Raw genomic sequence first — 57671 nt, 5'->3', positions numbered from 1 at the left:
ATTATTCATACGATTACAAACATTGTTAAATATAAAATTAAGTGTTAAAGATAATGCGTTTTTACATTTGCGAAAAATTTTATTCAAAATGAAAAAAACAAAACTGATTTTACTAATAGTTTCTATGACTTTTGGCCAATTATTTTCACAAAACAAAAATGACAATTCACAATTTAATCAAACTAACACTATGGAAATTTTAAAAATTCAAAGTCATATACCAAATTTAGAAATAGCAATCCATCATGTTGCACCAAATGTTATTTCAAACGACTATCCAGTTCTTTTTCTTCACGGTTCAACATTTCCTACAGCACTTTCTTTTGGTTTTAAAATGAATAATATTTCCTGGATGAGTAGTTTATCCTCTAATGGTTATGATGTTTACGGGCTTGACTTTTTAGGATATGGAAATTCTGACCGCTATCCTGAAATGGAAAGTACCTCTAAAGGAACTAAGGTTGTCGGGCGCGCAACTGATGTTTGTTTGGATGTTGTAAAAGCAGTTGAAATGATTTTAAAGAAAACAGGTAAAAATAAAATTTATTTAATAGGACATTCCTGGGGCGGAACAGTTGCTGGCTTGTTTGCTACACAATTTCCTGATAAAATAGAGAAACTCGTATTATTTGCAACAATAACGTCTAGAAATGAGACTTCTGCGATTGAAAACATTGAAGGTTCTTATGACGAAATGACACCGAAAGAAAGAATTGAAAGAATGAAAAATTTAACTCCAACGGGTAAAATTTGTCGATTAGAACCTGAAATTTTTGAGAATTGGGGGAGTATTTGGGCAAAAAGTGATCCTTTAATTGCCAAATCAAAAAATGAAAGCATTCGTTTTCCATCTGGACCTTCGCAAGATGTTGAAGATTTAATGCACAATAAACCGTATTTTAATCCTAAGGATATTAAATCCAAAACATTGATTATAAGAGGCGAATGGGACAAGTATCCAAATAATATCGATGCTGAAAATTTATTTACTGCTTTAGAGAATGCGCAGTCAAAAAAATATGTTGTTATTGAAAGCGGTACCCACGTTCAGCATTTAGAAAAAAGCAGAAAGGATTTATATTATGAAACGCTTTCTTTTCTAAAACAAGGAGCTGATTTTAATGAAACGAACAAACATAATATTGCTGTAATTTTTGAAGTAATTCCAAAAGCCAATCACAAACAAGAATATTTGGATATTGCTTTAAGCCTGAAACTAGAATTAGAAAAAATAAAAGGATTTATTTCAATAGAAAGATTTCAAAGTATTTATAACCCAGAAAAAATACTATCATTATCTTTTTGGGAAAACGAAAAAGCAATTGAAGAATGGCGCAATCTTGAGATACATAGAAACGCCCAATCTAAAGGCAGAGAATTTGTTTTTAAAGATTATCATTTACGAATAGCTCAGGTTATTCGGGATTATGGAATGTTCGATAGAAGTGAAGCACCAAATGACAGTAAAAAAGTTAATGAATAATAAGAGCTATTAAGTGTTCGATTGTAGTCTCTGAAAATCTGCAGAATTTACAAAGCCTCCAAAGTCATTTGATTTTGGAGGCTTTTTTTATTTCAAATTTCGTTCTTTCAAAAGCTGTTCTAATTCCTCTTTATTATGCTTTGGTTTATTGATTAATTTATAAACCAAAAACAAAGGAATGAGTGTTAAAAATCCCCAAGTGTTTTTAATAATGCTGTAGAAAATAACTCCTATAAGAAACCCAATAAGTAAAGCATCCGTTATCGAAGCTGTTTTTGCTTTTTTAGCTTCTTGTAATAATTCCTGATCTGTCAGTTCTGATAGGTTTCTTTGTTTCATCTCTGTTATTTATTCAATTATTTTTTCAGTGTTTCAGCAATCTTAGCACTTTAAATACTATTGATATTCTTAACGAAAATAGGAAATATATTGGAAATTAGCGTAATATGTTATTATCTGCATTTATTTCTCCCTAAAATTGGTTTCTAAAAATTTAAAAACCAAATCAAAATGTTTTAATGGTTCAGTATGCCCACCATCAATTGCAATATGTTCAGAATAATACTTAAACTTGTTGGCCTTGAGTCGTACCATCATACTTTCAGCCATAGGGGTTGAAGGACAAATTTTGTCTTTCGTTGCCGAAAGCAGCAAAATGGGACCTTTTATGTTTTCTACTTTTATCACGGCTTTTTCTACTGCAATGGTATCTTTTAGCATGGCTGTAAAGGTGCCTCGTAAATCACCTTTCATCAAAAAAGGAATGGCTTCATCATTCACGGGTACAAAAGGTAATTCCTTATTTTCATAAGTCCAGGTAGAAGTTGTGAAGTGATTGGTATTGCCCGGAAAGGTTACATTACTGGCTACTATTCCCACAACACAATCAATATCCTGGTAATAACTTCCTAAAAGCAAAGCCAGATCTGCGCCTCTGGAACCTCCAACAACTGCAATTTTTCTTTTGTTTATTTTTTTATTTTTAGTTGCAGCTTCTATGGCATAATGAACATCTTCAATCGCAATTTTTTGCAGCGTATCTGGCGTTCCTTTGGCTCCAAAATAACCAATTGCCAAAAAAGCGTAACCCTGCTCTATAAACTGATCTCTGGTTTTTTTCCAATAGTCGCTTGACCAGGCATTCCCGCCTTCTGAACCGCCAAGCCCCACAATTAATGGTTGATTATTGCCTTCGCCTAAATATAACTTACTCTCAACATTAGGCGTTGCTAAAGTAATTTGAGAAAAAGAGTTGGACGAGATTATCATCAGAAGTCCAAAAAAGAAGTATTTTACATTTTGCATTTCGTTTGTTTTTAAATATTGAAATACAAAGTTGGGTATTAAATTTTTCCGGATTTTTGACCTATATCAAAAAATCACTTTTCGGCCCGAATCCTGCTTAGCGTTTCCTGCGTGATCCCTAAATAAGAGGCTATCATCCCTAAGGGAATCCGTGCATAAATATCTTTATAAGTAAGACAAAAATGCTCGTATTTTTCTTTTGCAGTAGTAAATCGTAAAGAGGTAATTCTTTCAACAAAATGCCCGAAAACAGTGCCCATAGAGAGGCGGGAGTAGCGTTCCACTTCAGGGAAATTATCCAGCAGAAATCCTAAGTCGTTAACATGCAGACAAAAAACATCCGTATTTTCAATGGCGTCAATATAATAGATATCGAGTTGTCTCTGCATAAAACTGCGTGGGGAATTGACCCATTCGGCTTCGCTGCAAAAATATTCACTGATTTCTTTTCCGTCTTTGATAAAGTAGGTTCGCAAAAGTCCTTTTTGAATAAAATAACTTTTGGTGCAAATAGTATCAGCATCATGAATGAGTTCTCCTTTTTTAAAAGTCTTAAAAACAATTCTGTTTAAAAGCTCTGTTTTTAAAGTATCACTCAGTTTAATATACTTTTCAAAGTGTCGGATTATTTCGTTTGCCTGTTCGATTTTGGTTCTTTTATAGTTTGTTGTTTAAGTAATCAGTCTGGCTAATATACCAAAATCTTCTATAATAAATACTCAATCAATCCCAATCAAAAGATCGTTTTCTTTAATTTGTAAATAAAAACGTAGCTTTCAGAAGTATAAAAAGAGTGTAAACTGTAAAATGTTTAACTTAAAGGTTTTATAGCTAAAAAGATTTGATTTTTAAGATTAATTCGGTTTAATTTGTCAAAATAAATCAATTTTTATGCTTCCTGAAATTCAAAACCTACACAATGTTTGGTTTTCTAACAGAACAGTTAAAACAACCGCGCCATCGAATCAGGTTTCATTTGATGAACTTACAAATTCAATTATAAGTACCGGGCCATTTTCGTTTTATATCATTGATTTTTTTGATATGTCGCTTTCGAATATCAGTCCTTCTTTATCTGAAATGCACGGATTTGATCCTGAAAAGGTAACATTTAATGATGTTCTGGGGGCAATTCATCCAGATGACATAGAATTTGTCGTTAAGGCCGAAGCATTTTTAACCCGGTTTTTTTATGAGAATGTTGGGAGAGAAAAATTATTGACCTATAAAATTAGTTATTGCCACAGAGCCAGATTACATGATGGAGAATATGCCTTATTCAATCATCAGGCCCTTATGCTAACTATGGATGATGCCGGAGGTTACGGAAAGTCGTTAAACATTCATACCCGGATTGATCATCTTACGAATTTGAATACCTACAAAATATCCCTTATCGGATTAAATGGGGAACCCTCTTTTATAAATTTAAGTCTTGATGAAAATGATCAGAACTTTAAGGAATTTTCTAAAAGAGAAATTGATATTATTAAGCTTATCGCAAATGGTTTAAGTAATGCTGAAATTGCGGAAGAGCTTTTTATCAGTGCCCTAACCGTAAATAAACACCGCAACAATATCCTGGCTAAATCAGATTCTAAAAACACAGCCCAACTGGTAAAAAAGTGTATTCTTCAAGGATTAATTTAAAATGATTATTTAGGAAAATACTCCAAAAGGGGTATTTTTTTTGATTTTTAGATGGTCTAAATTTGTTTAAAACAAAGAATCAATTCAACATAGATTTTTTAGTTTTTAAACATTCTATTCTTTAATCAACTATTTAAAATAGTCAGTTAATCCAAAAACGATATGCCAGATAAAACATTAATTCTCCAGATATTTTTATTGTTATTTTTTATTTTAGGGTATTCTTTATATTTTTTTAATGTTAGAAAGAAAACAATTAGATATAAAAAATCAGACATGAGTTTGTCTTTTTTTAGTTTTCCCGGTACTATAAATGCTTATTTTGAAGAGAAATCGCAAGAACAGCGTTTTCGCAGGGCATTTGCTGCGGATAAAATTGTAAACGAAATGAGCAAGGAAACCGTTTATAAGATGCCCATGTTTTCAGACATTGAGCTAATCGAAAATGAAAACCATTTGTTGATAAAAGGCGCAGTACGAAGTCTGGCAGCTGTTTGTTATGAATTTTCGAACATGGAACAACTTCCTGATGGTTATTGTGTACAGCTGGGAGAATGGAAATTAGTGGTCAAAGAAGATATCATAAATTGCAATCGTGAAAACAAAACCATCATGATGCCTCCTGATTACTGGTTATTTATGAGCAGTAAACTAAGAGATAGTATTTATGCTGATGATGTACATCCTTATGTGTACGTTTACGAACCCTTTACTTTCAAAAAAGTCTTAGCATACGGAATAGGAGTGGAAGCAACAGACTGGCATGAGTTTAATGATATAACTATTTAAAAAAAATAAAGGCTGCCCTGAAACAGAACAGCCTTTTCTCAAAAAACTAACAACCAATTTATTTATTTTTTATCTAAATCTTGTTTCAGCATTTTTGCATGTTGCAAATGTGCTGTAAGTCCAGCGATATTATTTGAAGCCCAAACTCTAACCTCTTCATCTTTTGCATTTTCTGATGCTTTAGTTAGGTCATCAATAGCTTTTTCATGGCCATCAATCATCATATCGGCAAACTTTTTATCAAAATCAAGACCTGATTTTTCGTTTAATTTATTGTATTCTTCTTTACCATCTTCGGTGATAGAAGTAGGCAGAGTAAAATTTTTGCTTTTTGCAAGAGCACTTACTTCCGAAGCTGATTTTGTATGTTCATCAACTAACATTTTACCAAACTTTTTTACTTCGGGGTTTGTACTTTTTATTTGAGCTAATTTTCCAATTTCTATTTCTGCCAAATTCACTTCGGCAATATCAACTAAAAATTCTGAATCATCTTTTTTATTTTCAATAGAGTCAAATTTTGCTTCATTTGAATCTTCGGCTACTTCTTTTGGATCTTCTTGTTTTGTTTCGTTTTTACAGGCATTTAAGAATATAATAATAAGCCCTGCACCTAAAATGATTTTGCCTGCTGATAGTAACTTTTTCATGATTATGTGGTTTATATGTTATGATGTAAAATTACCAAGACAACTGTAGTTTTTCTTACAGGATTTTAGAATAATATTACAGAATTTGAATATTCCTTTTTTGGAGAGAAGAATTTAGGAGGGAAGTATTGTATTTATAGCTTATGCGAAATAAAAAATAAATTACTTTATTTAAAATAAAAATAACGCTTTGTATTTTCTAAAACCTGCGATGTGTTTTATAAAGTAAGTTACATACTTTATAAACCTGGCTACATGATTTGTAAACCTAGCTATATACTTTATAAAGTTAGCAACATACTTTGTAAAGTAAGCTACATACTTTATAAACCTAGCTACATGATTTGTAAACTTAGCAATGTGTTTCGTAAATATGGTAATGTATTTTGTAAACCTAACGATATACTTTATAAACTTAGCAACATACTTTGTAAACTTAGCAGTGTACTTTGTAAAACTTACGATATACTTTATAAAACTACCTTCCTCATTTGTAAAACTAGCGATGTGTTTTATAAATCTTGCGATGTATTTTATAAAAGAGGTAATGTGTTTCGTAAATTAAGGAATCTATTTGTTGAAATTTTAAAATTTAAGGTAGTATGAAATTAATTGCTTAAAATTTTCATGATTCGATTTTCAATAGCTGTCTCAGAATCAGAATGTCCTGCGTCTTCAATATACAATACTGAATTGTTCAGGTTGTTATGTAGTGCTATGGCATCTGTAACAGGACAAATAGCATCACTTTGTCCGTGAATAATTGCGGTAGGAATCTCCTTTATAGCTTCAATATTATTTAGAATATAATCTTCATCTATAAAACAAGCATTACTTAGATAATGCGCTTCCATAATAGCTAAAGATTCATACGGAAATTCTGTTAGAAGGAGTTCAATTTCGGGCTTTGTTATTCCTTTTTTAAAAATAGACAGCTCATAAAAAGCCCATTCATAACAATAAAAGGCTTTGCTTTCGGGTGTTCCGTGCAACATTTGATCTAAATAATATTCGGCAATAGTTTGAGGGGTATCCAACGGAACATTTTGTTTAAAACGCTTCCATTCATTCGGAAATTCCTTTTCAACACCTCCGTTTAAGTAGTGATCAATAGCGCTGTTATTGCCTAAGAAAATGCCACGCAATAGTAAACTTTTAATTTTATCCGGATTCTGAATTGCAAACACCAAACTTAATGTTGTACCCCACGAACCACCAAAAACAGCCATCTTATCAATGTTCAGATGAAGTAAAAGAGTATTGATATCATTTACTAAATCCTGTGTAGTATTCTCTTTGATCTCCCCAAAAGGCTCACTTTTTGAAGCTCCTCTCTGATCAAAGAAAATAACTTTGTGTTTATCAAAATCAAAGAAACGTTTATCATGCTCAGAAAAACCAGCTCCCGGACCACCGTGAACAAATAAGTAAGGTTCTGCAGCATCATTGCCGCAAACTTCATAATAAATGTTGTGAAGTTCACTAACCTGAAGATACCCTTTCTGAATTTTATATTCTTGCATTAATTTTTAATTTATTTTAAAAAAATTAGGGTCTTGTATTTTATATCCAAAGCAAAAAAACTCTGAACCTTTGTGCCTATGTACCTCTGAAGCTAAAAAAAAACTACTTCAAAATCAATTGCATAAAAACCAAATCCAGCCAATGATCAAATTTATAACCCACTTCCCGAATTGTTCCGGTGATGACAAAACCAAAACGTTCATGAAAAGCAATACTTCCGGCATTATCAGCATCAATAGCACCAATCATTACGTGATAACCTTGCTCTTTTGCTAATTTTATAAGCTCTTTTAGTAATTGCGATCCAATACCTTTACCGATCGCTTCTTCAACCACATAAACAGAATGTTCTACGGTATATTGATAGCCAATTTTTTCACGAAAAGAACCGTAGCTTCCAAAACCCATCACTTCACCGTCTAAATCAGCTACAATTACCGGAAGATTTTTAGCCATTTTATCCGTAAACCATTTAGTTTGTACTTCTAAAGTCTGAATTTCATAACTATAATTCGATGTCGTATGCAAAATTGAATGATTAACAATCGCTAGTATTTTTTCCAGATCTTGAAGCGTTGCGGGTCTTAGTTTTAGATTCATTTGGTTTTTTTTGAAGTAATTTATGCGTTTACAAAGATATTCTCTTTTTCTAAAATCCAGGGGTAATATCTCGCTATTTATGCCCAAAATCAAATGTGAAGTTTGTAACTTTGTAGTATCAAAAAGAAATCTTTCATTTTTAGGTTTTCTTTAAAAAATAATACGCCAGAAGAATGATTTACCCCAAAATACCGCTTGCTCAAAGCATAATCGAAATTTGTTTAGCCAAAGGAATCACCAATATTATTATTTCTCCAGGATCCAGAAATGCTCCACTAACAATTGGTTTTGCACAAAATCCAAATTTTAAATGTTACAGCATAGCTGATGAGCGGTCTGCTGCATTTTTTGCATTGGGAATTGCGCAGCAAACCCAACAGCCAACGGCAGTTGTTTGTACATCGGGATCTGCTTTATTAAATTATTATCCGGCTGTTGCAGAGGCTTTTTACAGCCAGATTCCTTTCCTAGTGATTTCTGCTGATCGTCCGCAAAACAAAATAGATATTGGCGACGGACAAACCATTCGTCAGCAAAACGTATTTCAGAATCATTCGGTTTTCAATGCCAATTTAACCGAAGAAGCTTCAGAAGAAAATGATTTAAAAATCAATAAAGCTATAGAGACTGCTATACTTCAAAAAGGCCCTGCACATATCAATGCACCTTTTGAAGAACCTTTATATGAAACCGTTGAAACATTATCGGTACAACCAAAAATAACGACTGAAACTCATATTGCAGCCCCTGAAACCATAGAAAACATTGATGAAATAATTTCTATATGGAATTCAGCCAAACGCAAACTGATTTTAGTAGGTGTAAATGAAGCGCATACAATTCATCCGGATATTATTGAAAACTGGGCCAATGATCCTTCAATAGTAGTACTGACCGAAACCACTTCAAACCTGTATCATCCTAGCTTTGTTAATAGTATCGATACTTTAATTACTCCTTTTGATGATGCTGCATTTGAGGCATTTGAACCCGAAATTTTAATCACTTTTGGCGGAATGATTGTTTCAAAAAGAATTAAGGCTTTCCTCCGAAAATATAAACCGGAACACCATTGGCACATTGATACTTTACGTGCCTACGATACTTTTAATGCGCTGACAAAACATATTATAATGCAGCCGAATACTTTTTTTAGCGATTTATTAGCTAAAACTATTATGGTAGAAAGTGATTATTTTGCTAAAATCAGCAACATCTACGAATCGCGAAAAATTAAGAAGCAGGAATATCTGAATACGATTCCATTCTCTGATTTTAAGGTTTTTGAAAAAGTCATAGCTTCTTTACCACAAAACAGTCAGTTACAGATTAGCAATAGTTCTGCCATACGATATGCACAATTAATTGATATTGATCCTACAATAGAAGTGTTCTGTAATCGTGGAACCAGCGGAATCGACGGAAGCACATCAACAGCAATAGGAGCAGCGGTTGGTAATCCTAAACAAACTGTTTTCATTACTGGAGATATTAGTTTTTTATACGATAGCAACGCTTTATGGAATAGCTATATCCCTGAAAACTTCAAAATTATTTTAGTTAATAATGGAGGAGGAGGTATTTTCAGGATTTTGCCGGGTCACGAAGAGAAACCTGTATTTAATACGTATTTCGAAACCTCGCACCACTTAACGGCAGAGCATTTGGCAAAAATGTACGATCTTAATTATAGTGTAGCCAATGATGTAATTTCTTTGGAAGAAAAATTAATTGCGCTGTATAATGACAATTCAAAACCTGCAATTCTGGAAATTTTTACCCCCACTTTAGAAAATGATAAAATTTTAAAACAGTTTTTTAAGGAATTGGTTTAATACAGGATTAAAAGTTTATTTAAGTCTTTTTGTCTATACCATAACTTTTTTGCTTTACCATTTTCAAACTTCGTACATTTGCAGCTTAGAAACTCAGCTGCTTTTCAGCTTAGAACCTTAATGAATATGATTGAAATAGGAAAATACAATACCCTTACTATATTACGTGATACCAAAGTGGGATTATTTTTGGGTAACCCAGAGAAAGATCCGGAAGGAATTCACGACATTTTATTACCCAACAAATACGTTCCAAACGAATTTGAATTTGGCGAAGAACTTATCGTTTTTGTTTATTTAGACCACGAACAACGTCCGGTAGCAACCACGCTTGAACCGTATATTTTACTGAATGAATTTGCACTTTTACGTGTGAATTATACCAACCAGGTTGGGGCTTTCATGGATTGGGGAATGGAAAAAGATATTCTGGTTCCGTTTAAAGAACAGGCACGTCCTATGGAAAAAGGAAAACGCTATTTGGTGTACCTTTATATGGATGAAAAAACAAATCGTTTGGTGGCTTCCAGCAAATTGAATCAATTCTTAACTAACGACCAGCTTACAGTTGAAAAAGGAGAAGAAGTTGATTTAATCGTTTCGCACATTACAGAATTAGGTATTAATGTGATCATCAACGAGAAACACAAAGGTTTGTTATATAAAGATGAAGTGTATGACGATGCCATTAGAACCGGTGACAGGATGCGTGGATATATCAAAAACATTCGTCCTGACAACAAAATAGATGTTGCGCTTCAAGTGCAGGGTTATCAAAGTATTGAGCCTAATGCTGAGAAAATTCTTGATGAATTAAGAGCCAACCGTGGTTTTTTACGCCTGAATGACAATTCGCATCCGGAAGACATCAAAACCGTTTTGAAGATGAGTAAAAAAACCTTCAAAAAAGCGATTGGTGCTTTGTATAAAGACAAACTTATCGAAATTAAAGAAGACGGAATTTACCTTATTCAGGATAATTAGTGTTTTAAATTCCAAATTCCAATTTCATTCTCAATAATTAGATTTTAGAATTTAGGATTTGGATTTTAGAATTTGGAATTTATTTAAACACAAGAAAGGCTAACCATTACGGTTAGCCTTTCCCTTTTTATTCAGTTTTAAAAAAAATTGTAATTAAAAAAAAACAGAAATAAAATTATTCGAAATTATTAAAAAGTAAAAGCTTTAAAAATTTTAGAAATTACTTTTTAAACGGTATGTCTTTAAATGAGGTAAGCATTTATTTTAAAAGCAAAAATTAAATTTCACGGCAGACCCATTTGGTTTATAAAATAACTTTTAGAAAGTTGTATTAGTATTTTTTCCTCTTTTCGTAATCAATTTGATACTAAAAATTTCAACAATTCTAGCGTTTAACCTTAGGTGTTACTATCTCCTTTTTGAAGTTTCAACAAACGAAAACATCATTTGCTCATTAGTTGAAGGTTTGTAATTAAAAACCATTAAAAAATGAGCGACAAGTTTTTTAAATTTTCTCAAAAAAATCATTTTTTAGGTTAATAAATCAGTGAAAGAAAATCAATCCTAGAAGCAAGAAAAATAAAATGTATCTACTTGATTTCTAGGGTGTAAAATTACATAATTTTTTTCGAATCAAAATGTTAAATAATGTTATATTTATATACTAAGTTATATTTATTTCATCAGAGCATGATTTTTACGATTACTTAGACATCAAAGTGTACCTGAAAATGTAAAAAATGGTTTATTTTTACACTATTAAATTTTTAAAATAATAAATACAAATGGATTGGATTACTGCCAGAGAATTTGAAGATATCACCTATAAAAAATGTAACGGAGTTGCCAGAATTGCTTTCAACAGACCAAATGTTCGAAATGCTTTTCGTCCTAAAACAACTTCAGAATTGTACCAGGCTTTTTACGACGCACAAGAAGATACTTCGATAGGAGTAGTGTTACTTTCTGCCGAAGGACCATCAACCAAAGATGGCGTGTATTCTTTTTGCAGCGGTGGCGATCAAAATGCTCGTGGACATCAGGGATATGTGGGTGAAGATGGTCAGCATCGTCTGAATATTCTCGAAGTACAGCGTCTTATTCGTTTTATGCCAAAAGTAGTCATTGCTGTTGTTCCGGGTTGGGCTGTAGGCGGCGGACATAGTTTGCACGTAGTTTGCGACATGACTCTGGCAAGTAAAGAACACGCTATTTTTAAACAAACAGATGCGGATGTTACTAGTTTTGATGGTGGTTACGGTTCTGCCTATTTAGCAAAAATGGTCGGTCAGAAAAAAGCACGTGAAATTTTCTTTCTCGGAAGAAATTATTCTGCTCAGGAAGCGATGGACATGGGAATGGTAAACGCCGTAATTCCACATGATGAACTTGAAGCTACTGCTTATGAGTGGGCACAGGAAATTCTACAAAAATCACCAACATCTATTAAAATGCTAAAATTCGCGATGAACCTAACCGATGACGGAATGGTTGGACAACAAGTCTTTGCCGGCGAAGCAACCCGTTTAGCCTACATGACCGAAGAAGCAAAAGAAGGTAGAAATGCTTTCCTCGAAAAAAGAAAACCAAACTTTGGAGAGAATAAGTGGTTACCATAATTTTAGATTTTAGAGTTTAGATTTCAGATTTTTTTGAAACTCGAAACTCACAATCTAAATTTTAGCCTAAAAAATAATATGTAATACTGTTTTAGTTTGCAGATTTTAGATTATTGAATCTCATAAATCTAAAATCTACACTCTAAAATCTAAAATTAAATAAATGAAACATTGGATTGAAGCCGCACGTTTGCGCACATTGCCTTTATCAGTTTCTGGAATTATCGTGGGGAGTGTTTACGCACTAACCAACCCAACTGCTGATGTTTACACGCCTACACAAGTTTTTAGCTGGACCGTTTTTGGTTTTGCTATGCTGACTACGCTCGGTTTACAAGTTTTATCCAATTTTGCCAACGATTATGGCGATGGTGTAAAAGGAACCGATAACGAAGACAGAATCGGTCCCAAAAGAGCCATTCAGAGTGGTGTAATTACAGCACCACAAATGAAAAAAGGAATCATTATCACGGCTGCTTTGACCTTATTGTCCGCTATTTTATTGATTTATTTCGCTTTCGGAAAAAACAATTTTGGCTATTCTATCTTTTTTTTATTGCTGGGAATCGCAGCCATTGTTTCGGCAATACGTTATACAGTGGGGAATTCCGCCTATGGTTACAAAGGTTTCGGAGATATTTTTGTCTTTATATTTTTTGGTTTGGTAAGTACTTTGGGAGTTAACTTTTTGTACTCAAAACAAATCGAGACATTACTTATTTTACCTGCAATTGCAATTGGTTTATTAAGCGTTGGCGTTTTAAATCTAAACAATATGCGAGACGAAGCATCCGACAAAAAATCTGGAAAAAACACAATTGTGGTTCAAATTGGGGGAGCAAAAGCCAAAATTTATCACTTTTCGCTAATTATCACAGCCATGATTTTGGTTGTAGTTTTTGCTGTTTTAAGCGATTATCGTTTCGATCAATATTTGTTCTTATTGGCTTATATTCCTTTAACTAAACATTTAATTACCGTTTATAAAAACCAAGAGCCTAAGCTATTAGATCCCGAATTAAAAAAACTGGCACTAAGTACTTTCTTGCTTTCTATATTGCTTACATTGTGTATGATTTCATTAATTTCAGACATCATCGTAAACCTGTTTTTAGGCGGAAGATAAAATTTACGTTTAACTTAAAATTACTAAAAAATGAAAATCACATTTTACGGTCACGCTTCATTAGGAATCGAAGTTGGCGGAAAACACATTATCGTTGACCCCTTTATCACAGGAAATCCACAAGCTTCATCTGTGGATATAAACACGCTAAAAGCAGACTACATCTTGCTTACGCATGCACACGGCGATCATATTTTAGATGTCGAAGCCATTGCCAGTCGTACAAACGCTACGATAGTTTCAAATGCAGAAATTGCAAGTTATTATGCGAAATTAGGACATCAGGCGCACCCAATGAATCACGGTGGAAGCTGGAATTTCGATTTCGGAAAAGTAAAATACGTAACAGCCATTCACTCCAGCGTTTTTCCAGACGGAACAAACGGCGGTAATCCAGGCGGTTTTGTTATCGAAAGCGAGCACAAAAATATCTATATTGCAGGCGACACAGCCCTTACAATGGATATGAAACTAATCCCGATGCGCACCAAACTCGACTTAGCCATTCTCCCAATCGGAAACAATTTTACCATGGATATCGAAGATGCTATCATTGCCTCAGATTTTATCGATTGCGATAAAATCCTGGGCTATCATTACGATACTTTCGGTTACATCGAAATCAATCACGAAGACGCTATCCGCAAATTTTTCGATAAAGGAAAAGATTTAATGTTACTAGAAATAGGAGAATCTATAGAATTGTAATCAGGAGCTAATCCCGCTATCCGTTGCAATCTTTTGTGCCGAACCCCGGCACAAAAGGATTTCCACTTCTATCGGGGCTAGGGCACTTGGTTTCATAAGAATGTGAAATTCTCACAATCTTGTCATTTCGACGGAGGAGAAATCTCTGTCAGTAAATCGACAAAGTAAATTAAAGTAATACGAGGCAAAAAAATTAAATAACAAAACATGTTAATAAACACTTTCTGGAAAATTTTGCTCAAAATTATTGGTCTATGGATTCTTTTTAGTTCCATTTCTATAATTCCACAGTTTTTCACCACGTTATCATTCGTTGAGGGAAGTATTAATATTATAGCCTTATTGCAAGTTTGGGGAATATTATTGGGTTCAATAGTTATTTACTTTATCATTATTAGAATATTTCTCTTCAAAACAGATTGGATAATTCAGAAATTAAAATTAAATCAAAATTTTAATGAAGATAAAATAGATTTAAATATAAAACCTGCCCAAGTTTTAACGATTGTAATCATTATAATGGGAGCTCTAATCTTAATTGAAAGTGTACCAATGTTCATATCTAGAATATATGATTTTCTTAAGCAAAAAACATTGTTTCGAGAATATCGCGATCCAAGCTGGTTAATTTTTTATTTTATAAAAGCAATAATTGGTTATTCACTTTTTACAAATGGAAAGTATTTTGCAAAATTTATTGAGAAGAATAGCGAAGAATAAAAATCATTATAATCCTTTTAATCTGTGGCAAAAAAAATAGGCTCGAATTTTGCTCCAAACCTTTACAATTATTTATAAACAAACTTCATCAATGAATTTCAAAAAAATAATACTACTTCTTTTTATAGCAATCTTTCAAAATACTTTTGCTCAAAAAGACGGTTATTGGGACAAAGAACGCGCTACTACAAAAGAAATTATAGTTTCTGCCCGTGACAGAATAACAATTAAAACCGAAGATTTACCCGTTGGAACAACCGAAATAGTCTATAGAATTACACTTCTGGACAAAAATCAGCAAATGGCAAACAGCCTGGTTTCGGTTCTAAAAGCGATACCGGATCCCACCGGAATCAGTCAGGGTTCTGCCGGAGCTGTTTTTTTGATGTCTAAGATTTCCGGTGACGACGAGTGTACTTATGCACTTTTTACATCGGGTGAAAATGCCAAAAAATATCAGGATGACGGAGAAACAGACAAAGCCTGTTATGCTCAAAAAGAACCGGTTAGTAAAGATGCAAAACGATTGTCACTGGAGAGTTCTGCCTGTCTAAAAGAAGCAAAAGGAGCGATATGGTTTGGTTTCGAAAGTAAAAATTGGCTTTTAAGTCAGAAAATCGTTCTCGAAGTGGTGCCGTGGGTGGATACAAAACTCAATCGTGGTTGGAATCAGGATAATAAAACCGAAATTGTAGGTTTGTGCAAAACCTCGAATATGGCGCAAAAAATGGCCGATTCAGATGACTTTTGTGTTTGTATTTTAGAGAAAATCATGAAGCAATATCGTTATTCCGAATATGAAAAATTGCTTGCCATCGAGAAAACTAAAATCTATAAAGACTTTGGAAACGCCTGTTACAACGATGCTAATATTTCTAAAAATGTTTACAACGATTTACGTACGCAAGCCAATACGCTTATAAGATTGCAAAAATACAATGAGGCAATTCCAAAACTAAACACCATAATCATTGACGGAAAAGCGACGGCTTTAGATTACAGTTCGATTGGTTACGCTTATATTTTAACCAAACAATATGCAAAAGCAATCAAATTCTTAAAAGAAGGAGAAAAGCTGGACGACACCGAATTATTGGTAAAACTAAATCTGGCGCACGCATATTTGGTAAGTGACGATTACAGTTCGGCAAAACCCATTTATAAAAAATACCAAAATCAAAACGTGACAGACAGTCTGAGCTGGAAAGAAAAAACAAAAGCAGACTTTGCCAATTTCAAAAAAGCAGGTTTACCATCACAGGATTTTGAAAAAGTAGAAAATTTATATCATTAAAAAGTTTTTCACCATATAAGTGATATAAGAAAATTTAAGTCAATTTTGTAGCATAACAATCTGCTAAGCGGACTAAATAAAAAATAGACCACAGATTGACACTGATTAAACAGATAATTGCGGATTTTTCATAGTTATTAGTAAAACATAATCAGCGTTAATCCGTTAAAATCAGTTTTGTCTGTGTGCCATTCTCAATGGTTGCTACAAGAAACGGATAGTCATATTTTGTAAAATGAACTTATATAACTTATATGGTTTTAAAAACCACACAGTATTGAAAGCAACTTACCACAAATACATGCTCGCCTTTAAGCGTCCTTCCGGAACGTCGCGAGGCATTATGACCGAAAAAGAAACCTGGTTTATCATTCTGGAAGAAAACGGCAAAAAAGGAATAGGCGAGTGCGGTATTTTAAGAGGTTTGAGTGCCGATGATCGAGACGATTACGAAGAAAAACTTAAATGGACATGCGAAAATATTCATTTAGGCGAAACTCAACTTTGGGGAGCATTATTAGAATTCCCATCCATACAATTTGGCGTTGAAATGGCTTTTCAATCACTTAAAAGCGAAAATCCATATCTTTTATTTCCTTCCGATTTTACCAATCATACTCAATCAATTGTTATCAATGGTTTAGTTTGGATGGGAAAAGCCGCTTTTATGAAAGAGCAAATTGAAGAAAAAATTGCACAAGGATTTAATTGTATCAAACTCAAGATTGGCGCTATTGATTTTCAGAAAGAGCTAGAATTATTAGCTTTTATTAGAAGTCATTTTTCGCCAGAACAAATCGAAATTCGGGTAGATGCCAATGGTGCTTTTGCTTTGAACGAAGCTTTAGATAAGCTGCATCAATTAAATCAATTTCAATTGCATAGCATAGAACAACCTCTCAAAAAAGGAAATGTTCAGGCCATGAAACAGTTGTGCGAAGTAACACCTTTTCCTATTGCCTTAGACGAAGAATTGATTGGTGTTTTTTCATTCGAAGAAAAAGAAAAATTACTGCAGGAAATCAAACCACAATACATCATTCTGAAACCAAGTTTTGTTGGCGGTTTCAGAGGTACCCAGGAATGGATTACGTTGGCCGAAAAACACAATATTGGCTGGTGGATCACATCGGCATTAGAGAGTAATATTGGTCTCAACGCCATCGCACAATGGACATATTTGCAAAATTCTCCAATGCCGCAAGGTTTAGGAACAGGAGCACTTTATACCAATAATTTCGATTGTCCGCTTGAGGTTTCAGAAGGACAATTATGGTATAATACTTCTATAAACTGGAATTCTACTTTTCTCGAAAAAGCATAAAAAAACTGGCATAAAGCCAGTTTTTATGGTTAAATAGTTGTAATTATTCTTTTCCACCCAATAAGCCCTGCTGCCAGTCTTTAAGTTCCTGCCATTTTCCCTGATAAGCAAGTGAGGCTTGTTTGGCCCAGGTGCTTGGGTTATGAATTGCATAATTTTCTCCTGCAGCATCCAAAATTGCCTGTAACTTTTCAGTCGTTGTTTCGGATAACTCTTTCCAGGTTTTGATACCGGCATCATTAAACAAAGTCTCAATTTTTGGACCAATTCCTTCCACAATTTTCAAATCATTTTCTTTTATTTTTTTGCCTAAAACGGTTGCCGCCAATGCACCGTCAAATAAGATTACCGGAGCTGCTTTTGCAAACGCTTGAGGAGCAACAGCAGCTGAAATATTTGCTTTTGCAGCTAAATCGGCTTCTAAAGATGCAATTTTTGTATTCAAATTTTTAGTATTTGCTCTACAGGCATCCAAATCAGATTGCAAAGAGACAGCAAGAGAATCATCTCCGCCTTTTGAGTTCATTTTTCCTAGTAAGTAACCTAAAATTCCACAGATTAATCCCACTAGCACTGGTATTAAGATACAAGGTATATTCATAATAGTATATTTTATTAATTATTTGATTGTTATGACGGTTCTTCTGTTATTGGCCTTGCCTTCTTCGGTTGTATTCTCGCCAATTGGTTCGTCCGGACCTTTTGATTCGGTAGTAATTCTCGAAGGGTCAATACCGTTTTTGGACAAATAATCTTTTGTAAACTCTGCACGTTTTTGTCCCAGAATGATGTTTGAATCGCGATTTCCTACATTATCCGTATGTCCTACAACCAAAATCGTAGCGTCAGTAACATGATTACTATATTTTGCAATATCAGCCACTTTTTGCTTTTCTTCGGCTGATAAATTTTCGCTGGCTTTATTGGTACTGAAATTCAGAATTAATGGACTACTGTTTATTTTTTCTTTCAATAAACTCCACTCATCTGTCGCTGTACTGTTGTTAATTGTTTCAAAAGTATATTCAGCGGGACCTAACAAAGTATCGGCAGTCATTTGCCATTTTTCAATAAGCACTCCTTTTGTTGCAAATTGATTCTCAGGTAAACCTTTAGAAACAAAAAAAGTTTTTACATCATTTGCCCTTGCTAAACCAAGATTTTCAAATTTTGTAGTATTCGTTTCGTGAGAAGTAGCATAACCAGTTATCGTGACTTTTTGCTTTGGATTTGCCGCTAAAAACGTTTTAAGGTTTTCAATACCTATAGAAACGGAATCACTAACAGGCATAATAATAGCCGAACTGTTTTTCAGGAACTTAAGATTATCATGGGTTTGATAATCAATTCCGGAACCATTAAGAACAAACGGGACATGATTAATGTCCGTAACCGTTACAATTGGTGTGTTTTCAGTACCAATCGCAGGTGTTTTTTCGCAGCAATTGCAACAAAATTTCTGATACAAAAAAGTCCCCAGAATAATCGTTATTGCAATGCCTAACAAATAAAGTGCTTTTTTAGACATAGTTAAAATGTTAAGGTTCTATCAAATTTAGCAAAAAATAAAATACCTAATACATTAACAATCAGTTATTTTAATATTTATTGTAAGTAAAAGCTTTATTTTAAATACAGGCTTTAAATTTTAAATAAGAAAAAATCTAAATTTTACTCTTAGAATAATTGAGTAACTTGCAGTATAATTTAATTTCGAATAAAATGATAGAGATTGAACGTAAATTTCTAGTAAAATCAGACCAGTTTAAAACCGAAGCTTTTCGCCAAAACAAAATTGCACAAGGCTATTTGAGTTCGCTTCCTGAGCGTACTGTTCGTATCAGGATCAAAGGCGAGAGAGGTTTTATTACTATTAAAGGAATTGGTCATCAGGGTGGAATGTCACGTTTTGAGTGGGAAAACGAAATTCCGCTTGACGAGGCTCAGGAATTATTAAAATTATGCGAAAAAGGTAAAATCGAAAAAACACGTTTCGAAATTAAATCCGGCGATCATGTTTTTGAAGTAGATGAATTTTATGGTGAAAACGAAGGTTTGGTAATGGCTGAAATAGAGTTGAATTCTGAAACCGAAACTTTTGATAAACCTGATTGGTTAGGCGAAGAAGTAACCAATGACGAGCGCTATTATAACGCTTATTTGAGCAAAAATCCTTTTAAAGATTGGAAATAAAACAAAATATGACGCAGCAATACGACTTGATAATTGTGGGTGGAGGACCAATTGGACTTGCCTGTGCAATTGAGGCTCAGCAGAAAAAATTAAAGTATTTAATTATTGAAAAAGGGGCGATTGTCAATAGTATTTTCAATTACCCGCTGTACATGACTTTTTTCTCAACGGCAGAAAGGCTGGAAATTGGCAATATTCCGTTTAATTGTCTGGCACCAAAACCCGGCCGTCAGGAAGCTTTGGAATATTATCGAAATATTCATCGCTATTTTAATTTTAATATCAATTTATTCGAAAGAGTAAATGCAGTTCAAAAATTAGCAAGTGCTCTTTTTAAAATTGATACGGATAAAAATTCGTATGAAGCCAAAAACGTAATTATTGCGACTGGTTTTTATGACATTCCGATCGAAATGAATGTAAAAGGCGAGGAGTTATCTAAAGTTCGGCATTATTATAAAGAAGCGCACGAATATGCTTTTCGAAATATTTTGGTGGTTGGAGCCAATAATTCTTCGGTAGATGCGGCTCTGGAATGCTGGAGAAAAGGTGCCAATGTAACGATGGTAATTCGTAAAAACGAAATTAATAAACGTGTAAAATATTGGGCAAAACCCGATATAGAAAACCGAATAGCCGAAGGAAGTATAAAAGCCTATTTCGAATCGAATATTACAGAAATTCGAGAAAATGAAGTTGAAATTGAAACGCCAAACGGAAAAGTTACGATAGGAAATGATTTTGTTTTAGCACTTACAGGCTATAAACCAGATTTGAATTTTCTTGAAAACATGGGAATTCAATTATCTGATGATGAGCTAAAAACACCAACTTATAATCCGGATACAATGGAAACTAATGTTGAAGGTTTGTTTCTGGCTGGAGTAATTTGCGGAGGAATGCACACACACAAATGGTTTATCGAAAATTCGCGTGTTCACGCTTCGATGATTGTAGATTATATTATCTCGAAATAATTTTAGCCACAGATTTAAAAGATTTTAATGATTAAAAAATCTGTGAGAATCATTTAAATCTGTGGCTAAAAAAAAATTAAGAACTACAAGAAAGCATTGAGCAACCAACTTTTGAGCGCGCCCAATCAGGTCTTTTGGCAAACCATTTTTCAAATTCTGGTTGTTCGTCGTATGGTTTTTGCAAAAGTAAATACAATTCATTTACAAGCGAATAATCACCTTTATCAGCAGCATCAATAGCCAATTGCGCCATATAATTTCGCAAGACATATTTTGGATTTACCAGATTCATTTTGGTTGAACGGCTTTCATCTGAAAGATCTTCAGTTTTCAATCTTTCCATGTAAATCGCAAACCATTTCGTCCAGGCTTCCAATATTTCACCTGTAATTTCTTCTGGAATATAAAAAGCATCTTTTATAATTTCTAAAGCACTTTCAACTGAATCCGACTTTTTAATTTTACTTAAATTTCTGAAAAAGATAGTCATATCTGTTTCAGATAACTGCAAAATTGCTTCTAAACCTGCAATAATAGAACCATCAGATTTGGTTGAAGTAAACAAACCTAATTTATTTAACATCATGAGTTTATAATCTTTGTCAAATTTATCTATAAACGATTCTAATATTTTTTCTAAAGGTGCAGCTTCATTTACCAAAGGATAAAGTGCATTAGCCAATTGGTATAAATTCCATTGTGCAATTTTGGGCTGATTTCCAAATCGGTATCTACGATTTTGACTATCTGTAGTATTTGGTGTCCAGTTTGGATCATAATTTTCCAGCCATCCGTAAGGCCCGTAATCAATCGTAATGCCGTGAATCGACATATTATCGGTGTTCATTACACCGTGTACAAAACCTACGCGCTGCCAATGCAAAATCATTTCACGCGTCGTGTCAGCTACTTTTTGGAAAAATTGCAGATATTGTTCTTTTGGTTCTCCTTTGATTTCAGAGAAATAATATTTGATATTGAATTCAACAAATTGTTTTAGATTTTTGAGTTCATTGCGGGCTGTGAGCATTTCAAAACTTCCAAAACGGATGAAAGATGGCGCTACACGGGCTACAATTGCCCCTTTTTCGTAAGCGGGGTTTCCGTTGTACAAAACGTCACGTAATACCTGATCGCCAGATAACATTAGCGAAAGCGATCGGGTAGTGGGAACGCCCAAATAATGCATCGCTTCGGCACATAAATGTTCTCTGATGGACGAGCGCAAAACTGCCAAACCATCAGCGGTTCTGGAATAAGGCGTTTTTCCGGCTCCTTTTAATTGTAAGGTGAAAAAATCATTATTATGTTCAACTTCTGTTAAATTAATCGCGCGACCGTCACCCAATTGTCCTGCCCAATTTCCGAATTGATGTCCGGCATAACACATGGCATACGGACGTGTTCCTTCAAGAATTTCTTTCCCGGAAAAAACATTCAAAAAGGATTCTGACTGAATTTCATCAACAGAAATTCCGACCAATTTTGCGACTTCTTCAGAAGCGTGAATTAGTTCAGGATTGGACGGTTTAGTAGGATTTACGTATGAAAACAACGCATCTTTAACCTGACGAACTTCATTAGTTTCATCAGTATCAGCGGGTAATTCGGCAGTAAACCGATTATTTATTTTTAAATTTTTCATGAAAGTTTTTTTTTCGCCACGAATTCACGAATTATAATTTATATAATCTAGAAATAAAAATTCGTGAATTCGTGGCTATTTTTTTTCACAATTAAAATAATTCTTTAAATTCTTTTAATCTGTGGCTAAGCAATTTTAGTCTATCAATTTATCGGCATACATTTTTTTCAATTTATGTATTTTCGGGTCGATAACGATTTGGCAATAACGCGCTCCCTGATTGTTGTTATAGTAATTTTGATGATCTTCTTCTGCTTCGTAAAAAACTTCAAAAGGAGTCAATTCGGTAACAATAGGGTCTGGATATGCAGGTTTAACTTCTTCAAAAACTTGTTCTGCAATTGCTTTTTGCTCTGGATCATGATATAAAATAATAGAGCGATATTGTGTTCCGGCATCAGCACCCTGACGATTAAGCGTTGTCGGGTCATGGCTGGTCATAAAAATAAAAATCAGGTCGTGATATGAAATTATGGCAGGGTCGAATGTCACTTGTATGACTTCGGCGTGTCCGGTTCTGCCAGTACAAACTTCACGATACGGTGGATTTTTGATAAAACCTCCTGAATATCCTGATTTTATGCTTTCGATACCCTTTAAGCGCTGAATTACAGCTTCTATACACCAAAAGCATCCACCACCAAAAGTTGCCACAGATAAATTTTTCATATAATTATTTTTTAAGTTCTAATAGCCTATAAATCCGATAGAATATTATGATAATTTATTTATAAAATCACCATTTAGTTAAAGATACTAAAAGGTAATTTATATTTTGAAGTTTATATTTGATAAATTCGCAATTCTGTAAAAAAGCGATATATTTGCAATCAAACACAATTACAGTAATGATTAGCAAAAATAGTACCATCAGTTTAGAAACTTACTTTCAGGATTTTAGGCAGCATATTGTTGGTGTAAACCAGGAATTCCTGTCACCTTATGGCAAAAAACAAATCGTTTATACGGATTGGACTGCCAGCGGAAGATTGTATCGCCCTATAGAAGAGAAACTTCTGAACGAATTTGGTCCTTTTGTCGCTAACACTCATACAGAAACAACCGTGTCAGGTACTGCCATGACAAAGGCTTATCATCATGCCAGAAATATCATCAAGCGACATACAAATGCGAATCAGGATGATGTTTTGATTACTGATGGTACTGGAATGACGGGTGTTATCAATAAATTTCAAAGAATTTTAGGTTTGAAAATCCCTGAAAATCTTAAAAATCATACTACAGTTCCTGCTGAGAAAAAACCAATTGTTTTTATTTCGCACATGGAACATCATTCCAATCAAACGTCTTGGTTAGAGACTATTGCGGATGTTGAAATTATTCCGTCTTGCGAAAAAGGACTTTTTTGTTTGGATAATTTAGAGTTATTGCTTCAAAAGTATAACGACAGAACGATAAAAATAGCTTCGATTACTTCTTGTTCGAATGTTACGGGTATTAAAACACCCTATCACGAAGCTGCCAAATTGATGCATCAGTATAATGGTGTTTGTTTTGTAGATTTTGCCTGTTCTGGACCTTATGTCGAAATTGATATGCACCCCGAAGATCAGGAAGCGTATCTGGACGCGATTTTCTTTTCGCCACACAAATTTTTAGGCGGTCCTGGAACTTCTGGTGTTTTGATTTTTAATAAAAAATTATACAACAATATGATTCCCGATTGTCCTGGTGGAGGAACTGTGAGCTGGACAAATCCCTGGGGTGAACATAAATATGTAGATAATATTGAAGACAGAGAAGATGGTGGAACGCCTGGTTTCCTGCAAGTTATCAAAACGGCTTTGGCCATTGAACTGAAAGAAGAAATGGGGATTGAAAACATTCTACAACGTGAACACGAAATTGTGGATTATGTTTTTAATGAATTAGAATCTGTAGAAAATATTAAGATTTTGGCGGGTCAGCACAAAAACCGTTTGGGTGTTGTTTCGTTTTTTATTGATGATTTGCATTTTAATTTAGGTGTAAAAATATTAAACGACCGATTTGGAATTCAGACTCGTGGCGGATGCAGTTGTGCGGGAACTTACGGACACTTTTTATTACACGTAGATCAGGAAACTTCGAATAAACTGGTGGATGAAATCACGATTGGAGATTTGATCAAAAAGCCGGGATGGATCAGAATGTCGATTCACCCAACAACGACTGATGCAGAAATTGCTTTTGTTTGCGAAGGAATTAAGGAATTGGCTAAAAACCATAAAACCTGGGCTTTGGATTATACTTACAATAAAAACACCAACGAATTTATTCATAAAAATGCTAATTCGTTTGAGGATGAGTTAGTGGCTGGATGGTTTAATTCTTAGGATTTTTTTTTTAAATATTTAGACCGACAGGTTTTTTGTTTACAGCAATTTTTAATAATTTGTTTGTCATTCCGTAGGAATCTCAGCTAATAAGTGATTTTGCAAGTTTAGAGATTCCTACGGAATGACAAAAATGAAGGTAATTTTAATGAATAAAAGACTTTTTGATAGCGTTCTAAAAAACTACAAAACTTTCTAATTTAGCCCCGATAGAGCCGATATCCTCGAAGTCCCGATAGCTATCGGGAGGAGAGATAAAGGCGAAAGCGGGACAACTCTTTCTAAAGAAATTATATCTTTCTGCTCCTAAAAAAATTACATAATCAAACGCACGCCCCCAAGATCTGAAACGCGGTAAGAAAATCTGTTTCCGGGAGAGCCAATGAACATAAAGTTTTTGGGGATATTCCATTTTTTTGATAATTCATCGATTAATTCGGGTCCGAAAACACCTTGTATTTCAATATATTCGATATCGATTTGGTCGTAGGCACGGTCTAATACTTCTAAATCTTTTATTAGTGCTTCGTTTGACTCAGGGCCATTTTTTACATTAACAATTTTTAGTTTTTTGGTAGTTTCGTTACCTTCAACGTACTGTAAAACTTTGTTTAGTATCGCAATATCATCTCCTTTGGTGAAAAACACAAATTCTTGCGAGTTGATTTTGAGACTCATTTTGTGCAGGTACCGATTACTAAGAATGACCACTTTTCGTAGCGGCTGATAAAAATATTCTAAAGCTTCGATTAAAACCCGAATCAGGAAAACCCGGTTGAGCATGATACCGATGAAAATCAAGGAAGGTACCATGTATTTTAGGAAAGTGTAAAACGAATTGATATTCAGTTCCATATTTCCGACGAAGGCTGCTATGATTGCCGAAACGGCAACGACAACCACGAAACCTCGGGCGCGTTCAGGTCTTGGCAATTTTCTTCTTTTGAATTTTAGTAATAAATTCCCAATTCCGAATAAGGCCATTACGGCTAAAAAAGAAAATGTGTAAACTCCAGCTAACGATTCTAAATGACCTTTGGTCACAAAAAGTACTGAAATACAAAGGATTAAAAAACTAATTACGATGCGGTAATGCGAACCTCTTTTGTTTTGTTTTAGAAAATAATTGGGTAAAATTCGATCTAAAGTCATTCGGTTTAATAATCCGGAAACACCTACAAATGAGGTTAGTACGGCTCCGCATAACACTAAAACGGCGTCGATAGAAATTAACCAGGAAAGCCAGGAACCGCCAGTAGTTTGTCCTAAATAGGCGAGAAGTGATTCTTTATTTTCTCCCACTTCGGCAAGCGGAATAATACTGATTAATAAAAGCGCAATGACAGGATTGAAGAAACTTACGATCGCCCACATATTGCGAAGCGTTTTAGGGAATACGCCTTGCTGCTGCTCTTCGACAAAATTAGCAGAGCTTTCGAAACCCGAAATACCGAGCATTGCGGCAGAAAAACCTAAAAATAGGGCAGTCGTGATGTTTCCAGATGCTATTGGTAACTCCCAATTGATATGAAAAGTTTCTAAACCATTATTAAAAATAAACCAAATGGAGGCTAAAACTAATAAGCTTAAAGTAACTAAGTGTGTAATAAAAATGAAAACAGCCACAAAAGCCGATTCGCCAATTCCTAAAATGGCTAATCCTGTAAAAAGCAGCAAAACTACAATTGTGGCCACAATTATGTTTAAACTTTCGAACATATTATGCAAATAATGCATGCCTTCGGAAGCTGAAATTACGGCAGTTGCCATATAAGATAAAACGGTTAGGGTGGCGGCTAAAGAAGCCAGACGTTTGGTGGAAGTATTTAATAAAACGTTGTAAGCACCTCCATTTAAGGGAATTGCACCTACGACTTCGCCATAAATTTTTCGGAATAAAAATAAAACCAGCGCAACAATCAATAACGAAATCCAGGCAAATTGCCCTGCGTATAAAATGGTTAAGGCCGAAACATACAGACAGGAAGAACTAATATCGTTTCCGCAAATTGCCGTTGCCTGTAATTGGTTTAGTTTTTTGTGTAAAGCTTCTTTCATAATTGGTTTAGATTAAAACACACCACTCAATAGTAAAGGCTGTTAAGCAAAATATCTTTTTTGAAAGATTTTATAGTAGATTGAGGCAGGCTAAATTTTGAAATTTTGCCAAAGTGAATTTTGAATATTCAATTTATGAAAATTATTTGGTTTGCTGAAACTTTTTAAGTGATAATAAGGCTTGCTGCTGAATTTTCTTCTGAAAAAAACCGGTCCAACCTAATAAATAACCCATAGGACCAAAGGCTTGTTTGGACCATTTATAAACATCAAAATTATCAATGTGTTTGACAATCAACCCATCCTGAAAAGTAAATTCGGCCGAAATTTTATTGATAACTTGTCTATTTGTTTTGCTAAAATTGTAAGTCGCTATCCAGCGGGCTGAACCTGTAAATTCATCAGCTTTTATATCTGAAAATTCTATTTTGATGTTTCCCTTGCTTTTTAGAATGAGCATTTTCCACATGTCCGAAACTTGATTTTCTTTTATCAAACCAAAGGCAGGGTCTATAAAATGTACTTTTGGATGGTAACATTCGCTCATGGTTTTTGCATCAGCATTTGCAAAAGCGGTGTAGAATTTAGTGATTAAGGTTTCGTTAGCGTTCATTTATAAGAAAATTAGATGCTAAATGTAAGATTTATTTTTTATAAACAATATCTTATAAAACACTTATTTGTTTTGCAGTATCAAAAGTTTTAATGGTTTCACCGTAAGTAGTTGAGAAATAATTCTTTTTATTTACAGCGGTGTAATTACCATTAAGGTTTCCGAATTTACTTAAATCACCCGTAACATTAAATCGTATTGACTGAATATTTGTTTTTTTGAGTCGGCTCATTTCGGAAGGAGTGAAAGTATAATAGGTTGTCGTTTTGCCGTCTGTAGTTTCATTGAGATTTCGGTCAACACAAGCAATCACATCACCATCAGCAAGATAGACGTAAACACCACCTGAAATTTTCATCGAATCATTTTTAGTTGAAATGGTTAATTTTAAAATTCCGCCTTTATCAGTTTTTGCCAGCTGAATGTAAGCTTCTCCTGTCAGTGCATACCTTTCACACATAAATAAAAAATTTTCTGTAGCAGGATAAGGTTTAGAGCCCGTGATACTAATTGTTTCCTGAGCTGTAGCAAAAGTGGATAGTAAGAAGAGTAAAAAAAACGGTAATTTTAAATTCATAGTTTATTGATTATTTTTAACCTACAGATTATTATAAGGATTTTTATTTCGATTTAAAATTAAACTTTAGGAACTTAAAAAATTCTTGCAAAATGACAAACTTTGGGAGAAAATCCGTTATTCTCTGTATTAAAATTTACTCCTTTATTTTAGCATCAAATTTTTCATCCCAATCCATTGATTTTATGGCAGATACTAAATTATCTTCATTAACAAATACGCGAAGTTCTTTGTTTGCCACTTTTTTGGTGTATAAAGCATGATATCTATAAATCATTTCTCCTTTACTTTTGTAAACTCCATCTAATTTTAAATCTATAAAACTACCGTAATATTGTCTGAACCTTGTACAGGTCTTGGTAAGACGTTCTTCGGTTGTGTTGTCCATAACCGTTTTGGTAACTTCGGTTTCGTTAAAAGGTTTAAATTTTGAGGTATTACAAGTTTCTAAAACGCGCTTTCCTAATTCATAGGCTTTTGTTTGCTGATTAGCATTTACTTCAGATTCAGAAATCTTTTTTAATTTCAAATCATCAGTATCTCTACTAACTGTTTTAGATTTACACCCTACCATCATAACTAATGACAAACTTATAATCAATACCGCTTTCTTCATAACTATTTAAGTAATTTTTAATAATAAATTGGGATCAGGACAATTTTCGATGTAAAAATTCAAATCATTGATATTGCAAACTCCGGGATAATCTCCCCAATAATCTTCAATATTTTTTATAATCTGAAAATGCAGATGAGGAGCATAATCTCCGTTGACCTCAGATTTTCCTATTGTCGCCAAGACCTCTCCTTGTTTAAAAAAAGTACCAACACTGAGTACTTCTATACTTTCTAACGATAAATGTCCGTATAAAGTATAAAATTTTTCATTTTCTATTTCGTGTTCTAAAATAATTGTAGGGCCATAATCCCCTAAACCTACATTGTCTTTAAAACTATGAACTTTTCCGTCCAGAGGAGCTACAACAGGAGTTCCTTCTTTTATCCAAAAATCAATTCCGATGTGGATATTTCTTTCCGGAAACGAATTATTTTTAAAAATAGAACTTCTTTTATATAAATCCCGTCCTTCAATATAACCACCATAAGCGACTTCAGCATTATTTTTTGCTACATATTTTTTGATATAATTTTCAAAATCTGCAGCATTTTCAGGATTACTATTCATTAATTCCTGATTGTTGACTGATAAATCAAAACTTACATATTTTGAATAATCAATACTAGAATCAATCACTTTTGTTGCAGGTAAGGCTTTTAAAATAGAGGCAAGAGGTTTCATAGGTTTAAGTTTTAAGCGACTTTTTCGATAATAATTAGTTCATTATGTGCTTCAATACGAGGCAACATTTTGGTCGTAAACATTTCCGGATTAATTTCAGAAATGTATTTTCGGTTTCTTATATTATGAGCTTCATCTAAAATCATTGTATTAAAAAGGATAAAGCCCTGATTTTTTAATAAAGAGCAAACCCGATTGCTAAAAAAACTTTCAAAGAGGAAATTAGGCATTTTAATATCCTCAAAAATATCAATGATAATCAGGTCGTATTGTTCTTTTGTTTTTAAAACAAATTCAAAAGCATCCTCAATAACAACTTCTAACTGATTGATTTTGTTAAGATTAAAAAACTGATTTGCCACTTTAATCATTTCAGAATCTATTTCGACACCGGTTATTTTTCCTTTAAATTCAACTTCATCAACCAATGTCTTAACAACACTTCCGCCAGCTACTCCTAATAATAGGATATGATTCATATCAAGTATATTTTGATAGCCAATATTTCGAAGGCCATACCTTAATATACGTTGTAAGCTTCCGTATGAATAATTGGTATTTTCTGAATCAAGAACCAGTTCGCCATTTGCCCAGGTCACTTCAATAACCTTACTTCGGGCAGATTTTTTTTTAAATATTTTTATTGGAATAATATAACTGAAAAATTTTTGAATCATTTTTTATGCTTTTAATCAAATTTAGTATTTAAATCTTTTATTTTGTAATAAAGAAAAAAAAAATAATGAAGAAAGAGTTGTATAAGTTTATCTTTTTTAAACTGATGGGCTGGAAAATTGAAGGAATTGAAAATGCCGAAGTAAAAAAATGTGTCATGATGGTTATGCCGCATACAAGTAATCATGATTTTTATTTGGGAATTTTTACCCGCGGAATTTCAGGTTTAGAAATGAATTGGGTTGGTAAAAAAGAATTATTTAAGTTTCCGTTCGGTTATTACTTCAGAAACGTTGGCGGAGAACCTCTGGACCGTTCAGGGGGATTGAATAAAGTAGATTCTATAACCGCTATTTTTGAAAGAAAAGAAGTTTTTCGTTTAGCTGTTGCGCCGGAAGGAACCCGAAAAAAAGTAAAAGAACTTAAAACTGGTTTTTATTATATTGCTCTTAAAGCAAATGTGCCCATTATTCCGGTGGCTTTTGATTGGGGAAAGAAAACAGTAAAATTAGGTAAAGCTTTTTTTCCTAGCGGGAATTACGAAAATGATTTACAAATTTTCAGGCAGTTTTATGAAGGGGTGCTAGGTAAAATTCCAGAAAATGGATTTCAGATTTAATATTTTGCTGTTTTTAGTCCTTCCTGAGAATCGTTTAAAACAAAAATAATTTCAAAATTTTTCAAATACGCGAAAATTTAGAATTAAGGGTTGTACACCTTGAAAGTTCCATTTTTATAAAAAAAGACAATTTTCTCAATTTCATTTTCTTCTAAAGGAATATTGGAAGATTTTAGTTGTGTATTATTTTTATCGACTTGATTAGTAATCGTAGAAAATAAATCGGAAGTATCTGTTTCGAATGATGGAACAGGAGCGATTTTATTTCTGGTTTCTGAAATGGTACTGTTTTTCGAAATTACGGTTTCATCGGTACTTTTTGGGAAGCTACCTTTTCCATTTAAAATCCAATAGAGATCTACATCCGGAAAAACATCCAGTATTTTTAGGACAAAATCTAAACTTGGCTTGTTTCTGCCAGAGAGCAGGTGAGACATGCTGGAACGTTGCACACCAATTTTATCTGCGAAAGAAGAAGCATTTAATGCGTAGTAATCCAGTATTATTTCAAGCCTTTTTACAAAATCATCGATGTTTACCATTGTAAATTATATTTAAAAACCCGGTTGTTTACAAATGTAATTAAAATTAGTATTGAAACCAATTTTAATTAATAAAAAGGTGTTTTAAGCGGTATTTAACTTAACTTATTCATAGATGCCAAGATATTTAAGTGATTGAAATACAGTTATTTAGCATTTAAAATTAACAAACGTAACATTTAGCAATAAAAAACCGTTCTCATAGCGTAGTTAACCTTAAAATTCTGTTTACAATTTTAAATTATCTCGCTTTTTTACAGTTTACAAATGTAAAAACAAAGATGTTTACTTTTGTAAACTAATCAAGAAACAATGAATTTAGAAGAATTATTTAAGCAACACAAAGAACAATCTATAGAAGGCCGTTATATTACTTTAGACCACATTCAGCCTTTATTAGATAAATTAAACACCCACAATCAGGTAAAAATTATTGGTAAATCTGTTTTGGACAAACCAATATATAGTTATGTTATAGGTACAGGAGAAACGCGTATTTATATGTGGTCGCAAATGCACGGCGATGAAAGTACAACCACCAAAGCATTGTTTGATTTTATTAATGTATTGAATAGCGGTTCTGAGTATGCCGAAAAAATGCTCAAAACCTTTACTTTTTATGCAATTCCGATTTTAAATCCCGATGGAGCTAAACTTTATACTCGTGAAAATGCAAATAAGATAGATTTAAATCGTGATGCACAAGATTTAACACAGCCTGAGAGCCGACTTTTACGCCAAATATTTACCGAATTTAAACCTGACTACTGTTTTAACCTTCACGATCAGCGTACCATTTACGGAGTAGGTGATACTAAAAATCCAGCAACTTTATCCTTTTTAGCTCCTGCTTACAACGAAGAAAGAGAGGTGAATGAATCACGTTTAAAGGCAATTAACTTAATCGCAGGCATCAATGATGTACTTAAAGAGTATATTTCGGGTCAAATTGGCCGATTTAGCGATGCGTTCAATTTTAATTGCATGGGAGATACTTTCCAGTTTTTAGGAGCACCTACTATTTTGTTTGAAGCTGGGCATTTCCCAAACGATTATCAGCGTGAAGTAACCAGAAAATTAATATTTTTCTCACTTATTTCGGCGTTCAAATTGCTTTCCGAAAACGTTTTAGTTGATAATAGAATTAACGATTATTTGAATATTTCACAAAATAAAGTGGTTTTTTATGATTTTATGTATAAAAATATCAAAATAAATTATGATGGTATCGAAATTATTACGAATTTTGTCGCACAATACAAAGAAGAATTGATTGAAAATGAGATTCATTTTAATGCTTACATCGTAGAAGTAGGCGAATTAGAAAATTATTACGGTCATTACGAATATGATGCTAAAGGAGCAACTTATTCAGATGATTTTACCAATTTTCCGAAAATGGATCAAAAAGCAGATTTTTATTTAGATAAAAATATTAAATTTGTTAACGGTTTGATAAAAAGTTAATTTTTATGTGAATTTGTTGTTTTTTATATATATTTTTATACTTTGTAATAGCAATTAGTAATATTAATTAAAGAATTATGAGTAAATTTCGTTTAGATGAAGTAGATCACCAGATTTTAGATATGTTAATAGACAATACGAGAGTACCGTTTACTGACATTGCCAAAAAATTGTTGATTTCTGCTGGAACAGTACATGTTAGAGTAAAAAAAATGGAAGACGCCGGAATAATAATGGGTTCTTCACTGGCCTTGGATTACGATAAATTAGGGTATTCATTTATTGCTTATGTAGGGGTATTCCTTAATAATACATCTCAAACTAAATTTGTATTAGAGCGAATTAATCAAATTCCATTCGTAACCGTTGCGTCTGTTACTACAGGAAAATTCAATATTTTTTGCAAAATCAGAGCAAAAGATACTAAGCATGCAAAAGAAGTTATTTTTATGATTGATGACATCGAAGGAGTTTACAGAACCGAAACGATGATCTCATTAGAAGAGAGTATTAACGATAAGAAGCGTTTGATGCATACTATTTTTAAAAATATGTAACAAATATTCTTGAATGCTATATAAAAAATATACCTCAAGTTTATTCTTGGGGTTTTTTTATGACTAATTAACCAACCAACTACTTAAAAAATTATGTACACTTTGCCTAAAATAGAGCGTTTTAATCAAGATGTTCTCTCTAAATACCACATTTATAATAGTGTATTTATAACATTGCCTTTTGATTCTATTGATAATACAGGTGTTTTACTTCCCTTGTTTACTGAAACTTGCGAAACAGGGTTTAAAAAACAGGAAACACCAAAGGAAATTTTTGATTTTTTCTCAAGTAAATTTTTAAATAACGCTTCTGAGACCGAAAAAATCGACTTAATGTTCCGATTTATTCAGTACATAGAACGTCAGATTGTGTTGTTTGATGCTATTGAAGATGCTGCTTTTCCTGCCGTAAACAACATGGAAGGACGTGGGTCTCTTCGTGACATAAAAGAGAAGTCTGATGCTAAAGAAAAAGGAGACGAGTTAATTGAATTTCTTGAAAATTTCAATGTAAGAACTGTACTTACGGCACATCCAACACAATTTTACCCTGGGCCGGTTTTAGGAATTATCAACGATTTGACCGCTGCTATTCGCTTAAATGATTTGCTTAAAATCAAACAATTACTGGCACAATTAGGAAAAACTCCTTTTATCCAAAATGAAAAACCTAATCCGTATGATGAAGCGGTAAGTTTGATTTGGTATCTTGAAAATGTATTTTATGCTACTTCTGGAGAGATTGTTCATTATTTGCAAAAAAATATACTTCAGGGGCAGGCCATTCAAAACCAATTAATCAAACTTGGATTTTGGCCAGGTGGTGACCGTGACGGAAATCCATTTGTAACTACAGAAATTACTCTGAAAGTAGCCGAACGTTTGCGTACTTCTATTTTGAAGTGTTATTATATTGAAATGAGAAACCTAAAACGTAAGTTAACTTTCTCAGGTGTAGATACTTTAGTGTCTGAACTTGAACATAAACTTTATCGTTCTGTTTTTTATTCTAAAGGTGAAATTTTTATTACTCTGGAAGAATTATTGACGCAATTAAATAAAATTAGAAGCATCATAATCGACAAACATCAGTCTTTGTATTTAGATGAACTAGAAGCTTTGTTAGTAAAAATCAATTTATTTGGTTTTCATTTTGCAACTCTGGATATTCGTCAGAATAGTAAAATTCATAATGTTGTTTTTAAAGATATTGTGAATCATTATTTGAATTCAGGTTCTAAAATTTTCCCGGAAAATTATTTTGATTTATCGGAAGAGGAAAAATTAGTTGTTTTATCTAAAGTGAAAGGAGATTTAAATCCTGCAGACTTCAACGATGAAATTACAAAGTCAACTTTAGAATCTGTACAAGCCATCAAAACAATTCAGGAAAACAATGGAGAATTTGGAGCCAATCGATACATTATCAGTAATAACGAAAGTGCATTAAATGTAATGGAAACTTTCGCTATGATTCGTTTGAACAATTGGGAAAACCCAACGGTTGATATTATTCCGCTTTTCGAATCGGTAGATGACTTGCAGAATGCTCATGAAGTCATGAAGCAATTATATACAAATCCGGAATATGCTGCTCACTTAGTTGCCAGAGGAAACAAGCAAACCATTATGTTAGGTTTCTCTGATGGAACAAAAGATGGTGGTTATTTGATGGCGAACTGGAGTATTTATCAAGCTAAAGAATCATTGACAGAAATGTCCAGAAAATATGGTGTAAATGTAATTTTCTTTGATGGTCGTGGCGGGCCTCCGGCGCGTGGTGGTGGTAAAACACATAAATTCTACGCTTCGTTAGGGCCAAAAATTGAGAATAATGAAATTCAGATTACCGTACAAGGACAAACAATTAGTTCGAATTTTGGAACTTTAGATTCTTGTCGTTATAATATCGAAAATCTTTTGAGTGCCGGAGTTACCAATCAGGTTTTCAGTAAAGGACAAAACGAATTGACAGCTGACGAAAAAGTAATTTTGAATCAACTTGCTGATTTAGGGTATAATAAATACCTGAGTTTCAAGAATCACCCGAAGTTTATTCCGTATTTAGAAAAAATGAGTACACTGAAATATTACTCTAAAACAAATATTGGAAGCCGTCCGTCAAAAAGGAGTAAATCTGATCAATTGGATTTTGCTGACTTGCGTGCGATTCCGTTTGTGGGGTCCTGGAGTCAATTAAAACAAAATGTACCAGGATTTTTCGGAGTAGGCTCAGCATTGAAACATTTTGAAGATACTAATCAATGGGATAAAGTTTCTAACTTATATCACAATTCATTATTCTTCAAAACACTTCTTGAAAACAGCATGATGTCATTGGCAAAATCATTTTTCCCATTGACTTCTTATATGAGAAAAGATCCAGAGTTTGGTGAATTTTGGCAAATTATTTATGATGAATTTTTAGAAACAAAACGTTTATTGTTGAAAATTGCAGATCATAAAACACTTATGGAAAACTACCCTGATGGTATAGCATCAATTCAGGTAAGAGAACGTATTGTGCTGCCATTGTTGACAATACAGCAATATGCTTTGTTGAGAATTAATGAATTAAACAGAGAAAGCAGCAACAACGAAGAGCTTATTAAAGTGTATGAAAAAATCGTAACCCGATCACTTTTCGGAAATACAAACGCAAGTAGAAATTCAGCATAAAACAATAAAAAACAGACAAAATGTATTCAAAAGATTTATCAGAAAATGAATATTCAGGTGGCTTTGCAAATTACATTCGTGAAGCCGGAGACAATAATCTGATCGAAGAATTAGAAATCAGTTTGCATGATTTTATAAAATTTGTTCAAAATATTCCGATGGATAAATTTGATTATCGCTATGCTGAAGGCAAATGGACAATCAAAGATATTATTCAGCATCTTATAGATTGCGAACGTATTTTTGTGTATCGCGCATTGCGTTTTTCAAGAAATGACAAAACTGCTTTACCAAGTTTTGAAGAAGATGATTATGCTAACAGTACTAACTCAAATGGGCGAAGTATTCAGGATTTATTAACAGAATTGTCGGCATTGAGACATTCTAATTTATTATTTTTCAAAAGTTTATCAGATGAACAACTAAAAAGAATTGGTACAGCTTCTAACATTCAAATATCTGTAAGAGCTTTAGGGTTTGTGATTATTGGACATCAGAAACACCACCAGAAAGTTTTTCAGGAAAGATATTTATAATTTTTTTTAAACCATATAAGTTATATAAGGAATTTTAGTTTTTACTTATTTAACTTATATGGTTTTATCTTTCCATTATTTATTCCTTTCAACAATAGCAAGGCCTAACCTGATTTTATCGTATGATAATTTTTCTTCAAAATAATCAAAATAAGGCTTTAAAGCTGTAGGATACTCCAGTTCTATTTGTGCTTTGTGCAATTGTGTGACTTCATTTTCAGAAACAAACGGACTTAAATCGATATCATTGCCATCTACATATAATTTTGCCAAATGCGAAATTATGGTTGAATAACCTAGATTTCGTTGTTCCGCAATTTCTTCTAAGGAAATTCCATTTTTAAATAATTCTAAAGTTGTCTTATAGGTGTTGCCTTCTTTTTTAGCTTTTGCTTTTGTATTTTTTACTTTTTCATAATACGTAATTGCATCTATAAATTCCTGACCATATTTTTCGAGCTTTGCTTTTCCAACACCATCAATGGTAAGAAATTCTTCTTCACTCATTGGTCGAATCGTTTCCATTTGTCTTAAAGCAGCATCACTAAAAATTACATAAGCCGGAACTTCTTCATCCTTGGCAATTTCGTAACGTAATTTTCTGAGTATTTCAAAAAGTGAATTTTTAGCGACTTTGGTTTTTTCTTCCTTAATTTCGTTTTTATCAATTACTTTTTTAACGACTGTTGTTAATTTTACTTTTTCACCTTCAAACAAAACTTTTTTTGCAAAAGGAGTCAATAAAATTCTATTGTGCTGATGAAAGGCAATTTCGCAATATCCTAAATTAATCAATTGAATTAAATACTGATTCCAATCGTACCAGGATATGTCAGCTCCAATTCCGTACGTTTTTAGCGTTTGATAATTTTTCTCGTAGATATACGCGTTTTTCGAGCCACGCAAAAAATCTACAATTACTGCCAAAGGCTCATATTCCTGTAAACGGGTAATGGCTGAGAGTGCTTTTTGTGCTAAAATTGTTCCGTCGAAAAAAACGGGAGGATTATTACAAATGTCGCAATTACCACAATTCTCTGTAACCAATTCTCCAAAATAGGAGAGAAGGATTTTTCTTCTACAACTCAACGCATCTGCATATTGCTTCATACGTTCCAGTTTTGCTAACTGTACATCAGCGTTCAAACCTTCAGAAGCAAATTTCTGTAACTGAATCACATCAGCGTAACTTTCGAACAAAACCGTTTCGGCAGCCAAACCATCACGACCAGCACGACCAATTTCCTGATAATACCCTTCGATATTTTTTGGTAAATTATAATGAATCACCCAACGAACATTCGATTTATCAATTCCCATTCCGAAAGCAATAGTGGCGCAAACCACCTGACAATCATCGTTTATAAATTCATCCTGTGTTTTTGCACGCAGTTTATTCTCTAAGCCTGCATGATATGCTTTTGCTTTAATACCTTTTTTCTGTAATTTATCGGCCAGTTCTTCTGTAGTTTTTCTACTCAAACAATAAATGATTCCGGATTCGTTTGGCTTTTTTTCGACAAAATCAATAATTTGTTTTACACGATCTAAAGCTGGACGAACTTCTAAGCTTAAATTGGCTCTATCAAAAGAAGCTACAAAAGTTTTAGGGTTTTTAAGATTTAATTGTTTGATAATATCTGTTCGTGTTGCTTTATCTGCCGTTGCGGTTAGCGCCAGGACCGGAGTAGAAGGGAAGCGGCTTTTTAAATATCCTAAATTGGTATAAGCCGGACGAAAATCATGTCCCCAGGAAGAAATACAATGCGCTTCATCAATTGCTATCAGGCTGATTGTCAATTCATTGAATGCAACATCTAAATACGACAAACTTTCAGGAGCAATATAAACTAACTTAAAATTATTCGATTTTAAATTATCAATATAATATTGCTGTTCTTGACTGGACTGACTACTGTTGATATAACAGGCTGATATTCCATTAGTTTTCAAACTGTCAACCTGATCCTTCATCAAGGCAATCAATGGTGAAATGACAATGGTAATTCCTGGTAAAACCAATGCGGGTAATTGAAAACAAATAGATTTTCCTCCACCAGTTGGCATAATGGCCAATGTATCCTGTCCGGAAAGAATGGTATTGATTATGGTTTCCTGATTGGGTCTAAATTTCTCGAAACCGAAATTTTCTTTTAGTTTGGCATGTAATATTTCTGATGTCATGTGGCTAGTATGTTAAATAAGTAATTTCTTTCAAATAATAAAAATAATAAATTTAGATTAAAATAGACATGATTAACTGAGAAAATCTAATGTGTAAAATAATAAAAAAAGGAACCCATGTCGAGTTCCTTTAGTTTATTTTGAATGAGAAAAATTAATCTTCATCGTCTTCATCATCATCTTCATCAGCTATGTCTTCTTTATCTTCATCGTCTTCGTCATCTCCACCATCAACATCTGGCTTGTCAAGATTATCATCATCGTCATCGTCGTCACTATCATCTTCAAGATCAAGACCTTTTACTGGTTCGATTGTGTCAACATCAAGATCGATATCATCATCTTCATCGTAATTTTCGATTCTGTCAGCAAGTTTAGTACTAATTTTTACTAAATAAATAGTGTCTTCAGTACGTACTTCAACAGCTTCGATCAATTCGTTTTTAGCATTTCTAAAACGGATAACATCCGAATCATCATAACCATCAGGAAATTTTTCTACCAAAAGGTTTAAAATTTCGTTGGTAAGTTTAGCGTAGTCAACTATAACTCTTTTCATAAATATTCTATAAATCTAATAAATAGGCAAAAATTAACGGAGCAACAATGGTAGCATCCGACTCAATAATAAATTTTGGAGTTTTAATATCTAATTTACCCCAAGTGATTTTTTCGTTAGGAACTGCACCGGAATACGAACCATAACTGGTTGTTGAATCCGAAATCTGGCAGAAATAACTCCAAAATGGAATATCATGCATCTCCATATCCTGATACAGCATTGGCACTACGCAAATCGGGAAATCTCCAGCAATACCACCACCAATTTGAAAGAATCCAATTCCGTTTGTGCTATTTTTAGGATACCAGTCGGCAAGGAAAGTCATATACTCAATTCCTGATTTCATGGTTGATGCTTTCAAATCTCCTTTTATTACATAAGAAGCAAAAATATTACCCATGGTGCTATCTTCCCATCCTGGTACAATAATAGGTAAATTTTTCTCAGCAGCAGCATACATCCAGCTGTCTTTTAAGTCAATTTCGTAATATTCTTCTAAAACGCCTGATAACAACATTTTATACATGAATTCATGCGGAAAATAACGCTCTCCATTATCATCGGCATCTTTCCAGATCTTATAAATATGTTTTTGCAAACGACGAAACGCTTCATGCTCAGGAATACAAGTGTCAGTTACACGATTTAGTCCTCTTTCAAGCAACGCCCATTCGTCTTCTGGTGTCAAATCACGATAGTTAGGCACTCTTTCGTAGTGGGAGTGAGCAACTAAGTTCATAATATCTTCTTCAAGATTAGCTCCTGTACACGAAATAATCTGAACTTTATCCTGACGAATAATTTCGGCAAAAATCTTTCCAATTTCAGCTGTACTCATTGCTCCAGCCATACTTACCATCATTTTAGCACCATTTGCTAATTGTTGTTCATACGCTTTGGCAGCGTCAACTAAAGAAGCAGAATTAAAGTGTAAATAATGCTTTTCAATAAACTGACTGATTGGTCCTTTCATTTTTTTTTTTTTTTTTGAATTAAAAGTTTTAACCTTTTAGATGTTACTGCAAATTAAGAATTTTATAAATAGTAATTTTTAATGTGCCCGTTTTTTTTTATACTTTTTTTGTATATCCTAAAATCTTCAATACATCGTCAGAAGTTTGTTGTTCTGAAAAAACTTCAGTTCCTAAAATTCCGTTTTCATCACGATCTATCAAAATGTGTTTTGGCTGCGGAATCAAGCAGTGGTGCAAACCACCATATCCTCCAATTGTTTCCTGATAAGCTCCGGTATTAAAGAAACCAATATACAATGGTTTTTCTTTGTTGTATTTAGGCAGATAAATAGCATTCATATTTTGTTCTGAGTTGTAATAATCGTCACTATCACAAGTCAATCCTCCTAATAAAACCCGCTCGTAAGTATCATTCCAACGGTTTACTGCCAGCATGATAAAACGTTTGTTTATTGCCCAGGTATCTGGCAAAGTGGTAATGAAAGACGAGTCGATCATATTCCATTTTTCTCTGTCATTTTGTTGTTTTTGATACAAAATCTGGTAGATTGCGCCACCGCTTTCACCTACTGTAAAAGATCCAAATTCTGTAAAGATATTAGGAACATCTACTTCCGCCTCATCACATGCAATTTTAATCTGATTGATAATTTCATCAATCATATATTGGTAATCGTACTCAAAAGCAAGAGAGTTTTTAATCGGGAAACCACCACCAATGTTCAAACCATCCAGAGTAGGGCATTCCTTTTTAAGCGCAATATATACTTTAATACATTTTACCAATTCGTTCCAGTAATACGCTGTATCGTTGATACCGGTATTAATGAAAAAGTGAAGCATTTTTAGCTCTAATTTATCATTTTCCTGGATTTGTTTTTTATAAAATGACACAATATTCTTGTATCCAATTCCTAATCTTGAGGTATAAAACTCAAATTTAGGCTCTTCCTCAGCAGCAATACGGATTCCAATTTTGAATTTTCCTTTAATTTCTGCCTGAAGCAAATCTAATTCTTCATAATTATCAATAATCGGAATCGTGTTTTTATGTCCGTTATTGATTAATCTTGCAATATTGCTAATGTATTCATCTCTTTTGAAACCATTACAAATTACATAAGTGCTTTTGTTGATTTTACCGTTTTCTAATAAATTCTCAACAATATTAATATCAAAAGCCGAAGAAGTTTCTACGTGAATATTATTTTTGAAAGCTTCATTCATTATGTATTCAAAATGAGAACTTTTTGTACAATAACAATAGTAATATTTTGCTTCGTATTTGTTCTTTTCCATCGATTTTCTGAACCAGGCTTTTGCCTTGTTTATGTTTTCAGAAATCTGTGGCAAATAGGTGAATTTTAATGGTGTACCATATTGCTCAACCAGTTTCATTAAATCGATATTATGAAAAAGAAGGTTGTCTTTATTTAATTTAAATTCCTCTTGCGGAAAATAGTATGTTTGATTTATTAAGTCAGAATATTTTGTATTCATTTATTTGTCAATATTTTAGAAAATGATTTTAAATTTAGAAAACGATACTAAATCTTAAATTCAAACCCTAATATTGGCAAATACAATAGGTAACTTTTCATGTTCTGCCTTCGAAAATTGAAAAGTATCAAAACAAAACGGACTTTTACTATTATAAAAACGGTTCAACATCCTTAATAAAGAACTGTTGAGACGATTTCTATAAGAACTAAAATGTCTTTGTTTATTGTTTGTTTTCATCGTGGCAAATGTAAAAAATAATCTATACCTAAAGCAAAGCTTTTTATTAAAAAAAGTTTAAGATTTATAATCCTCAAACGCGCTTAGAATCAATTTATTTTCAACCAATTGGTTAATTTTAATTTTCCCAATTCCTTCGATTAACGCAAATTGAATGGTTCCGAACTCATTTTTTTTGTCGTGAATAAGCAATTCCATGATCGGTTCTATGTCGCTTTCTTCTATTTGTACCTCTTCATAAATAGCCTTAATTGCGGTTTTGATTTCAGCATATTCTGCTTCAGAAATTAAATTTTTATGTAATGAAATGTAGCTTTCCAAAATCATTCCGATGGCAATCGCTTCACCATGTAACAAAGTTGTTTTTGTTTCGCTTTCTAAAAAATAACTTTCGATAGCATGACCTAGAGTATGTCCAAAATTCAAAGCTTTACGGATATTTTTCTCTGTTGGATCCTGAATTACAATTTCGTTTTTGATTTCAACCGAACGATAAATTAATTCATCAAAATCAGCGTAATCAATTGATTTTAAATCTAAAAACTGTTTCCAATAAGGCGCATCATAAATCAAACCATGTTTTAGCATTTCTGCCAATCCAGAACGCATTTCTGCCTGAGAAAGAGTTTCTAAATATTGAGTATCAATCAAAACCATTTGAGGAACATTAAAAACACCAATCTGGTTTTTAAGATTTCCTAAATCAACACCCGTTTTTCCTCCTACAGAAGCATCTACCATAGATAATAAAGTAGTTGGGATATTGATAAAATTAACACCTCGTTTGAAAGTTGAAGCCACAAATGCACCCAAATCCGTCACAACACCACCTCCCAGATTGATAACGAGCGATTTTCTATCGGCACCCAAATCAGTCAAAACATTCCAAATTTCGATACAGGTTTCGATGTTTTTATTGGCTTCGCCAGCTTCAAACTCGATAATTTCAATATTTAAATCGGTTTCAATAATAGGTAACAGCTTTGGTAAACAATGTTCATTTGTCTGATTATCAACAATAATAAACAAATTAGAATATTTATTTTCTTTTAAATGTGTATTTAAAGCTTCGTAGGCATTTTGGTTGAAATGAACGAAATAATTATTGGCTTGAATAGATTGCATAATTCATTGGTTAATTGAAACCGCAAAATAAGGCATTTTTAACTATATAATATTCAAATTTGCATTCAAATTTGTTTAAAAACGAATCATTCTAGATAAGTTTCAAAGTGAAAATTTATAAATGATAAAATCTTTCTTAATAATTTAACTTTAACAGCAATCTTATTAGTGATATTAAAAAATATGACATCATTTAGTAAATAATATTCAAAACTCTGCCTATATTTGCACAAAAAACTGACCTTAATGGAAAAAATATTCGACAACACCCAAGTTGCATTTTCGTTAAAAAGCGATACAGAACTTGATAGAGCTTATTTTCTTTTTAAAATGATTGACAGTCAACCCTTAGTAAGGATAGGAACTGCCGTTACCAATTTTGCTATAAAAGCCAATCTTCCGGTAGAAGGATTGATACGCGCAACTGTTTTTGACCATTTTTGTGGTGGTGTAAATGAAGATGATTGTATTACAGTAGTTGACAAAATGTTTACTAAAGGTGTTTCATCTGTTTTAGACTATTCAGTTGAAGGAAAAGAAGAAGAAGAGCAGTTTGATGCTGCTTTAGAAATGACATTAAAAACGATAGAATTTGCTAAAGAGCGTTTGGCAATTCCATTCGCAGTTTTTAAACCAACAGGTTTTGGTCGCTTCGAATTGTATGAAAAATTAGGAGAAAAACAAACGTTAACTCCAGCAGAACAAGCAGAATGGGATAGAGTAGTGGCCCGTTTTGATCATGTTTGTAATGAAGCACACAAAAAAGATGTTGCCTTATTAATTGATGGTGAAGAAAGCTGGATGCAGGATGCTGCTGATGATTTGGTTACTGACATGATGCGAAAATATAATAAAGAGAAAGCGATTGTTTTCAATACATTACAAATGTACCGTTGGGATCGTCTGGATTATTTGAAAAAACTCCATGAAGTAGCTAAAAATGAAGGATTCTTTATTGGAATGAAATTGGTTCGTGGTGCTTACATGGAAAAAGAGCACAAAAGAGCTGAAGAGAAAAATTATGTTTCGCCAATTTGTGTTTCTAAAGAAGCTACCGACGAAAATTACGATGCTGCTGTACATTATATGTTAGAACATTTGGATACTATGGCCATTTTTGCAGGAACTCACAACGAATTGAGCTCTTACAAATTGATGGAGATGATGCAGGCAAAAGGAATTGCAAAAAATGACCCAAGACTTTGGTTTGGACAATTATACGGGATGAGTGATAATATTAGTTATAACCTGGCTGAAAACGGATACAATGTGGCTAAATATTTGCCATTTGGACCTGTAAAAGACGTGATGCCATACTTGATTCGCCGTGCTGAAGAAAATACTTCTGTAGCCGGGCAAACAAGCCGCGAATTGTCTATGATTAAAGCAGAACGCAAGAGAAGAAAAGGAAAATAATAGTTATTATTTTTTCAACAAAAAAAGCTCCAATGAAAATTGGAGCTTTTTTATTATTCAGTATTTTTATTTGATTCCTAATCTTGATTTTAATTTTAAAAACAATAGAGCGATTCTATAAGCATCTTCAGACGGGGAATTTCGGTCGCTTTTTGGGATTTTATAAATTTCGGATAAATCGTCTAATGAAAATTGTTTGTCGTTGATGTCTTTTAATTTTCGATACATCATATCAACATCAAGGGCTTCATTTTTTAATCTTCCGCAATCTAATCGTTCCAGTCCGGCATTGATCATTTCGATATCAAAATTAATGTGATGCCCAACTAATACGGCATTTCCAATAAAATCTATCAAACCTTGTAACGCGTCCTCTTCAAGCAGTTTTAGCATTTTGCTTTCTACTATAAATTCGTTTGAAAGATTATTATCATGCAAAAATTTATATTGCAGCAATACTGCTTCGAAACTATCTTTAATAACAATATTGTTATCCACAACTCCAAATGCGCCTAGCGATAAAATAACGTCTTTTTCAGGATTTAAACCCGAAGTTTCCGTTGAAATCACAACAAATCTGTTTGGTTTCGTTTCGAATTTGGTCAAATAGTTTTTCCAAAAATCGGGATGTTCCTTATTTATGTTTTTTAACCAGTCTAACATACTTATGAAAATTGGGTAAGTTGAAATTTACTCTTTATCAATTCTTCAAGATCCTTCATTGGAGTTAGTGCATTTTTCAGCTTCTCCCGGTCTGTTTTTGTTAAATCTCTTATATTGATAAATTCTCCTGAATCATCATTTTTTAATCCTTCCAGTGTTCTAAATTTTGACAAGGTTAAGAATGCTTCTGCACAGCTTAAATAAATTTCTGCATTTTTAGAATCTGTAATTGCTAATTGCTTGAATCTCAAATAGGTATTTTTGATACCTTTAATGTTTGAACTTAAAATTAATAATCGGGCAGAATCTATCAAAGGCATTAAAGCTCGTGTTTTGATATCAAATTTACCTTTGTGAGGACCTTCTTCTTCAATAATAAATTTCTTAAAGAAACTCAAAGGCGAATTCTTTTTCAAGGCATCATTTCCTAAAAAGTCAAAAAACAAAGTATTGTTAGTGGCGTTTTTGAATATCACACCTTCTATTGCTTCTTCGATTTTAGGTTCTCCAAATGCGATTTCATAATCAAAAAAGATACTGCTCAAATCATTGCTGTTTTCACCTGGAGTATTCATCCAGCTATTGTATTGTTTTGTCCAGTCAGTCAATGATTTACACCAAAGCATATTACTTGCCATGTGGCCATTTGGGCAATAATCATAACCTACTTTTTCAAGGATTGAAGTTGTTCTTTTTGCAAGTCTTAAAAAATAGTCTTTTACATCTCTGTATTTTTCTGAAGTTACATCTTCGAAAATTAAAATACTATCCTGATCTGTGAGTAAAAGTTGTTCTTTTCGACCCTGACTACCAATACTTAACCAAGCAAAACGGGCAGGAGGAGAGCCTAAATCTAAAATGGACAACTCTACCGCACGTTTTATGATTGCTAAATTAATTTCGCTCACAATATTACTGATATGTGAAATCGGAATGTTTTTTTGAATCGAATTTTGAATCAGGTCGGATAAGCGATCTCTAATTTGTTTTAAATCTTTTGGAAGCTGTGAGCGTTTAATCTCTTTGATTAATACACCAGGATTACTCGCTTGTGCCACAATTAAATCATGTTCAGAGATAATTCCTTTTACAACAGATTTGCTTGTACCGTCTTTAGTTACGCATAAATGGGTAACATTATGCTTCAGCATCAACAACTGAGCTTCTGCTAATGATACATTTTCAATAACAGTAACCACCGGCGATGACATTATTTTATCAATAGTTTCGGTTATCGGATAACGTCCTGTTGCGATTTTTGAAGCTAAATCTGCTTCTGTGACAATACCAATCGGATTGTTCTTTTCGCACACCACCACATTATCGACCATAGCTTCGGTCATTAAAATGGCTACGTCTTTGACAATGCTGTTTTGATCAGTCGTTAGAGGAGAGTTATTATACGTTAAAGTCTGAATATATTGCATTTCAGTCTGTTGGTCATTATAATATCCTGTATCCGAAATCAATTTACTTCCTTGATTAACAGTATCTTTAGTGTGTCTTGAATTAACAGCAAAACTTTCCAGTAAAAAATTTAACACATCCGAATTGTTAGCTACGAAAGGTCTGAAAACAGCAATCGGAATGGCATAAACAATACTTTCTTCACGTGCTTTTGCCGTCATCATATAATTATTCTTAGCAAAAAAAGGTCTTAAACCAAAAATATCGCCTTCATGACATTTATTCAATATCGTTTCCTCAGCATCTGCAATAGTAGTAAGATTGATTGTCCCATTGGCAACAACATAAAAACTATCATGTAAAACGTCATTAATTTGAAATAAAACACTATGTTTTTCTAAATTTAAAACACGAATATTTGTAGCAATATCTGACAACTCATGAAATGATAAGTTATTAAATGGCGGGTATTCTTTTAAAAAATCTGCAATATGCTCAGCAATAGTATTCATACGTTTTTTGATATTTTTTAAGGTATCGAATGTAAAAATAATAAAATAAACTCTTACAATGAAAACCTTAACTACAAATGTAAATATTTTAAAGAAATAGAAAATTTAAACTAGAAAGCTTATGAATTTTGAATTATTAATAACTAATTCTATCATTACAGTATAAGCATTAACAATGCTAAAACTTATAAGCTTAGAAATTGTTGTTTTAAATTGAATAATACAAGAGTATGTTGAAAAATGCTATTTTACATAATATAAATTATAGTTCATTTGTGGTATAACTAATTAACAATTACCACATGGCCTTAAAACGATCTTCTTTAGAGAATTACACTCTATTACTTGTAGAATTAAACAAGATGCGTCACACAAATTTCAATGCAAAAACATTTTTGAAAAAAATGCGTCCATTTTGCAAAACCTCTCATTTAAAGTTTAAAACATTATTTCTAAGAATCCGTGGTTCAAATATAGGAATTACAATTCGAGTTTGTACGGATTGCTTTATAGTAACTCAATCTTTTTGTGTTCACGAATTTATTTTTTATTGCAATTCTCAGAAAACACTTATTTCAAAACTTCTTAAACATAATCTTTTAACACCTTAATATATGTCTACAATTATACTTTTAATCCAAAAACGAGAAAATTTACTCTTGGAATTAGCTGGTTTAAATCATGATTTAAACGAGTATTCAAAAAATCCTGTAGAAACTGTCGATTTGCTTGGTCTAAAACATCAGCATGATTTTACTATTAGAGAGATCACAAAAATTGGTCAGCAGATAAATGTTTTTTTTAATTCTCAAATTTCAAATTATAAAAACAAATTTTTTGAAATCGAAAAGAAAATAACTGAAGCTGTTTCGAAAAAGGAATTTACAATAAACGATTTACCCAAAAATCATTATTCGCTGTGGCAAAATTTAGAAAATTAATTTTTTGCTACTCCCCTTTCGATTTTTTAATAGTTGCCGTAGGGTATAACGGCAACTAACTCACTCAAACCTACTAAAAAACTATGATTTCATATAAAGAAAGGCATCAAGCCCAGACTAAATTTAAAAACAACAATTTAAAACCTACTCTTATAAATATTGACTACTTAATTATTAATCTCGAGGGTCAGCCGTTTGGAGAATTTCCCGAACATTCAAAATTTCGTTTGAAACCTTACGAATACGGAACTAAAATATTTGAATTAAGAGCAGACTTATATTATGAAGATTTAAAAATTGGTATTTATACCGCAAAACCTCGTTCTGTTATCATGAACGAACAATTTGCACAGCTTCAAATTGAAAACAACCTATTTTACACATTGTCTAACGATGCCTTAAGAGGTATCATAAACGCTTTTTGCGATGAAACGAACTATTTATTTAAGTCAGTTAATAGACTCGATATATGCCTTGATAAGTCTGATATCAACAATTCTTACCGTAATTTATATAGTAATGTTGTTGCAGGTAACTACCTTATTTCGGGGCGTCCGAAAAATTTACAAAGCTATTTTGAAACCTACAAAGGAAAATCCATACTTAACGGCTTCCAAATTGGCAAAAGAACATCCGATAAAATAATAAGATGTTACAACAAAACGCTGTCATTGCAGTTAACTGAAAAACCGTATATAAATGAATATTATGCGAATAATGGTTTGAAAAATGACAATGTTTGGCGTTTTGAATATCAGTTAAACTCTGCGTTTTTCAGAGGTTTAAACGAATATTCCAAAACAGACATAAATGTCAGTCAGACAATGACTTGGGGTATTTTTGATAAAGCAAATCTTTATGAGTTATTGAAAATTGCAAATAAAGGTTTTTTTGAACTTCGTGAGAATACTGGTAAAAGTCAAATTAATAAAGAGAAACTTATTACTCTGTTTGATTTTGATTTTTTACAATCACAAATTACAAAATTCAATCCTATAATTAAACGCTTAAAGAAAGTTGTTCTTTCTTCAACGACCATTAAAAAACGTCTTGCAAAATCTCTATTTAGAGAATATTACGCTAACAATCAGGATATATCCTATATCGTTGCTCTAAATCTTTTACTTCAAGATATGGACATGATTACTGAAAATCAACTTTTAGTTTGGTTTCAAAACAAATTACATTTCTATCTGCATGAATTTAGAACAAAGGAAAAATTAGTAAATGATTTTGATTCTGAATTATTTCACGAACATCAACTTTTATTTTTATAAGCCATGAAAACACAGAATACAAGCCAAAAAGTCACAAAAACTCAATTAATGCACCTTCTTGAAGTTAGTTATCCAACTGCAAGAAAAGAGTATCAAACTATTTTAGATAGCCTTGCGCTAAAAAGAAAATATTTAATGATTTCAGATTTAATTGAGTACAAAATTCTTTCTTAAAATGGTAAAAATTAGAAAAAAATAGAAAGGAATAGAAAGAATTGGAAAACGTCAAATAATAGTTGCAATAACCTTTGTGAAAGAAATTAAACAATTAAAATTAATAACAAATGAAAATTGCAACTATTACAGGCGTTACAAAATCGCCAGAATTACAAGTAACAAAAGCAATCGGTGCTTTGATTCTTTCAAGTGATTTGCCTTTATCAGGTTTAACTACTGAAAAAATTAGTATTTACATTGAACGTGGAAATGGTTCGAATGTCATTTTAGCAAATAAAGTTTTGCTTAAAGATTTCATTTTAGCAAGTACCTACGGAACTGAAAATACACAATCCGATGAAGATAATGCTTTGATTGCATTATGTGAATTGGCAGACGAAGGTTCAATTTATCTTGCAGATAAAGAGAGTATTAAAATTACTCTTGAAGATTTAATTGCAGGTAAACGCTACGATTTACACGGAATTGAAGAGCCACAGCAAACAAACAATTTATTCTTCTTTGAACAAAAATCTGTTGCTTCTGAGGAATTCAATAAAAAAATTGATGTTCAGGGGTTTGATTTGGCGGTTATGACTGTTGACGAGTCAGTTAGTGATTTGTCTTATCAGTATTCAAATGGTCAGGTAGTTAAATATCTTCCTTTTGAACTGCAAACTTTAAGCCGTGATATTGACCCAATTCAAGCAGTTCTTGCAGACGGAAAAGTGCTTCAAGGTTTAACGGATAGATTAACCTTGCCTTTAGTGGCTGTTGTTGGTATTGAGATCAACAAGTCGCAAGGCTCGATTATTAACTTCGTCGTAAGATGTTTAAAAACTGTGTAAAATATGGGATTCTTTAAAAAAATTGGTCAATCCATTAAGAAAAATGTCTCGTTTAAAAACTTGGTAAAAGTTGCGACTACTGCCGTTGGTTTTGTGCCAGGCGTTGGTGGAATTGCTCAAACAGTAATTGGAAAAGTAACTGATGCTGTCGAAGCAAAAAAACTTGCTAAAGAAGCAGAAGCGCAAGGAAAACAGGCAGAAGCTGATTATTGGAATGCGCAAACTCAGGCTTTAAATCAAAGTACTGCTAAAACTGTTGGTGCTGTCGCAGGTGCGGGTGCTAATATTTTTGGTGAAGCTGTTGTAAATGGTGTCAATGATGGTTTGAGTGCAGGCGTTGTTAAAGGTAGTGGTCAGGTTGGTGCTACTGTTGTAAGTTCAACTATAAAAGTATGGTTTGAAAGAAATTGGAAAATTGTTATTGGGGCGGTCGCTGGTCTTATTGCATTGATTTGGTTTATAAGACGTGATCGCAACAATTCAGGTAAGAGAGTTGCTAGAAAGAGATAACAAGCCGAAAAATTACTATCGAATCTATCTTATAGTATTTCTGATAGATTCGGCAGTAATCATAGTAAAAAAATTGGCTGAAATCATATTAATAATTAAACACATTATAAAATAATGGCACAAAATAAAAAGAGTTATAATTCTAATAATCAGAATAATAACAATAACAATCAACAAAAAGTTAAGCATTCAGGTGCTAAAAACACAACCTATACCCCTGTTTCGGGTCCTAATAAAGGTGTTGAACAACATTTAACAACGGGTTGGAGATTGTCAAAAGGAGAATTGATAGCAATTAAGTGTGTAACAACAACTAAATCAAATCTATCTGATAAAGGTTGGTTTGGCTCTGTAGCATGCACTTTTACAAACACTAAAACAGGCGTTCAATCATTTCATTGGGGAACAATGCAAAAAAACGGTGGTAAGGTTGTAATTGACAGTATGGCTTTTGTAATTAATCCACGTGCGAAAAACGGAGGTTATGCAGGGACATTTATTCGTTCGAACTAATGTTTAAGGTACTATTAAAATTCCTTCCTCTGATTTTACATGAAGGTGTTGATTTACTTAAAGAGTATTTAGAAAAAAGAAAACAATTAAAACAAAATAAGGCATGAAAAATTTAAAAGGAATTGTTTCGATAATTGGTATTATCGTAAAATATGGTGCGGTTGTAACTGCAATTTTAAAAGGTATTCAGGTTGTATCTGACGAATTAAGTAAACTTGATTTTGGAAAAGATGAACCTCAAACATCTGCTAATCCACAAATTGCACAAGAAAATGAGTAGTTTTTTAGGTCGAAAAGATTTAACGAGAGGAATTCGCAACAACAATCCGGGCAACTTACGTTTGACAAATATTGCTTGGCAGGGTAAAATTCCAAATAAGCAAAACACAGATAAAGAGTTTGAACAATTTACAGATGTAAAATTTGGTATTCGTGCAATGCTCAGGGATTTGACAAATGACATTGACAAGGGCAAAAATACAGTAAGAAAGTTGATAACTGAATATGCACCTCCATCTGAAAATGATACTCAAAAGTACATTGACGTTATTTCTAAGGCTGTCGGTTTAGATCCTGACCAAACTATCAAAATTGTTGATGCTAAGTTTTACTTAATTATTGCGAGAGCAATCATCAAACACGAATGTGCTCCTAATCATAATTTAATTTACGATTCCGACATTCAGGATGCTATTGACATTATGGGAGATTACAACCTTTCAGGTATTACTGTAACGGCTCAAAAGAGATTCAAATTCAATTATTTGATTATTCCTGTACTACTTTTTTTTTATACTGTTTACAGCGTTACAGTCTAAACAAACGCTCAAAAAGATAAAAATTATTAATTCAAAAATTTAAACAAGATGTTAGATAAAATCAAACTTTTTTACGCAAGCAATAAGACTATTTCAAATGTTGTATTAGTTGCTTTGGCAGGTTTTTTAGCTTATAAATTATTCAAGAAAAAATAATTATGGCTCAAAGAGAGATAGTAAACAGAACGAAGAGCCAAGCCAACACAGTTTGGCTCTTTGATTTTTTGCAAAAATACTGGCTTTTGGTTGTTGGTATCATTGTGTGTTATCCATTATTTAAAAAATGGTATGCTAAATTCACACAAGATGCTGAGGAAAAAGCTTTGGAAGATGCAGAAAAAGATTTGAAAATTGCGGTTTCGAATCCAATGACTAAAGAAATTGAATTGAACAAAATTACACCTCGTAAAGAAGTTCACAACATAGCAGAGTCTTTAGCTGTATGGTTAGGAACAAATAAGCAAACAAAAGATGCGCCTTGGTACACTTGGATAACTGAACCTTTTTCGAATTTTGAAAATGAAAAAGAAACAATTAACGAGTTACTTAAAGTAAAACAGGCTTCAACTGTTCCGTTAGTAATTGGCTGTTATTATGTTATTACTAGACGTGATTTAAAAGCAGATTTAAAAAAATATTTATCAACCTCGGACTTGAAAAAAGCTCCTTTATTTAATTAAAAAATATGGATTATATACAATACATTGATGATACATACTCTGTAAAAGTAAAGGAGCTTCCGTATTACGATGAATATGGTTATGCGGTCAATAACATTCAAACACCGTTTTTTATAGTAGCGGTTTTTAAGGACAATAAACGTGTTAATGGTGTTTCTTTTGTTGATTATGATAGTCTGCCTATGCTTTCTGTAATTAATGATTTAGGGAATGTAGATTTAAATGTTATTCCCGAAAATTATTTTGCAACAGCTTTCACAGAAATGTTTCTTAGAATTCCATTTGCAACTACTGCGTCAGGTGTAGAAGTTTCAAATTTTAATGACTTTCAAAAGAAGCCGTTAAGATATTTGAAAGAATATAAATTACCGCAATTTAGATTAGATGGTAGATTTTCACAAGGTTCTGGTTACGCTTATGATACAAGAGTTTATTCTTTGATTAAGTTGGGAACAATTCAATCGGATAATAAATTTTACACGGCGTTTTACGATACCTATAAAAATGGAACTCATATTGATACTTTAGAATTTCAAGGAGAAAACCCAAATTACATTAGAAACGGCTATGATTTGGTTACGTCTTTTCCTGTTCAGAATAACGGTAGTATTGTTCAGTTTGGAGATTTTTATGTAAAAATGACCACTGTTAATCCTTATCCGTATGGTCTTAGCGTTTTTATATTTACAGATATAAGAACTAATGAATTTTGGTCTTATGTGAATTATATTGAAGCCGGTACGAGTATTATTAAAAAAGGAGAATTTGATATTTCGACGTTTGTTTGTGTAAACGGAGGTTTTAAGATTAAGAACCTTCTTTATGGAATAGAGTTGCAAATCAGTAATATTTATGGCTAATACTACTCCAACGCCATACAGCTGTACAATCTTTAATAAAGATAAAAGTATAAGACCTATAAAGATTGAGTTTTGCAAATCAATATTTTATCTACATAATTGGTGTAAAAATGTCGGGTTTGATTATCACTACATTAATATTTATAATCGAAAAACGGGTAATTATATTTCTAGACAATACTGTAATGATTATATAATAGACAAGCCTTTGTATTAATTTACAAAGGCTTGTTTTTTTACTTACGTAGGTCTAAAGCATCGATACATTTTAAATTATTGAAAAACTTAGTTTGTCCTTTTTCTGTAACTACAAAGTCATCATTTCCATCAATACTAATTCTTATTTTGTCAATTGGTTCTTTTTCAAGTAGGCTTATTTGTTCAGTTATATCAACCGTTAAAACCGTGGTTCCGCATTTTATTTCTGTATCGTAACCATCAATTTTTAATTTCTCACCATTTTTAAACTGTATATGAACATAAGAATTTTTAGATCTGCATCCTTCCATATTTCCTATGAAACTCAATAGAATAAGCTTTTTATCTGTTTTGTTTTCAACATATTTTGTTATTATGTATGTTAATCCATTTTTTGCTAGCATGGTTTCGTAAAAGCCAACGCTATAAGTCCAGATATCATCAAAGTCATCATATTGATACGTAGTGTAACATTTGTGTTCAATTTTGCAGACACCCTTTTCTAGTTTCTTTTCTTGTGAATGTGAATTAAATCCGATTAACAATAAAATTAATGCAAGTAATTTTGTTTTCATCTTTTGCGGTTGTTTAGTTTTTTGACTAAAGTAGTATTTTTTTTATTATAATTATTTATTCTTTTATAGCAATTGACAAAGTGAAATTAAAATTATTGGCACTATATTTGGAAATCTTTAGTAATTATAAACTCACAAACAAAACCGCATGAAAAAAATTACTTTATTACTTATTATAATGTGTTCGTCTGCTGTTTATTGTCAAGATGCTGACATGAAATTATATATAGAAAAAACAGAAGTTGTTTCTTTTGACCAATATGATTTTATTAAAAAAGTGAATCAGTTCTATCCTGACATACTTGTCAGTAGGCAGGTGACAAATAATATTGTCAATAATTTAAAAGTTCAGGAAATATTAACTACTGATTTTCTTTATGAAACGCCAAAAGATTGTGATGCTTACAAAGTGTCAATTAGTAAATCAAATACTTCCTTAGATTACTTTTATAAATTAAAAGATGGAACTTTCGTATCTGGAGATATTCGACTTTTTGCGGGTTCTGTTGTTCGAACCTTATATAAGTTAAAAGATAAAACGAGAGTTATTCAATATTATGTAGATGGAAAATTATTGAATGAAATAAAATAACTGAAATAAAAAACAATAAATGAACCCCAATAAAACGGGGTTTTTTTATGTCCGTATTTTTTTTATACCTTTAGATTTCTGCAAAATAGGGGTTAAAAATGCTGTTAATAAAGTTGTTAACATCTTCTTGGACATACTGCAAACCATACTATAAATTATAGTTCAATTTGTAATAGCTAAAAAAAACTCAAATAGTACGTTATTCAAGCTTCATTCAGTACACAAAGAATCATATCATTCATAAAGCTTCTCCAGAATCACTTCTTTCGGAATTAAATCTGATCCGTTTCTTTTATCAAATTGTAGTTGGTCTTCGTTTACTATCAGAATTGCATTGGATGAGATTTCATTTTCAGATTTTAATTTAATGTAAGCTTTGTCTTCTTTAATATATCCGGTAATTTCTAATGATCCGGTGCTTAGTTTAGGATCAGAATTTATAACTTCGGCAGAACCATAAACTTTTCCAAATGACTGCGCTATATTCATAATCAAAATATATTTTTTGCTGCAGGATTTACAATTTTCATTGCTCCAGGTTCCGGTAAACGGATTTGTTTGTGAAAATGATGAAAACGAAACGAAAATCAATAAAATGAACAGGAATTTTTTCATGATTAAATGAGAGTTTAAAACGGAACCAAATATAAAATAAAAAAGCACCGCATAATGGGTGCTTTTAAAATATTAATAGTTAAATGTTTTATCCTTTTTTAAGATAAACAGCTTTACCATTAAGTGAAACTTCAATTTCGTTTGTGTTTTTATTAAATGTTGTTCTCAAAACATTACCATTAAAATATGTAATATCTCCATAAACTACTATACCGTCTTTTGTAGTATATTCAAAAACAACTTTTTTGTTGTCTGGCTCAATTCCTAATCTGTATTTTGAAAAATTAGTACCTCTTAAATCAAATTCCTGCTGCGAGTCGATTATCTTATCATCAGCATAAAAATTGGTAACTTGTTTGTTTAGTGTGATGTCCGGATAAAATTCATTCACTTTTTTTAGTAGCTCAAACTGACTGATACTTACGTCTTCGATTTTGGTGGTAATGGTTTGTGCAAATGATACGCTGCTAAAAACTAGCGTTAAAAATAAAATGTACTTTTTCATAATTTATATTGTTAGGTTGTTATTCGTTTCAAACATTTTGAAACTTCAATAATATCTTTTTTCAATGGAATATTATTGTTCCAAAGGTAGTTAGTTAGTAGTGCTCATCATTTTCATAACCTTCTAAAAAAATTATATAATAACCACTTTTCGTATAAATGGAAATACTTGTTTATAAACCCCAGTAAATATTTACCTTTGCCGGAATTAAAAGCAATTTCTGAGATAATGACAACAAAAAGATACGTTACACTTATACTTATTCTAGGTTCTTTAACTGCCCTTGGGCCCTTTTCAATCGACATGTATTTACCTGGTTTTTCAGGTATTGCAAAGGATTTAAACACTACAGTTGCTAAAGTTTCTATGAGTTTATCAAGTTATTTCATCGGAATTTCAGCCGGACAATTGCTTTACGGGCCTTTATTGGATCGTTTTGGACGAAAAAAACCTTTATTTATTGGTTTGTTAGTCTATATTTTAGCTTCTTTAGGTTGTGTTTATGTAGCCGATATCGATACGTTTATTGCGTTGCGTTTTGTTCAGGCTGTTGGAAGTTGTGCCGCTACAGTGGCTTCGGTAGCGATGGTTCGTGATTTATTTCCTGTAAAGGATATTCCAAAAGTATTTTCATTATTAATGCTTGTTTTAGGGCTTTCGCCGATGTTAGCGCCAACGATTGGTGGTTATGTTACCGAAGATTACGGTTGGCATACGGTATTCCTTATATTAATGTTTATGGGAATAGCTATTCTGGCTGCATCACAAATCGGATTACCAAATAGCTACAAACCAGATACCTCCATTTCATTAAAACCTAAACCAATCATTGCTAACTTTTTAAAAGTACTTAAAGAACCACAGTTTTTTACGTATGCTTTTACCGGTTCTATCGCTTTTTCGGGTCTATTTACTTACGTTGCGGCCTCACCTATCATTTTTATGGATATTTATCACGTGGATGCTAAGACCTACGGATGGATTTTTGCTTTTATGTCGGTGAGTTTTATTGGGTCGAGTCAATTAAATTCTGTTTTATTGAAGAAATTTTCAAGCGAACAGATGATTTTCGGCGCTTTGATTTCGCAATCTGTAATTAGTTTAATTTTTCTGATTCTGGCTTTAAATAATCTTTTAGGATTGTATGAAACTATTGCCATGTTATTTTTATTCTTGGCCTGTTTAGGGATTTCGAATCCTAATACTGCCGGGCTAACAATGGCGCCATTTGCTAAAAATGCAGGAAGCGCATCGGCTTTGATGGGTGCAATTCAGCTTGGATTGGGAGCTTTGGCTTCGTTTGCGGTTGGAATTTTTGTGCATGATTCGGTTGTGCCAATGGTGGTTATTATGACCGCTACCACTATCATTGCATTTATTGTTTTGAATATTGGAAAACGTTTCATCAAAGAAAAAATAGTAATTTCTGGAGATGATAAGACTGTTATAGGACATTAAGGGGAATTTCAAAGTCCAAAGTCCAAAGTTCAAAGTTCAAAGTTCAAAGTTCAAAGTTCAAAGTTCAAAGTTCAAAGTTCAAAGTTCAAAGTTCAAAGTTCAAAGTTCAAAGTTCAAAGTTCAAAGTTCAAAGTTCAAAGTTCAAAGTTCAAAGTTC

60 protein-coding genes (1 of these 60 running past the window's edge) are annotated in these 57671 nt (G+C 32.8%); 32 read left to right on the top strand and 28 right to left on the bottom strand.

Annotated elements, in window-relative coordinates; all coding sequences use genetic code 11:
* Positions 1 to 9: the start of an ArsR/SmtB family transcription factor gene (locus tag GON26_RS18220; protein WP_160376201.1), read on the bottom strand. It extends 675 nt beyond the left edge of the window; the window shows 9 of its 684 coding nt (coding positions 1–9); its start codon is at positions 7 to 9; its stop codon lies beyond the left edge, outside the window.
* Between the two features lie 79 nt (positions 10 to 88).
* Between GON26_RS18220 and GON26_RS18215 the strand changes: the two genes are divergently transcribed.
* Positions 89 to 1483 carry an alpha/beta fold hydrolase gene (locus tag GON26_RS18215; protein WP_160376200.1) on the top strand — a complete coding sequence of 465 codons (1395 nt, stop codon included), beginning with the start codon at positions 89 to 91 and terminating at the stop codon, positions 1481 to 1483.
* 87 nt (positions 1484 to 1570) lie between these two features.
* Here GON26_RS18215 and GON26_RS18210 read toward each other — a convergent pair whose 3' ends face one another.
* The 3 genes from GON26_RS18210 to GON26_RS18200 form a co-directional block, all read right to left on the bottom strand.
* Positions 1571 to 1822 (bottom strand): FUSC family protein, encoded by a 252-nt coding sequence (locus GON26_RS18210; RefSeq protein WP_160376199.1) that lies wholly within the window; start codon positions 1820 to 1822, stop codon positions 1571 to 1573.
* Between the two features lie 123 nt (positions 1823 to 1945).
* On the bottom strand, positions 1946 to 2788 hold the full coding sequence (locus GON26_RS18205) for an acyl-CoA thioester hydrolase/BAAT C-terminal domain-containing protein (protein WP_160376198.1): 843 nt from the start codon (positions 2786 to 2788) through the stop codon (positions 1946 to 1948).
* Between the two features lie 74 nt (positions 2789 to 2862).
* Positions 2863 to 3264 (bottom strand): Crp/Fnr family transcriptional regulator, encoded by a 402-nt coding sequence (locus tag GON26_RS18200; RefSeq protein WP_160376197.1) that lies wholly within the window; start codon positions 3262 to 3264, stop codon positions 2863 to 2865.
* Positions 3265 to 3679: 415 nt separating this feature from the next.
* Here GON26_RS18200 and GON26_RS18195 point away from each other — a divergent pair, with 415 nt between their 5' ends.
* Together GON26_RS18195 and GON26_RS18190 are read left to right on the top strand one after the other, a co-directional pair.
* Positions 3680 to 4438 (top strand): LuxR C-terminal-related transcriptional regulator, encoded by a 759-nt coding sequence (locus tag GON26_RS18195; RefSeq protein ID WP_160376196.1) that lies wholly within the window; start codon positions 3680 to 3682, stop codon positions 4436 to 4438.
* A 276-nt stretch (positions 4439 to 4714) separates the two neighbouring features.
* Positions 4715 to 5227 carry a hypothetical protein gene (locus tag GON26_RS18190; protein ID WP_160376195.1) on the top strand — a complete coding sequence of 171 codons (513 nt, stop codon included), beginning with the start codon at positions 4715 to 4717 and terminating at the stop codon, positions 5225 to 5227.
* Between the two features lie 62 nt (positions 5228 to 5289).
* On the opposite strand, the gene GON26_RS18185 is transcribed toward GON26_RS18190, so the two are convergent.
* The 3 genes from GON26_RS18185 to GON26_RS18175 all read right to left on the bottom strand — a co-directional run bounded on the left by GON26_RS18185 (position 5290) and on the right by GON26_RS18175 (position 8001).
* Positions 5290 to 5877, bottom strand: a complete 588-nt coding sequence (locus GON26_RS18185; RefSeq protein ID WP_160376194.1) for a DUF4142 domain-containing protein — start codon at positions 5875 to 5877, stop codon at positions 5290 to 5292.
* A 608-nt stretch (positions 5878 to 6485) separates the two neighbouring features.
* The gene (pip, locus tag GON26_RS18180; protein WP_160376193.1) at positions 6486 to 7400 is read right to left on the bottom strand and encodes a prolyl aminopeptidase; all 915 of its coding nucleotides are present in this window, start codon (positions 7398 to 7400) and stop codon (positions 6486 to 6488) included.
* Between the two features lie 103 nt (positions 7401 to 7503).
* Positions 7504 to 8001 (bottom strand): GNAT family N-acetyltransferase, encoded by a 498-nt coding sequence (locus tag GON26_RS18175; RefSeq protein ID WP_160376192.1) that lies wholly within the window; start codon positions 7999 to 8001, stop codon positions 7504 to 7506.
* Positions 8002 to 8174: 173 nt separating this feature from the next.
* Between GON26_RS18175 and menD the strand changes: the two genes are divergently transcribed.
* From menD to GON26_RS18135, 8 genes are all read left to right on the top strand, one after another.
* Complete coding sequence (menD, locus tag GON26_RS18170; RefSeq protein WP_160376191.1) at positions 8175 to 9836, top strand: 2-succinyl-5-enolpyruvyl-6-hydroxy-3-cyclohexene-1-carboxylic-acid synthase; 1662 nt, start codon at positions 8175 to 8177, stop codon at positions 9834 to 9836.
* 126 nt (positions 9837 to 9962) lie between these two features.
* A complete protein-coding gene (locus tag GON26_RS18165) occupies positions 9963 to 10820 on the top strand; it encodes a CvfB family protein (RefSeq protein WP_160376190.1) in 858 nt (285 codons plus the stop codon).
* A gap of 785 nt (positions 10821 to 11605) precedes the next feature.
* A complete protein-coding gene (locus GON26_RS18160) occupies positions 11606 to 12439 on the top strand; it encodes a 1,4-dihydroxy-2-naphthoyl-CoA synthase (RefSeq protein WP_017498510.1) in 834 nt (277 codons plus the stop codon).
* A gap of 163 nt (positions 12440 to 12602) precedes the next feature.
* Positions 12603 to 13565 carry a 1,4-dihydroxy-2-naphthoate octaprenyltransferase gene (gene menA / locus GON26_RS18155; protein ID WP_160376189.1) on the top strand — a complete coding sequence of 321 codons (963 nt, stop codon included), beginning with the start codon at positions 12603 to 12605 and terminating at the stop codon, positions 13563 to 13565.
* 30 nt (positions 13566 to 13595) lie between these two features.
* Positions 13596 to 14273, top strand: coding sequence for a metal-dependent hydrolase (locus GON26_RS18150; RefSeq protein ID WP_160376188.1), 678 nt, complete (start codon positions 13596 to 13598; stop codon positions 14271 to 14273).
* A 207-nt stretch (positions 14274 to 14480) separates the two neighbouring features.
* Entirely contained in the window at positions 14481 to 14993 is a 513-nt protein-coding gene (locus GON26_RS18145; RefSeq protein ID WP_160376187.1) for a hypothetical protein, read from the top strand.
* Between the two features lie 91 nt (positions 14994 to 15084).
* Complete coding sequence (locus GON26_RS18140; RefSeq protein ID WP_160376186.1) at positions 15085 to 16287, top strand: tetratricopeptide repeat protein; 1203 nt, start codon at positions 15085 to 15087, stop codon at positions 16285 to 16287.
* Between the two features lie 277 nt (positions 16288 to 16564).
* Positions 16565 to 17611, top strand: coding sequence for an o-succinylbenzoate synthase (locus GON26_RS18135; protein WP_160376278.1), 1047 nt, complete (start codon positions 16565 to 16567; stop codon positions 17609 to 17611).
* A gap of 43 nt (positions 17612 to 17654) precedes the next feature.
* On the opposite strand, the gene GON26_RS18130 is transcribed toward GON26_RS18135, so the two are convergent.
* Positions 17655 to 18212, bottom strand: coding sequence for a hypothetical protein (locus GON26_RS18130; protein WP_160376185.1), 558 nt, complete (start codon positions 18210 to 18212; stop codon positions 17655 to 17657).
* An 18-nt stretch (positions 18213 to 18230) separates the two neighbouring features.
* Positions 18231 to 19139 carry an OmpA family protein gene (locus GON26_RS18125; protein ID WP_160376184.1) on the bottom strand — a complete coding sequence of 303 codons (909 nt, stop codon included), beginning with the start codon at positions 19137 to 19139 and terminating at the stop codon, positions 18231 to 18233.
* Positions 19140 to 19333: 194 nt separating this feature from the next.
* Here GON26_RS18125 and GON26_RS18120 point away from each other — a divergent pair, with 194 nt between their 5' ends.
* Both GON26_RS18120 and GON26_RS18115 read left to right on the top strand, forming a co-directional pair.
* Positions 19334 to 19804, top strand: a complete 471-nt coding sequence (locus tag GON26_RS18120; RefSeq protein WP_160376183.1) for a CYTH domain-containing protein — start codon at positions 19334 to 19336, stop codon at positions 19802 to 19804.
* Positions 19805 to 19812: 8 nt separating this feature from the next.
* Positions 19813 to 20781 carry a YpdA family putative bacillithiol disulfide reductase gene (locus GON26_RS18115; protein ID WP_160376277.1) on the top strand — a complete coding sequence of 323 codons (969 nt, stop codon included), beginning with the start codon at positions 19813 to 19815 and terminating at the stop codon, positions 20779 to 20781.
* Positions 20782 to 20857: 76 nt separating this feature from the next.
* Here GON26_RS18115 and GON26_RS18110 read toward each other — a convergent pair whose 3' ends face one another.
* Together GON26_RS18110 and msrA are read right to left on the bottom strand one after the other, a co-directional pair.
* Positions 20858 to 22426, bottom strand: a complete 1569-nt coding sequence (locus GON26_RS18110; protein WP_160376182.1) for a protein adenylyltransferase SelO — start codon at positions 22424 to 22426, stop codon at positions 20858 to 20860.
* Positions 22427 to 22561: 135 nt separating this feature from the next.
* A complete protein-coding gene (gene msrA / locus GON26_RS18105; protein WP_160376181.1) occupies positions 22562 to 23095 on the bottom strand; it encodes a peptide-methionine (S)-S-oxide reductase MsrA in 534 nt (177 codons plus the stop codon).
* Positions 23096 to 23274: 179 nt separating this feature from the next.
* Here msrA and GON26_RS18100 point away from each other — a divergent pair, with 179 nt between their 5' ends.
* Positions 23275 to 24762 carry an aminotransferase class V-fold PLP-dependent enzyme gene (locus tag GON26_RS18100; RefSeq protein ID WP_160376276.1) on the top strand — a complete coding sequence of 496 codons (1488 nt, stop codon included), beginning with the start codon at positions 23275 to 23277 and terminating at the stop codon, positions 24760 to 24762.
* A 315-nt stretch (positions 24763 to 25077) separates the two neighbouring features.
* Here the strand turns inward: GON26_RS18100 and GON26_RS18095 are convergent, their stop codons facing one another.
* From GON26_RS18095 to GON26_RS18070, 6 genes are all read right to left on the bottom strand, one after another.
* Positions 25078 to 26820, bottom strand: coding sequence for an APC family permease (locus tag GON26_RS18095; protein WP_160376180.1), 1743 nt, complete (start codon positions 26818 to 26820; stop codon positions 25078 to 25080).
* Between the two features lie 142 nt (positions 26821 to 26962).
* On the bottom strand, positions 26963 to 27433 hold the full coding sequence (locus GON26_RS18090) for a nuclear transport factor 2 family protein (protein WP_160376179.1): 471 nt from the start codon (positions 27431 to 27433) through the stop codon (positions 26963 to 26965).
* Positions 27434 to 27485: 52 nt separating this feature from the next.
* Complete coding sequence (locus GON26_RS18085) at positions 27486 to 28010, bottom strand: hypothetical protein (RefSeq protein WP_160376178.1); 525 nt, start codon at positions 28008 to 28010, stop codon at positions 27486 to 27488.
* Between the two features lie 136 nt (positions 28011 to 28146).
* Positions 28147 to 28626, bottom strand: a complete 480-nt coding sequence (locus GON26_RS18080) for a hypothetical protein (protein ID WP_160376177.1) — start codon at positions 28624 to 28626, stop codon at positions 28147 to 28149.
* Between the two features lie 6 nt (positions 28627 to 28632).
* Complete coding sequence (locus tag GON26_RS18075) at positions 28633 to 29310, bottom strand: peptidoglycan DD-metalloendopeptidase family protein (protein WP_160376176.1); 678 nt, start codon at positions 29308 to 29310, stop codon at positions 28633 to 28635.
* Between the two features lie 11 nt (positions 29311 to 29321).
* Positions 29322 to 29987 (bottom strand): spermidine synthase, encoded by a 666-nt coding sequence (locus tag GON26_RS18070; RefSeq protein ID WP_160376175.1) that lies wholly within the window; start codon positions 29985 to 29987, stop codon positions 29322 to 29324.
* A gap of 65 nt (positions 29988 to 30052) precedes the next feature.
* Here GON26_RS18070 and GON26_RS18065 point away from each other — a divergent pair, with 65 nt between their 5' ends.
* Positions 30053 to 30604 (top strand): 1-acyl-sn-glycerol-3-phosphate acyltransferase, encoded by a 552-nt coding sequence (locus GON26_RS18065; RefSeq protein ID WP_160376174.1) that lies wholly within the window; start codon positions 30053 to 30055, stop codon positions 30602 to 30604.
* Between the two features lie 83 nt (positions 30605 to 30687).
* Here GON26_RS18065 and GON26_RS18060 read toward each other — a convergent pair whose 3' ends face one another.
* Positions 30688 to 31146, bottom strand: coding sequence for a helix-turn-helix transcriptional regulator (locus GON26_RS18060; protein ID WP_160376173.1), 459 nt, complete (start codon positions 31144 to 31146; stop codon positions 30688 to 30690).
* Positions 31147 to 31458: 312 nt separating this feature from the next.
* On the opposite strand from GON26_RS18060, the gene GON26_RS18055 reads away from it, so the two are divergent.
* From GON26_RS18055 to GON26_RS18040, 4 genes are all read left to right on the top strand, one after another.
* On the top strand, positions 31459 to 32613 hold the full coding sequence (locus tag GON26_RS18055) for a M14 family metallopeptidase (RefSeq protein ID WP_160376172.1): 1155 nt from the start codon (positions 31459 to 31461) through the stop codon (positions 32611 to 32613).
* 77 nt (positions 32614 to 32690) lie between these two features.
* Positions 32691 to 33170 carry an Lrp/AsnC family transcriptional regulator gene (locus tag GON26_RS18050; protein ID WP_007805990.1) on the top strand — a complete coding sequence of 160 codons (480 nt, stop codon included), beginning with the start codon at positions 32691 to 32693 and terminating at the stop codon, positions 33168 to 33170.
* A gap of 93 nt (positions 33171 to 33263) precedes the next feature.
* Positions 33264 to 35849, top strand: coding sequence for a phosphoenolpyruvate carboxylase (locus GON26_RS18045; protein ID WP_160376171.1), 2586 nt, complete (start codon positions 33264 to 33266; stop codon positions 35847 to 35849).
* Positions 35850 to 35869: 20 nt separating this feature from the next.
* The gene (locus GON26_RS18040) at positions 35870 to 36385 is read left to right on the top strand and encodes a DinB family protein (protein ID WP_160376170.1); all 516 of its coding nucleotides are present in this window, start codon (positions 35870 to 35872) and stop codon (positions 36383 to 36385) included.
* Positions 36386 to 36460: 75 nt separating this feature from the next.
* Here GON26_RS18040 and recQ read toward each other — a convergent pair whose 3' ends face one another.
* The 5 genes from recQ to aroB all read right to left on the bottom strand — a co-directional run bounded on the left by recQ (position 36461) and on the right by aroB (position 42970).
* Positions 36461 to 38569 (bottom strand): DNA helicase RecQ, encoded by a 2109-nt coding sequence (recQ, locus tag GON26_RS18035; protein ID WP_160376169.1) that lies wholly within the window; start codon positions 38567 to 38569, stop codon positions 36461 to 36463.
* A 154-nt stretch (positions 38570 to 38723) separates the two neighbouring features.
* Positions 38724 to 39128, bottom strand: a complete 405-nt coding sequence (locus GON26_RS18030; protein WP_160376168.1) for a DNA primase — start codon at positions 39126 to 39128, stop codon at positions 38724 to 38726.
* A gap of 7 nt (positions 39129 to 39135) precedes the next feature.
* Positions 39136 to 40104: a deoxyhypusine synthase family protein gene (locus GON26_RS18025; protein ID WP_160376167.1), complete on the bottom strand. Its 969-nt coding sequence runs from the start codon at positions 40102 to 40104 to the stop codon at positions 39136 to 39138.
* Between the two features lie 97 nt (positions 40105 to 40201).
* Positions 40202 to 41605, bottom strand: a complete 1404-nt coding sequence (locus tag GON26_RS18020) for a type III PLP-dependent enzyme domain-containing protein (RefSeq protein ID WP_160376166.1) — start codon at positions 41603 to 41605, stop codon at positions 40202 to 40204.
* A 297-nt stretch (positions 41606 to 41902) separates the two neighbouring features.
* Positions 41903 to 42970, bottom strand: a complete 1068-nt coding sequence (aroB, locus tag GON26_RS18015; RefSeq protein WP_160376165.1) for a 3-dehydroquinate synthase — start codon at positions 42968 to 42970, stop codon at positions 41903 to 41905.
* A 246-nt stretch (positions 42971 to 43216) separates the two neighbouring features.
* Here aroB and GON26_RS18010 point away from each other — a divergent pair, with 246 nt between their 5' ends.
* Positions 43217 to 44386, top strand: a complete 1170-nt coding sequence (locus tag GON26_RS18010; protein WP_160376164.1) for a proline dehydrogenase family protein — start codon at positions 43217 to 43219, stop codon at positions 44384 to 44386.
* Between the two features lie 66 nt (positions 44387 to 44452).
* Here the strand turns inward: GON26_RS18010 and GON26_RS18005 are convergent, their stop codons facing one another.
* Positions 44453 to 45049 (bottom strand): 3'-5' exonuclease, encoded by a 597-nt coding sequence (locus GON26_RS18005; protein ID WP_160376163.1) that lies wholly within the window; start codon positions 45047 to 45049, stop codon positions 44453 to 44455.
* Between the two features lie 2 nt (positions 45050 to 45051).
* Positions 45052 to 46968 carry a DUF294 nucleotidyltransferase-like domain-containing protein gene (locus GON26_RS18000; RefSeq protein ID WP_160376162.1) on the bottom strand — a complete coding sequence of 639 codons (1917 nt, stop codon included), beginning with the start codon at positions 46966 to 46968 and terminating at the stop codon, positions 45052 to 45054.
* Between the two features lie 614 nt (positions 46969 to 47582).
* Between GON26_RS18000 and GON26_RS17995 the strand changes: the two genes are divergently transcribed.
* From GON26_RS17995 to GON26_RS17950, 10 genes are all read left to right on the top strand, one after another.
* Entirely contained in the window at positions 47583 to 47909 is a 327-nt protein-coding gene (locus GON26_RS17995) for a hypothetical protein (RefSeq protein ID WP_160376161.1), read from the top strand.
* Positions 47910 to 47992: 83 nt separating this feature from the next.
* Entirely contained in the window at positions 47993 to 49186 is a 1194-nt protein-coding gene (locus GON26_RS17990; RefSeq protein ID WP_160376160.1) for a replication initiation factor domain-containing protein, read from the top strand.
* A 3-nt stretch (positions 49187 to 49189) separates the two neighbouring features.
* Complete coding sequence (locus tag GON26_RS17985) at positions 49190 to 49360, top strand: hypothetical protein (protein ID WP_158283862.1); 171 nt, start codon at positions 49190 to 49192, stop codon at positions 49358 to 49360.
* Between the two features lie 110 nt (positions 49361 to 49470).
* Positions 49471 to 50190, top strand: a complete 720-nt coding sequence (locus tag GON26_RS17980) for a hypothetical protein (protein ID WP_160376159.1) — start codon at positions 49471 to 49473, stop codon at positions 50188 to 50190.
* A gap of 3 nt (positions 50191 to 50193) precedes the next feature.
* On the top strand, positions 50194 to 50700 hold the full coding sequence (locus GON26_RS17975; RefSeq protein ID WP_160376158.1) for a hypothetical protein: 507 nt from the start codon (positions 50194 to 50196) through the stop codon (positions 50698 to 50700).
* 114 nt (positions 50701 to 50814) lie between these two features.
* Positions 50815 to 51213 (top strand): hypothetical protein, encoded by a 399-nt coding sequence (locus GON26_RS17970; RefSeq protein ID WP_110835154.1) that lies wholly within the window; start codon positions 50815 to 50817, stop codon positions 51211 to 51213.
* A 103-nt stretch (positions 51214 to 51316) separates the two neighbouring features.
* The gene (locus GON26_RS17965; RefSeq protein WP_160376157.1) at positions 51317 to 51493 is read left to right on the top strand and encodes a hypothetical protein; all 177 of its coding nucleotides are present in this window, start codon (positions 51317 to 51319) and stop codon (positions 51491 to 51493) included.
* Complete coding sequence (locus tag GON26_RS17960; RefSeq protein ID WP_160376156.1) at positions 51486 to 52031, top strand: hypothetical protein; 546 nt, start codon at positions 51486 to 51488, stop codon at positions 52029 to 52031. Before GON26_RS17965 ends, GON26_RS17960 begins: the two co-directional genes overlap by 8 nt.
* Positions 52032 to 52189: 158 nt before the next feature.
* Positions 52190 to 52711, top strand: a complete 522-nt coding sequence (locus GON26_RS17955) for a hypothetical protein (protein WP_160376155.1) — start codon at positions 52190 to 52192, stop codon at positions 52709 to 52711.
* A 5-nt stretch (positions 52712 to 52716) separates the two neighbouring features.
* Positions 52717 to 53571 carry a hypothetical protein gene (locus GON26_RS17950; protein ID WP_160376154.1) on the top strand — a complete coding sequence of 285 codons (855 nt, stop codon included), beginning with the start codon at positions 52717 to 52719 and terminating at the stop codon, positions 53569 to 53571.
* 236 nt (positions 53572 to 53807) lie between these two features.
* Here the strand turns inward: GON26_RS17950 and GON26_RS17945 are convergent, their stop codons facing one another.
* Positions 53808 to 54344 (bottom strand): hypothetical protein, encoded by a 537-nt coding sequence (locus GON26_RS17945; RefSeq protein ID WP_160376153.1) that lies wholly within the window; start codon positions 54342 to 54344, stop codon positions 53808 to 53810.
* Between the two features lie 148 nt (positions 54345 to 54492).
* Between GON26_RS17945 and GON26_RS17940 the strand changes: the two genes are divergently transcribed.
* Positions 54493 to 54936, top strand: a complete 444-nt coding sequence (locus tag GON26_RS17940; protein WP_160376152.1) for a hypothetical protein — start codon at positions 54493 to 54495, stop codon at positions 54934 to 54936.
* A gap of 234 nt (positions 54937 to 55170) precedes the next feature.
* Here GON26_RS17940 and GON26_RS17935 read toward each other — a convergent pair whose 3' ends face one another.
* Together GON26_RS17935 and GON26_RS17930 are read right to left on the bottom strand one after the other, a co-directional pair.
* Complete coding sequence (locus tag GON26_RS17935) at positions 55171 to 55551, bottom strand: hypothetical protein (protein ID WP_160376151.1); 381 nt, start codon at positions 55549 to 55551, stop codon at positions 55171 to 55173.
* Positions 55552 to 55639: 88 nt separating this feature from the next.
* Positions 55640 to 56056 (bottom strand): hypothetical protein, encoded by a 417-nt coding sequence (locus GON26_RS17930; protein ID WP_160376150.1) that lies wholly within the window; start codon positions 56054 to 56056, stop codon positions 55640 to 55642.
* Between the two features lie 228 nt (positions 56057 to 56284).
* Between GON26_RS17930 and GON26_RS17925 the strand changes: the two genes are divergently transcribed.
* Positions 56285 to 57514, top strand: a complete 1230-nt coding sequence (locus GON26_RS17925; protein WP_160376149.1) for a multidrug effflux MFS transporter — start codon at positions 56285 to 56287, stop codon at positions 57512 to 57514.
* Positions 57515 to 57671 lie beyond the last annotated feature (157 nt).

It is taken from the genome of Flavobacterium hydrocarbonoxydans (assembly GCF_009789235.1).
In the GTDB taxonomy this organism is placed as follows: Bacteria; Bacteroidota; Bacteroidia; order Flavobacteriales; family Flavobacteriaceae; genus Flavobacterium; species Flavobacterium hydrocarbonoxydans.
Note: the sequence above shows the minus strand (reverse complement) of the source record. Positions and strands in the feature narration are given on the sequence as shown.

Excerpts from the sequence above, each read along its gene's own strand:
- recQ (WP_160376169.1), bottom strand. The coding sequence starts at position 38,569 with ATGACATCAGAAATATTACATGCCAAACTAAAAGAAAATTTCGGTTTC.
- GON26_RS18110 (WP_160376182.1), bottom strand. The coding sequence starts at position 22,426 with ATGAAAAATTTAAAAATAAATAATCGGTTTACTGCCGAATTACCCGCT.
- GON26_RS18185 (WP_160376194.1), bottom strand. The coding sequence starts at position 5,877 with ATGAAAAAGTTACTATCAGCAGGCAAAATCATTTTAGGTGCAGGGCTT.
- GON26_RS18190 (WP_160376195.1), top strand. The coding sequence starts at position 4,715 with ATGAGTTTGTCTTTTTTTAGTTTTCCCGGTACTATAAATGCTTATTTT.
- GON26_RS18205 (WP_160376198.1), bottom strand. The coding sequence starts at position 2,788 with ATGCAAAATGTAAAATACTTCTTTTTTGGACTTCTGATGATAATCTCG.
- GON26_RS17970 (WP_110835154.1), top strand. The coding sequence starts at position 50,815 with ATGGCACAAAATAAAAAGAGTTATAATTCTAATAATCAGAATAATAAC.
- GON26_RS18020 (WP_160376166.1), bottom strand. The coding sequence starts at position 41,605 with ATGAATACAAAATATTCTGACTTAATAAATCAAACATACTATTTTCCG.
- GON26_RS18045 (WP_160376171.1), top strand. The coding sequence starts at position 33,264 with ATGTACACTTTGCCTAAAATAGAGCGTTTTAATCAAGATGTTCTCTCT.
- GON26_RS17985 (WP_158283862.1), top strand. The coding sequence starts at position 49,190 with ATGAAAACACAGAATACAAGCCAAAAAGTCACAAAAACTCAATTAATG.
- GON26_RS18165 (WP_160376190.1), top strand. The coding sequence starts at position 9,963 with ATGATTGAAATAGGAAAATACAATACCCTTACTATATTACGTGATACC.
- GON26_RS18085 (WP_160376178.1), bottom strand. The coding sequence starts at position 28,010 with ATGAATTTAAAATTACCGTTTTTTTTACTCTTCTTACTATCCACTTTT.
- GON26_RS18175 (WP_160376192.1), bottom strand. The coding sequence starts at position 8,001 with ATGAATCTAAAACTAAGACCCGCAACGCTTCAAGATCTGGAAAAAATA.
- GON26_RS17950 (WP_160376154.1), top strand. The coding sequence starts at position 52,717 with ATGGATTATATACAATACATTGATGATACATACTCTGTAAAAGTAAAG.
- GON26_RS18195 (WP_160376196.1), top strand. The coding sequence starts at position 3,680 with ATGCTTCCTGAAATTCAAAACCTACACAATGTTTGGTTTTCTAACAGA.
- GON26_RS17975 (WP_160376158.1), top strand. The coding sequence starts at position 50,194 with ATGGGATTCTTTAAAAAAATTGGTCAATCCATTAAGAAAAATGTCTCG.
- GON26_RS18130 (WP_160376185.1), bottom strand. The coding sequence starts at position 18,212 with ATGAATATACCTTGTATCTTAATACCAGTGCTAGTGGGATTAATCTGT.
- GON26_RS17940 (WP_160376152.1), top strand. The coding sequence starts at position 54,493 with ATGAAAAAAATTACTTTATTACTTATTATAATGTGTTCGTCTGCTGTT.
- pip (WP_160376193.1), bottom strand. The coding sequence starts at position 7,400 with ATGCAAGAATATAAAATTCAGAAAGGGTATCTTCAGGTTAGTGAACTT.
- GON26_RS18090 (WP_160376179.1), bottom strand. The coding sequence starts at position 27,433 with ATGAACGCTAACGAAACCTTAATCACTAAATTCTACACCGCTTTTGCA.
- GON26_RS17945 (WP_160376153.1), bottom strand. The coding sequence starts at position 54,344 with ATGAAAACAAAATTACTTGCATTAATTTTATTGTTAATCGGATTTAAT.
- GON26_RS18210 (WP_160376199.1), bottom strand. The coding sequence starts at position 1,822 with ATGAAACAAAGAAACCTATCAGAACTGACAGATCAGGAATTATTACAA.
- GON26_RS17990 (WP_160376160.1), top strand. The coding sequence starts at position 47,993 with ATGATTTCATATAAAGAAAGGCATCAAGCCCAGACTAAATTTAAAAAC.
- GON26_RS17960 (WP_160376156.1), top strand. The coding sequence starts at position 51,486 with ATGAGTAGTTTTTTAGGTCGAAAAGATTTAACGAGAGGAATTCGCAAC.
- GON26_RS18145 (WP_160376187.1), top strand. The coding sequence starts at position 14,481 with ATGTTAATAAACACTTTCTGGAAAATTTTGCTCAAAATTATTGGTCTA.
- GON26_RS18125 (WP_160376184.1), bottom strand. The coding sequence starts at position 19,139 with ATGTCTAAAAAAGCACTTTATTTGTTAGGCATTGCAATAACGATTATT.
- GON26_RS18025 (WP_160376167.1), bottom strand. The coding sequence starts at position 40,104 with ATGAAAGGACCAATCAGTCAGTTTATTGAAAAGCATTATTTACACTTT.
- GON26_RS18055 (WP_160376172.1), top strand. The coding sequence starts at position 31,459 with ATGAATTTAGAAGAATTATTTAAGCAACACAAAGAACAATCTATAGAA.
- GON26_RS18095 (WP_160376180.1), bottom strand. The coding sequence starts at position 26,820 with ATGAAAGAAGCTTTACACAAAAAACTAAACCAATTACAGGCAACGGCA.
- GON26_RS17965 (WP_160376157.1), top strand. The coding sequence starts at position 51,317 with ATGAAAAATTTAAAAGGAATTGTTTCGATAATTGGTATTATCGTAAAA.
- GON26_RS18100 (WP_160376276.1), top strand. The coding sequence starts at position 23,275 with ATGATTAGCAAAAATAGTACCATCAGTTTAGAAACTTACTTTCAGGAT.
- GON26_RS18215 (WP_160376200.1), top strand. The coding sequence starts at position 89 with ATGAAAAAAACAAAACTGATTTTACTAATAGTTTCTATGACTTTTGGC.
- menA (WP_160376189.1), top strand. The coding sequence starts at position 12,603 with ATGAAACATTGGATTGAAGCCGCACGTTTGCGCACATTGCCTTTATCA.
- GON26_RS18070 (WP_160376175.1), bottom strand. The coding sequence starts at position 29,987 with ATGATTCAAAAATTTTTCAGTTATATTATTCCAATAAAAATATTTAAA.
- GON26_RS17935 (WP_160376151.1), bottom strand. The coding sequence starts at position 55,551 with ATGAAAAAATTCCTGTTCATTTTATTGATTTTCGTTTCGTTTTCATCA.
- GON26_RS18150 (WP_160376188.1), top strand. The coding sequence starts at position 13,596 with ATGAAAATCACATTTTACGGTCACGCTTCATTAGGAATCGAAGTTGGC.
- menD (WP_160376191.1), top strand. The coding sequence starts at position 8,175 with ATGATTTACCCCAAAATACCGCTTGCTCAAAGCATAATCGAAATTTGT.
- GON26_RS17980 (WP_160376159.1), top strand. The coding sequence starts at position 49,471 with ATGAAAATTGCAACTATTACAGGCGTTACAAAATCGCCAGAATTACAA.
- GON26_RS18005 (WP_160376163.1), bottom strand. The coding sequence starts at position 45,049 with ATGTTAGACTGGTTAAAAAACATAAATAAGGAACATCCCGATTTTTGG.
- GON26_RS18065 (WP_160376174.1), top strand. The coding sequence starts at position 30,053 with ATGAAGAAAGAGTTGTATAAGTTTATCTTTTTTAAACTGATGGGCTGG.
- msrA (WP_160376181.1), bottom strand. The coding sequence starts at position 23,095 with ATGAAAAATTTATCTGTGGCAACTTTTGGTGGTGGATGCTTTTGGTGT.
- GON26_RS18075 (WP_160376176.1), bottom strand. The coding sequence starts at position 29,310 with ATGAAACCTCTTGCCTCTATTTTAAAAGCCTTACCTGCAACAAAAGTG.
- GON26_RS18120 (WP_160376183.1), top strand. The coding sequence starts at position 19,334 with ATGATAGAGATTGAACGTAAATTTCTAGTAAAATCAGACCAGTTTAAA.
- GON26_RS18030 (WP_160376168.1), bottom strand. The coding sequence starts at position 39,128 with ATGAAAAGAGTTATAGTTGACTACGCTAAACTTACCAACGAAATTTTA.
- GON26_RS17930 (WP_160376150.1), bottom strand. The coding sequence starts at position 56,056 with ATGAAAAAGTACATTTTATTTTTAACGCTAGTTTTTAGCAGCGTATCA.
- GON26_RS18050 (WP_007805990.1), top strand. The coding sequence starts at position 32,691 with ATGAGTAAATTTCGTTTAGATGAAGTAGATCACCAGATTTTAGATATG.
- GON26_RS18080 (WP_160376177.1), bottom strand. The coding sequence starts at position 28,626 with ATGAAGAAAGCGGTATTGATTATAAGTTTGTCATTAGTTATGATGGTA.
- GON26_RS17955 (WP_160376155.1), top strand. The coding sequence starts at position 52,190 with ATGGCTCAAAGAGAGATAGTAAACAGAACGAAGAGCCAAGCCAACACA.
- GON26_RS17925 (WP_160376149.1), top strand. The coding sequence starts at position 56,285 with ATGACAACAAAAAGATACGTTACACTTATACTTATTCTAGGTTCTTTA.
- GON26_RS18160 (WP_017498510.1), top strand. The coding sequence starts at position 11,606 with ATGGATTGGATTACTGCCAGAGAATTTGAAGATATCACCTATAAAAAA.
- GON26_RS18040 (WP_160376170.1), top strand. The coding sequence starts at position 35,870 with ATGTATTCAAAAGATTTATCAGAAAATGAATATTCAGGTGGCTTTGCA.
- GON26_RS18060 (WP_160376173.1), bottom strand. The coding sequence starts at position 31,146 with ATGGTAAACATCGATGATTTTGTAAAAAGGCTTGAAATAATACTGGAT.
- GON26_RS17995 (WP_160376161.1), top strand. The coding sequence starts at position 47,583 with ATGTCTACAATTATACTTTTAATCCAAAAACGAGAAAATTTACTCTTG.
- GON26_RS18010 (WP_160376164.1), top strand. The coding sequence starts at position 43,217 with ATGGAAAAAATATTCGACAACACCCAAGTTGCATTTTCGTTAAAAAGC.
- GON26_RS18140 (WP_160376186.1), top strand. The coding sequence starts at position 15,085 with ATGAATTTCAAAAAAATAATACTACTTCTTTTTATAGCAATCTTTCAA.
- GON26_RS18115 (WP_160376277.1), top strand. The coding sequence starts at position 19,813 with ATGACGCAGCAATACGACTTGATAATTGTGGGTGGAGGACCAATTGGA.
- aroB (WP_160376165.1), bottom strand. The coding sequence starts at position 42,970 with ATGCAATCTATTCAAGCCAATAATTATTTCGTTCATTTCAACCAAAAT.
- GON26_RS18000 (WP_160376162.1), bottom strand. The coding sequence starts at position 46,968 with ATGAATACTATTGCTGAGCATATTGCAGATTTTTTAAAAGAATACCCG.